This window comes from Desulfotomaculum sp. 1211_IL3151 (assembly GCF_036763075.1).
GTDB lineage: Bacteria > Bacillota > Desulfotomaculia > Desulfotomaculales > Desulfotomaculaceae > Desulfotomaculum.
The window spans coordinates 1-55,891 of sequence record NZ_JBAIYV010000003.1 but is presented as its reverse complement, the minus strand read 5'-3'; the positions used below and the strand labels follow the sequence as shown (position 1 = coordinate 55,891).

Below are 55,891 nucleotides of genomic sequence, written 5' to 3'. Positions count from 1 at the left end.
TACTAAGGAGCGGGAAACAGCGATAAAGGCGGAGTATAATGAATGACCTCCCCCATTGGGAGGGGATAAGAGGTGGGTTTACTGATGGCAGCTATCAGGGAAAGTCGAGAGTTCTTATACAACTTCCTATAAATGACTACCAACATGTCCTTGAGGATATGAATAAAGAAAATGCCAATAAATTAAATAGTATCCTTAAACCGTCAAAATAACCGTCAATTGACGGTGCGATAAATGAAAAAAGGAACTAGGTAAGTACCTAGTCCCTTGATTATGGTGCCCGGAGCCGGGGTCGAACCGGCACGAGGGGTAAACCTCGCAGGATTTTAAGTCCTGTGCGTCTGCCTATTCCGCCACCCGGGCATGTTATTAAGCTTTTTTAGTATAACAATCTTGAGATCCTCTGTCAATACCTTGAGATATTATCTGGCGGAGCTGACGGGAGTCGAACCCGCGTTCTCCTGCGTGACAGGCAGGCATGTTAGGCCACTACACCACAGCTCCAAATTTAAAGTGGAGCGGAAGACGGGATTCGAACCCGCGACCCTCGCCTTGGCAAGGCGATGCTCTACCACTGAGCCACTTCCGCATGCAGGTCTTATCGACGAATATAAATATAGCACACGAAGTGTAGACAAGTCAATATCCAAGTTGCGGGTAATTTGCTAAACTAAATCCTATGTTTACCCAATGGAAATTATTTACTATTTTATCTATTAATTGGAAGGGTTTTACATTTAATCGGAGAATTATTTAATAAAACATCATGGTGGGGGGTATTGTTCAGTGTTTCAAGAATATCGTCAAATTATCAATAGGGTTAAGGGTTTGGACAAGCCCTTATCTTCATTAACCCGAGCGGAAAGAAACGATGTCTTAAATCTTTCCATTCGTCAAGAAGAACTTGAAAAACAAATTGGTAAACATATTCAAGAGAGTTTCAAAGAGTTACAGGATGGCTTAGAGGTCGTAGCCGAATGGGTGCGTTTAATGAAAGAAGACGCCATCAAGGCACTGGGTATTGGCGGAACCCCTGAAGAAGTGTTAGCCTTGGAAGAAACTCTGGCCCAGGCTTCTTCACTGAATATGCAAATCTCCGGTTTAACTTTGGCCAATTTTTCCGCCCCGGAAAAAACTGAGTCCATTGAAAAAACCGGAGCCGAAGAGCCTGTAAAGGCTCCAATTAGCCTTATTAAAGCCAAAACCCCGAAAAACAGGCTCACCCTACCGGTAATTAATTCCACCATTGATATGGTCGAAAATGTCGAAGAACAAAAAATTGTTACAAAGGTTTTGGAAGAGATCACCGAATCCGTTGTTGCTGCGGCACCTACCATACAGTTAGCAGACGTATTTAATCAACCAAGAATTACCACACATAAAAGCAGACCACCTAAAAGAAAAAAACGTTAATAATCAACGATTACCTTTCAGGAAAGGAGGAATCATTTGCCCTACGGGCGATTAAAATGCTGTCATCCTTCACTGACGCTCAGGATGACATTCAATTTTCACTCTTTGATGGTGCCGTTAACGGCATGGAAGCCTATACTGCCATCGTTAAAAATTATTCCTTTGATCACACAAAAAAGCCATCTACTTGGTAGATGGCTTTAATTATTCATTGGAGGCGGCACCCAGATTCGAACTGGGGGATAAAGGATTTGCAGTCCTCTGCCTTACCACTTGGCTATGCCGCCAGCTTATAAATAAATGGAGCGGAAGACGGGATTCGAACCCGCGACCCTCGCCTTGGCAAGGCGATGCTCTACCACTGAGCCACTTCCGCATAAATGGTGCCTCGAGCCGGAATCGAACCAGCGACACGCGGATTTTCAGTCCGCTGCTCTACCAACTGAGCTATCGAGGCACTGCTGACGCTTATAAAATATATCATACTATGACATGTTTCGCAATAGTTTTTACCAATTTTTTTAAGAATTATAGCCCAGTGCTACCAAAGCCACCCTTTCCCCTCTCGGTATCGCCTAATTCTTCGCATTCAATAATCTCAATGTCGGGAAGGGCATGGATAATGGCTTGGGCGATGCGGTCCCCTGCTTTGAAAGATACCTCATAATGTCCTGCGTTATGAAGCAGCACAATTACCTCCCCACGATAGTCAGAATCCACCACACCTACAGCATTGCTTAGGGTGATGCCATATTTCTTGGCATTTCCACTGCGGGGATAAACCAACATGGCATAGGCCGGGGGCAATTCAAAGGCCAGACCCGTTCTCACAGATTTATGTTCTCCAGGGCAGATGGTAAAATCCTCTATTGAGTGTAGGTCGAAACCAGCACTTTCAGGCGTAGCACGCCTAGGCATTTCCGCATTTTCATGCAACTTTTTAATTTTAACAATGCAATTTTTAAAGCTAAATAAGCTACATTGTCTGAATGGGTACAAAGCTTCATCCCTCGGTATTTTAATTTCTTGCTTTTCGCATTTATAGTCTCCCCGAATAATCTCCACTCCATAGCGGCATCTTTTGCAAGTTTCTAACATATATAAACACCCCTAAGAACAGGATTTGTGATATTTGTCACTTCGACATTCCATATGAACTTTCCCTTCTATTTGGAAAAACTTTTTGTCATTTATTTGACAACTCCCTTGAATTACGCACAATTATATTGACTGCGTAATAATATATAAGTATATTAGTATTACCCCTTTGATATTTCAAAACAAGGAAGGAGGAAATTCGTTGAAAAATATTGTGCTATTAAAACGCATTCGCAAGCAGGCCATAACTTGGATTGTTTTGCCGGCAGTAATTGGTATTGGTTGGGTCTTTCCACCCGTTGGTTTCCTTTTATTATTATGCATGGTTGGTGCAGTGGGTCTGTCTTTCTTTAGTGGCCGCTCTTGGTGCGATTGGATGTGTCCACGAGGTGCCTTCTACGACGTGTTCTTTCAAAAATTCAATCAGGGAAAACCCGTTCCAAAATGGTTACGTTCAAACAAACTGCGTACTTTCATGGTAGGTTTAATATTCACCGTTCTGGGAACCCAGCTTTATTTTGCTTGGGGGGATTTACATGGTATGGGTATGGCCTTTGTTCGCCTACTAACCATAACCACTACTGTCGGCATAATATTGGGCCTAACCGTACACGCCAGGGGCTGGTGCCATATTTGCCCGATGGGTACATTGGCTAGTTGGTTCGGAAAGGGTAAGAAACCGTTATTTATTAATCGGGAAAAATGCAGCGACTGTGGTTTATGCACCAAAGCCTGCCCAATGGGCTTAGTCCCGAATATAGCTGAAAATGGTCGACTGACTGATCCAGATTGCATTAAGTGCGGCAGCTGTGTAGTTGCCTGCAATCGTAAGGTATTAAGCTTTGATCAGCCAATCAAGGAAGTTAAAAGGCCCGCTTAAGCAATAAAAAGGGTCGTGTCATTATAAGCATAAAAGTCCTTGGACACAAAAAACTCCTGAGTTATAACTCAGGAGTTTTCACTGGAGGCGGCACCCAGATTCGAACTGGGGGATAAAGGATTTGCAGTCCTCTGCCTTACCACTTGGCTATGCCGCCAGCTTATAAATAAGTGGAGCGGAAGACGGGATTCGAACCCGCGACCCTCGCCTTGGCAAGGCGATGCTCTACCACTGAGCCACTTCCGCATAGATGGTGCCTCGAGCCGGAATCGAACCAGCGACACGCGGATTTTCAGTCCGCTGCTCTACCAACTGAGCTATCGAGGCATTTATGTGGCGGAGCTGACGGGAGTCGAACCCGCGTTCTCCTGCGTGACAGGCAGGCATGTTAGGCCACTACACCACAGCTCCAAAGTCATTTAGCTCACGCTCACTGACATTGATTAGTATACAAAAACTACCCCCAGAAGTCAAATGTTATTTTTCTTACCCTATACTTTTATTTTAGATCTTCCAAAAGCCAAGATAGCTTCCCGTACCAGCTTAGCTCCTAGCAACGCTGTTTTCTCAGAATGATCATAGACCGGACTAATCTCCACCAAGTCCATGCCAACCACCTTTAATTCCTTCATTAAATAAATGGCTTCCAAAATTTCTGTTGAAGTACAGCCACCTGGCTCTGCCGTACCCGTTCCTGGTGCATAGGCTGGATCAACCACATCAATATCCAGTGATAGGTACACCGGATGTCCTAACAGCTCCGGTAACACTTGCTGCAATGGCTCCAGTACCTTTGCCGGAAACATCCGGGTATGTCCCCTGGCATAGTCAAATTCTTCCTTGGTGCCGGAGCGAATACCAAATTGGTAGATATTCTGCCCCCCCACTAAATCAACCGCCCGCCGCATAACGGAAGCATGGGAAAGGGTCTGTCCCATGTAATCCTGACGCAAATCTGCATGGGCATCAAAATGAAGAATCTTCAAACCAGGGTACTTTTTAACCACTTCCATAATTACCGGCAGGCTGATCAAATGCTCACCGCCAAGCACCAAAGGAAATTTGTTATCAGCAATAATCTTGGCCACAACTTTGCCAATCCGCTCCAGGCTTTCCAATACATGCCCAAAGGGCAGGGCAATATCACCGGCATCAAAATAGGCATAATCAGCCAGGTCAAGATCAAGCATCACGCTGTATTCTTCTAGCCCAACAGAAACCTGCCTAATGGCCCGGGGACCCTGGCGTGTCCCCGGGCGAAAGCTGACAGTAAAATCCATTGGTGCCCCCACCAGAACGACGTTAGAATTCTCGTAGTCCTGGGTGGCACCCATAAATCCAGTGCATTGATCGAGTAGATCAAACATTGGTAATCCCCCGTTATTTATTGATTAATTCTTGGACAAAGTTAGGCAAGGCAAAGGCTGCCTGATGGATATCATGGTTGTAGTAACGTGTTTTATAGCTGGGTTTTGTACTAAAATCCACCGCCTTGGGATCATATTTTTTAGATCCCATAGTGAAGGTCCAGCTACCACTGGGGTAGGTGGGTACGTGGGCCAGGTAAACATTCGTAATGGGGTACAGGGAACGAATATCTTTATTTACCTTGGGAATTAAATCCTTATTATAATAGGGAGACTCGGTTTGTGCTACAAAGATACCATCTTCCTTGAGGGCCTCATAACAATCTTTATAGAAGTTTCCTTCAAACAAACCTACGGCAGGTCCAATGGGATCGGTGGAATCCACAATAATGATATCAAATTCATTTTTGTGATCCCTTACATATTGAATGCCATCCACACAATGCACTTCAACCTTTGGATCATCCAAGGCACCTGCAATTTCAGGCAAATATTCTTTAGATACTTCCACCACCCGCCGGTCTATCTCTACCAATATTGCCTTTTCGACACTGGGATGTTTAATGATTTCACGGATAGCACCACCGTCACCGCCTCCGATGACCAATACTTTCCTAGGGTTTGCATGGGTATTTAAAGCCACATGGCTAATCATTTCATGATATACGAATTCGTCATTAATGCTTGTCATAATAATATTGTCCAACCAGAGCATGCGGCCTAAAAGTGGCGTATCAACAACTGCAAGGTGCTGAAATTCTGTTTGCTCTTCGTGTAACACCTTGCTTACCTCAATACCTAAAGCCAGTCCGGGAACAATCCCTCTCTCTGTATACCATAATTCCATTTCTTCACAGACCTCCTTATACTAATACCAAAGGGGAACTGCTGCTAGGGCACAACCAATTTTATCAACCTGATGTTCTGCGGAAGCAATCTTAATTGTCTTTAGTTCCAAACCACGGGTTTCAAATGCCTCTTGTAACATGCTATTGATACTTCTTTCAGCCTCTTCTTTACTACATTTCCCCGAGAACTCCATGATAACTCCAAAGGAGTCGCTGGAGTTAATACCCACTCCCACACAGGCGGCAATGGTATCACCAGGGATATCACTGACGATGTAGCCATAGGCTGTTGGAACTAGAGAACCTGGGGTCAATACCAAGCCGGGGTCTTCTTCACATCCCGGAGGTAGAATGCTAGATACTCTTAAGAGGTTAACATTTCCGATACGTGCTTTAAGCAATGCATTGTCAAATGCGGTAAGCTTGCTTTTTCCCTCGGAAGAAGCTGCTGTAACAAAATATTTCTTAGGAGTTTGTAGCATCCTTCGTTCCCCTTTCATTATTATTGCTTTTCCATCATTCTCCCTAACAACAAAACATATTATACCAAAGAGCAGTTAAAAATAAACTATTTTTTGTAATTGACCAATTTAATATTTGTAGCCCTTGAATTTATGATAGTTTTTTATATTGTCTCTTAATTTTTGTTTTTTGCTAATCTATGCCTTAGATCGTGACAACGAATGAAGCAAAGTATACAAATTTCAAATATTGAATGGTAGAAATGGTACAACAAAGGAGGATGATATAGGCAAGGGAAAAATCATGGCTTGAACAAATAGAAAAAATAATCAACCCCTCTATTTTAGAAAATCATTGACATCCTAAAATCATCGGCGTATAATGTGCCTCAAACCAAATATCAAAACCTTTGATTGAGAAGAGTACCTTACTTCAAGCATACTCAAAGAGAGCCGCCGGTGGTGAGAGCGCGGCAGTATCGAAATAGGGGAATGGACTCATGAGGACGGCAAGAAAGTGATGAACGAGTAATGGCCGACGGAATCTTCATCCGTTATCAAGGAAGCATGCATGTTGGTGCATGGAGCAAGTGGGCGAATTTTCGCCAATTTGGGTGGTATCGCAGAAGCAAGCTATACGCTTTTGTCCCTTACAAGGGGACAAAGGCGTTTTTTTATTGCAGGGAGGGATATGATTGGGACTGATACGATGGCGGGGGTGCTTCGTATGAATCATCACCCCATAAATATTCTGAAAGGATGAACAACCATGATCGCAAATATATTGAACAAGCTGACAAATCAAATCGAACTGACAAATGAGGAAATTTCCGGACTTATCCGGGCAATCAACGAGGATAAAATCAGCCCGGTGCAGATTGCGGGCTTCCAGGTGGCCTTGATGATGAAGGGCCCCACATTGGCAGAAATATCAGCGATTGCACAAGCCATGCGTGACAACTGCATACAGCTTTCCCCCAATGTACCCGGTGATCTCATGGACACATGTGGCACAGGCGGCGGTCTTTCCACATTCAATATATCCACCGCCGTAGCCATCGTAGCCGCTTCAGCGGGCATCACGGTGGCCAAGCACGGCAGCCGCTCTATTTCCAGTCTTTCAGGCAGCGCGGATGTACTGGAAGCACTGGATGTGGCAATAGACCTTGATCCCGCAGACGCTTCCAAGATGATGGAAGACATCGGTATCGCCTTTTTGTACGCGCCTCTATTCCATCCTGTGATGGGTAAAGTTCTCCCCCCCGAAACAGAGCTTGGCATCAAAACGATCTTCTACACGATTATTGGCCCGCTCATCAATCCGGCGGGAGCGAATCTGCATCTCATGGGAGTATATAAGCCGGAGCTGCTAGAAACAGTCAGCCAGGTGGCCCGTAGCTTGGGTTATCGGCACGGGCTATTTGTGCACGGCACCGATGGTTTGGATGAAATTTCTCTGCTGGGCCCCACGCTTGTACATGAACTCAAGGACGGCAAACTATCTCGTTATGAAATCACACCCGAGCAATTTGGCCTGACCCGTTGTACCCTTTCTGATATTGCAACCGGCACCCCCGCAGAAAATGCAAACACCATCCGACAGGTATTCTCCGGCATCGACAAAGGGCCGCGCCGTGATTCCGTTCTTTTGAATGCAGCAGGCGCGCTTTATGTCGGCGGACTTGCCGAGAATATTGCCGAAGGCTTGGCCATGGCCGCTGATCTGATTGATAGCGGCAAGGCGCAGGAAAAACTGCGCCAATTGTCCGAAGCTTCCAACCGTTACGCCAGACACAAACAAGAAAGGGAACTGCCATGAGGTTTACCAGCGCCTTAGAAAAAAGAAGGCAAGCGGGTCTTTTGCCTGTCATCCCCGACCTGAAGCGAAGATCTCCCAAGGAAGGAGATCTGTTCGCGGGCAGAGAGCTTCACAAGCTTGCCGAAGCCCTGCAGAACGCGGGCGCGCCTGTGCTGTCGGTTGTCACAGAATCGCAGCACTTTGGAGGCTCGTTGGAGCTGCTGAAGCAGGCCGTGGCCACCGGACTGCCTGTTTTACGCAAGGATTTCATCCAAACGGCAAGGGATATCGAGGAAACAGCACAGGCTGGAGCCGCAGCGGCATTGCTTATCGTGTCAATGCTTGATGAGAAAACCCTTGTCAGTCTGCTGGACAAGTGCAAAGCCTGTGGGCTGGATGCCTTGGTGGAGGTTCACACTGCGGCAGAGCTGGGGATTGTCAACCTGCTAGGCCCAAAGCTGGTGGGAATCAACAACCGGGATATTTTACGCCTGGAAAAAGACAATGGCACAGTTGAAAACACAAGTATGCTGGCGGCCCTTGTCAAACAGCCTGCTTTGGTTGTGAGCGAAAGTGCCATCCGTGACCAGGAGGATGCACGCCTGGCCCTACAAGCCGGGGCCGATGCCATTTTAGTGGGTACCGCTCTTTTGCAAGCAACAGACCTCGGCGCCAAGTACAGTCAATTGCAGGTGTCTATACCATGATGCCGGTTAAGATTTGTGGGATGACAAATGAAGAAGATATCTTCATGTGTTCGCAGCTTGGGGTTCATGCTTTGGGCCTTGTGGTGGAATACCCCGTGTCCGTTCCCTGGAACCTGACCGTTCACCGCGCTGCGTCCCTGTGTTATGCCATTCCCTCCACCGTAACAGCCTGTATGGTCACAGGCGGCAAACCAGACGATATTATTGCCAGGGCAAAGCGGGTGAGGCCCCAACTGGTGCAATTGCATTTTGAAGAAACACTGGAAGAAACCGCCTACATTGCCAAATCACTTGCGGCTGAGCAAATCCGTGTGATGAAAGCCCTTCGCGTAGGGCCTAGTGGGCGGTTGCTGTTTGAGATTGAAGACCCGACCGAAGCGGTGCGCTTGATTGCTCAAGCTGGCGTGGCCGCATTGTTGGTCGATTCCGGTACAGCAGAAAGGCCCGGCGGCAGCGGTATTGTTGTAAACCAGAAAACCTATCGTGCGGTTGCTGCAGCAAGCAACCTACCAGTGGTGCTGGCGGGAGGCCTGACCGCCCAAAACCTGCATGCAACGGTTCCCGCTGATCTGCCGCCCAGCGCAGTGGATGTGCTGAGTGGAGTGGAAGGCGAGCCGGGTCGGAAAGAAAAAGAAAAGGTGCGCGCATTTCTGCACGCGGCAAAATCACTGCCGAAAAGGAGTGGAAAATGATGGATCAATCCATGAAAAAAGGTCGCTACGGCACACATGGTGGGCAGTATGTGCCTGAGACGCTGATGAACGAACTGCTGCAGCTGGAACAGGCTTATGCTCAAGCAATGGAAGCTGCTGACTTCAGACGGGAATTGAACGCCCTGTTATCCGAATACGCCGGAAGGCCTTCTCTTTTGTACCACGCTAAGAAGATGACTCAGGATTTGGGCGGCCCTCAAATTTACCTGAAGCGGGAGGATTTGAACCATACGGGTTCCCACAAAATCAACAACGTGCTGGGACAAGTACTTTTGGCAAAGCGCATGGGCAAAACCCGGGTGATTGCGGAAACGGGAGCCGGTCAGCATGGCGTAGCGACCGCAACGGCGGCAGCGCTCCTTGGGCTTGAGTGTGCCATCTTCATGGGAAAGGAAGATGTGGAACGCCAACTGCTGAATGTTTACCGCATGGAACTGCTGGGCGCAACCATAACGCCAGTCACAACCGGAACCATGACACTGAAGGATGCTGTAAACGAAACCATGCGGGAGTGGACCCGTCGTGTGGATGATACCCTGTATGTGCTGGGGTCGGTGATGGGACCCCACCCATTCCCCATGATGGTGCGGGATTTCCAAAGCGTCATTGGCAGAGAAGCACGCGCACAGATACTGGTGGAAACCGGACGGCTCCCCACCGCTGTGATGGCTTGTGTGGGTGGTGGCAGCAACGCAATGGGCCTGTTTTATTCCTTCCTGCAGGATGAAACAGTGCGACTGATTGGCTGTGAAGCAGCCGGCCAGGGCGTTGAGACGGACCGACATGCCGCCACGATCGCGAAGGGCAGCATGGGGATTTTCCACGGCATGAAGTCATATTTCTGCCAGGACGAGTTTGGGCAGATCGCTCCGGTGTATTCTATCTCGGCGGGATTGGATTACCCAGGCATCGGTCCGGAGCATGCTCACCTGTACGACATCGGCCGCGCGGAATATCGGCCCGTCACCGATGAAGAGGCTGTCCACGCCTTTGAATACCTGGCAAGAACCGAGGGTATTATTTGCGCCATAGAAAGTGCCCATGCCGTGGCTCAGCTGATAAAAATGGCAAAAGAATTCACGCCGCAGGACAGTGTTGTTGTCTGCCTGTCGGGCCGAGGTGATAAAGACGTGGCGGCGATCGCCCGGTATAGAGGGAGGGCTATCAATGAATAGAATCACCAAGGCATTCGGAGCTGGGCGGCCATTTATCGGTTTTATCACCGGGGGTGATCCATCGGTGGAAAAAACAGAAGAATTCATTCTGGATATGATTGAGGGTGGCGCCGATATCGTTGAGATCGGTATCCCCTTTTCAGATCCCATTGCGGAAGGTCCCACCATCCAAGCGGCCAGCCTGCGCGCGCTTCAAAACGGGACCAATGTTGACAAATTATTTGATATGGTAGCCTCCCTGCGTCTCAAAACCCAAATACCGCTTTTGTTTATGACCTATCTGAATCCGGTGTTTCATTATGGGTATGAGCGTTTCTTTGCCCGCTGCCAAGCCTGTGGCTTGGACGGTATCATCATCCCAGACTTACCTTATGAAGAGCGGCAGGACGTGGAGGATATTTCAAACCGCTATGGCATCGCGCTTATTTCCATGGTTGCCCCGACGTCCAAAGACAGAATCAGTCAAATTGTACAGCATGCGCAGGGCTTTATCTACACTGTTTCTTCCATGGGGGTCACAGGCGTGCGCAGCAATCTGGACGACACGATCGCCCAATTGGTTCAAAGCATCAAAAAAAAGACCCCCGTACCAGTGGCCGTAGGCTTTGGAATCAGCACCCCCGAGCAAGCGCGTGCGGTTGTCCAATATGCTGATGGCGTGATTGTGGGCAGCGCACTGGTCAATATCATTGCCTCTCACAAGGAAGAGGCCGGGCTGTTTTTACGGGAATATGTGCAAAAGATGAAAGCGGCTATGGTCGTGCAAGAATAAACCAACCGGATTCTTGCTATCTTATGGTGAGTGGATAGGATAATCTTTCAACTATACATGAAAAAATGACTGGTGTTCGTTTTTTTCCAAAGCAATAAATTATATACAGGGCCTATTATATTTTCTAGGCATGAGTTTTGTTCCCCCCGGGCATGCTATTTTGGAAAGGCAAATAATTTTCAAAGGGGGCAGACTGTATGAAGACAATTACCGGATTTTTCTCCTCCAAGGATCAAGCAGAAAGAGCCATCAAGGAATTGCGCCGCAATGGCTATGATAAGGAAATTTCGATGGTGGCCAAGGATGATGAAAAGATGCAGGAAGGACCCAGAACCTCCAACTTTACCGGTGGAGATGGTGTCGCGGATGGCGCAGTTGGTGGTGCTACCATAGGTGGTCTAGCTGGTTTAGCCTTGGGCGTCGGTGCCTTAGCTATTCCTGGGTTTGGTCCTTTGGTCGCTGCAGGCCCAATTGCCGCCATTTTATCCGGTGCTGCCACAGGTGGTATTGCCGGTGGATTGGCCGACTATGGCATTCCTGCTGAAAAGGGTCGGGAATATGAAAACCGTATCCGCGAAGGCAAAATGTTGGTGACCGTTAAATCTGCTGATGGCACAGCCGAAAAAGCTGCCGAGGCTTTAAGAAATGCCGGTGCTGAAAACGTAGAAATCCATTAAACCAAGCACAGGGAGTGTCGCACTACTTTTTAGTAGCAGTGACACTCTCCTTTTTTAGCCGTCAGCTTCCGCTTTAGCGCTCAAAAACCATTCCTGACACCACAGACAGTTACGTATTACCTACATAAAAAGTCCAAGCCCCACGGCTCGTGGCCCTAAGCACTTCCTACGGCTATCTTGCTGATAGCTGACGGCTATTCAGTTATTCTCTTCCAATCTACTTCTTATATCCCTAGCTGCATCCGAATCCAAGGGCTTTTCTGTTGCATCCGTCGACCCGTCAAATAAATGCCGCTTCATGCTAAATTCTGAGGTTACACTATCAATTTGAATGGAATCTACCGCAATTAAACGATTTTCTTTCCCATCATGATAATAATTTAGCAGCATCACGGAATAGGGTCTTTTCTCTACTTCCTGCAGCGCACCTAAACCAGAGGCACCGGAGGTCCCAGCATTGATCAGAACACTATGCCCCACCTTTTCCACGTTAAACTGGTGATTATGCCCAAATAGCAGCACAGGTGCCAATCCAGCCAGGGGGCGGGCCACATAGGGACTGTGCACAGCTATGATATCCACGGGTTTATCCTGTTTAGCCAGGGAATATTTAATTTGTTTAACGAATTGTTCTTCCTCTTCCGGGGCAACCGATTTAATCTGATTGGTACGGGAGGCAGGATCATGAAAACCGACGATTCTAAAACCCTTTATCTCAACGGGTTTCCCGAGAACCATGACGTTTCCCTTTAACTCTTTCATTTTACTAATAATGCTGGGGGAATCATGATTACCTGCCAGGAAGAGATAGGGCACGGGTAAGCTTTTAATACGTTCCAGCAACAACCCTTCCAGGGGGGTGCCAAAATCGCTAATATCCCCCGTATCAATAATAAAATCAACCTGAAACAATTCCGCCATTCTTCGGACCACTTCTATACCCGCAGGATTATTATGAAGATCCGATACATGGAGGATTTTGGTCGTATTGGTGTCCGTGGCAAGGGGCTGAAGGTTATCCACTTGTTCATAAAGCTGATAAAAGTTTTCAGCCACCAATTGAAGTTTATTACTTAGGGTATCGATTTTGGTAATGGCTTCTTCGGCAATTCCGATCATCCAGGGGGCCGCCTTTAATGCTCCTTCATACTCAGGGTTTGAGAACCGATTAACATCAAAACTTTTATACGTGGCAAAAAGCAAAAGACCGACTATACCCACCGCCACAAGGCTTCCCAATAGATATTCGGTTATCTTTCGGGAACGTAATAAAAAAGCTCCCAATAACCCAGCCACTCCGGCCAGGGCAATTAATTTCCCTACATATCTTCTTGCTTCCTTTTTTAAATCATTCTCCAGCCTTAGGGAAATTTCTCTTTGGTCAACATTATTTTGTACGAGGCTTTGAATTTTTTCTAAATCGAGACCCGTTAAATGCACCGTCATCTTTAAAGGAGTGCTGTGTGTGTAAGCCCTTACCAACCCCAAAGGCGGCACCTCCAGTTGGGTGGTCCCTTGATAGGCCAAGGTGGTGCGCACATTAAACTCAAGGCCTTCAAAATCAAAGGAATGGCTGCCAAAAATATGAACTGCCAACAAGGACAGAAAAATTGCTATAGCAATTATCAATACATGCCTGTTTATTTTGATTTTCATAATTACATTCTCTGTACTTTGAGCACTCTTTATGTAAGGTGTCAAAAGAACCGTCACCATGACACCCACCCTTGACATTGCTTGCTTATTTTCTAAGTTGTTCAAATATACTTTTATAAACCAATGCATCCTCCGCCTGAGTCCCGGCTGATTCACAAATTATTACTGGCTCCATCTGGCGTTCTACCATTAATTCCGCCAGGGGTGTAAAGTCAGGGCCATACAGATGACTTTCCTGCAGGGTCCAGTGTTTCTTTTCGCCGGCCTTGGTAAACTCAATCGTACTAAAATGCATATGCAGGCGATTAACCACTTCTTGACCCAGAGTCTGTTCAATCCGATCTAATATCCTGGCATAGTCTTCTTTGGTTTTTAAATTACCCTGGCTAATCGCATTTAGATGTCCAAAATCAACGCAAGGTATCACTTGCTCTCCCAACGTACATAATTCTAGAACTTCCTCTAGGGAGCCCATCTGATTAATTTTACCCATTGTTTCCGGAGCCAGAAAAATATTTTGTAAACCCTCTGCGGCAACCTCCTGTAAAATCTCTTTAAATAAAACCTTAGCACGGTCAAAAGTAACCAATCTGTCACTCCCTGGGCCACCCCCGGGATGAAATACGACAGTTTGTGCTCCCATCCATTTGGCTACCCGTAATGAATCCAATAGGTATCCCTTGGTTTTTATCTTTTTCTCAGGTTCTTCTGTACTCAAATTGATGTAATAGGGAGCATGGATCGAGAGGGTTATCCCAAACTGGCGTGCCCTTTCCCCCAATTCCCTGGCCATTGGTTCTTTGATTTTGACACCCCGGCTACACTGATACTCATAGGCATTTAAACCTTGCCTTGACAACCATGCTGGCATATCCAAGGAACTTTTATACCCTTGGGAATAAAAAGCATCCGGTGCTCCTGCAGAGCCAAATTTAACAGTCATTTTTTCTCTCCTTTACCTGGTCAACGATTTATTCTATCTATTTTGGAAGGATTTTACATATATGGAAGTGAATATACATATTAAAACCTTTAATGGGGGTTAAAAATGAGAAATAAACTATACCAGCTAGTCTTTTTATTTCTATTTTTGGGGTTCCTTTCGGCTATTATGGGCTACGATAGAGATAATTTTCCTGTGCTATCCAAAACACAAATTCCCCAAGAAATGGATCTCACCTATGCGATGGCAGAGCCATTGAAAACGCTAGATCCAGCTGAAGCCAATAATATGTCGGAAGCAAGGGTTTTGTCAAATATTTTTGAGGGCCTCGTCCGCTATCGGTCAGGCAGCAGTGAAATCGAACCTTGCCTAGCCACCGATTGGGAGATATCCAAAGACGGCTGTAATTGGATTTTCCATTTAAGAAAAAATATTAGCTTTCATGACGGCACACCCTTTAATGCCGAGGCAGTAAAAATTAATATCGAAAGACAACTGCCACCCCAAAAAAAGGATACCATGTCCTATGGCAGTTTTACCTTTGGCATCGTTAAGGCAGTGGATGTCATTGATGAATACACCATAAAATTTACTTTAAAGACCCCTTACTCACCCTTTTTAAGAAACCTTGCCATGCCCTGGTCCGCACCAATTGTTAGTCCACAATCCCTCAGGGCAGCAACGAAGGGTAATCAGGCAAACTATGCAGGTACAGGCCCCTTTTTCCTAGCAGACTGGCGAGAAGGTGCACCGGTCCTCTTGGCCTATGAAAAATACTGGGGTCAAAAGCCCTTAATCAAATCCATCGCCTTTCTTCCCCAGTCTCCCCAGCAAAGGGCCACTGTCCTTGATAAAGGAATTGTGCAGCTAGTCGATTTATCGGATTTACCCCCGGCAGATATTAAGTCAGAAAGAATGGTTATTACCACTCAAACAGCACCTTCCATCAGTTATCTTGGGATGTACAACAATCGTCCTCCCTTTAACAACGACAAGGTGCGGCGAGCCCTTTGCATGTCCATCGATACAAAGGATTTGAGCATGCAAATGTTTGGGCATCAAGCTTTGGCTGCTAATAGTATTCTGCCACCGTTCATTGCAGGCCATCATGAAAATTTAAAACCCTATTATGGCGGTTCTGAAAAAGCAAAGGAACTACTAAAACAATATGGTTACCCAAATGGACTGGACATCACACTCATCACTTATAATACACCCCGCCCCTATAATCTACTGGGGGGAGCTGAATTGGCTAATATTATTAAAAAACAACTGGCACCGGCTGGTATTCGTGTGATCGTAAAGGTTTATCCATGGCATGAATTTAAATCGGCCCTGCATAAACAACAGGGTGATGCCTTTTTATTCGGTTGGGTCAGTGACAATTTGGACCCAGATAATTTTCTTTATACCCTGCTGTCTGCCAATGAAACTGCCAAAACAAACCTTACCTATTATAAAAACAGTGAGGTAGACCGTTTAATCAGTGCCGCTCAAAAAGAACAAGATGAGAAAACACGGATTCGGTTATACTACCACGCCCAACAGATCATGCTTCAGGATACGCCTATGGTCTTTTTGAATTATGGTCAAGAAAAAATTGCTATTGCTAAAAATGTAAAGGATGTAGAAATCACAAGCTTCGGTATTCCCCTTTTTGCCAAGGCCTACATTCAAAAATAATCTTTGCAGACAAATGCCAGGACACAAACTGCGAAGTTTATCAAAGAAAATAAATAAAAAATGAATAGATTTTCAATTTTGGAAAAAGATATGACTAGTAAGTTCCAAAATTTATTAGGGGAGGTCATTCCATGCAAGCTATGCAACAACTGCAAGATCGCGTCAATCATCTGCGGAATGATATCAGTCAAATTCAACAAATGTGTAACCAAATGCAACAGACGGAACAACAAAATGCTCAACAATTGCAACAACTCTCAAGCCATGAGTCCACTACCGCACAGCAATTGCAGCGCCTCAGTCAGACATTGCAACATATGAATCAAGACTTAGCTCAAATTAGCAGTGCATCTCAACAATTACCCCAGCAAAACCAGCAGTATAACATTAATCCTTACGGGCAAGGCCAACCATATGGCAGTTTCATGAGTTCTACTGTAGATCCCCAGGCCTTAAACTCTGTGAGCAACCTTGGGCAATATACCAGTTTTCAAAGCAATCAAAGCCAACCCTTTGCTCAATATAACCAAAACAGTTCACAGCAATTTGGCCAGCAGGCTAATCCATCCCAATCAAGCCGCCCATTTGCCCAATACAACCAGTACGGCCAGCAACAAGGGCAGCAATATGGTAGCTTTGGTCAAGGACAACAGTTGAGTCAAAATAATCAACAGAGCCAACCCTATGCCCAATACAACCAGTACGGTCAACAACAACAGGAGCAAAACTTTCAAAATCTAGGTACCTATGGTCAGAGTACCAGTCAAGCAAATTACCTTAGTGGCCAGCTTGGATCATTTAGCAGCCCCCAATTGGGACAACTTTACAATCAATACAATCAATAACCAGGCCTTAATAGGGAGTGTCGAAAACTACTTTTAGTAGTAAGCGACACTCCCTTTTTATTTCACCTACATAACGAATGTACTATTCATAATGTATGAACATCAATTTTTTTACAAACAAAGGTTTAATTAGACATTTTATCCCCCTTACAAAAGCAACCAATGAGAAGTATAATGAATATACAATTTATGGTATTGTTTGCAGGAGGTGTAAATTATGGCAAAGACTTTAAAAGAGGGTGCTGCATATAATCAGCGTGACATAGTGGACATACTTGCAGAATTTTCCGGGTTCAAAGACAGGGTAGAAAAGAAATTTAAAGATGTAGCAAAGGAACTAGACGGCAAAGCAAACGAGCATGAACTCTGGGTAGGAGTATACATGATTGCCAGTGATTATGCAGATGAACAAGCTTCCCGTCGCAAAGTAGTTGTTGACCAAATTCAAAAGATATCGTAGTAATATAACAACCCTGTAGCCGCAGGGTTGTCTCATGTTAATCTTCAGATTGACATTTTTTGTTAGTGAAAGTATAATCAACAAAAAACAAACAGGAGGATGCTATAATGACTTTTGAAGTATATTACCCTCGTTCTGAAAACTACGTATCCGTATCTAAAAATCATATTACTTTAAATCGCAACCTAGCAGCAAAACTAAACGTTGACCATATCGAATTAGCCTACGATAGAGAAACAAAGGTTATTCGTATTCAAGGCTCCTCAGCCGATAGCGGTCTTATATTAAACAAAACACGCATTGGTGCAAAGGGTTTTTTACAATACTTTGGCATCGAAAACAAAGGCAAATTTCCAGCTACCTATAATGAAGAAGAAAATAGCATCTATATTCAATTATAATACAGCCCAACCATAAAGGTTGGGTTTTTTCAAAATTATATCTATTTAATGGAAAGGTAGGTTTTCGTTATGGTGATACATCCTTCCGTCTTTATTGCACCTGGTGCAATGGTTATTGGTGCTGTTAACATTCAAGATCAAGCCAGCATTTGGTATAATGCGGTGGTTCGGGGGGATGCTGACAGTATTTTCATCGGTAAAAAAACCAATATTCAGGATTGCTGTGTACTTCATCAAGACAAAGGTTTCCCCCTGCAGGTGGGAGAAAATGTTACTGTAGGGCACGGCACCATTCTGCATGGTTGCAATATAGGAAGTAATTGCATAGTAGGTATGGGCTCCATTGTACTCAATGGAGCCAAAATAGGGGAAGGATCAATTATTGGTGCCGGCACGCTGGTCAAGGAAGGCCAGGAAATTCCACCCGGGTCCCTGGCGGTAGGTTCACCGGCCAGGATCATTCGCAGCTTAACAGAAGAGGAAAAAGAAAAAATTATTCATTCAGCCCAACATTACTACCAAATGGCTCAAAAATATAAAAACGATCTGAAATAGTCTCCATGTTAAAAGACCAGGTCATGCACCTGGTCTTTTTAGCTACTTTCCGCTTTCGTTAAGGCTTAATCCCTTGCCCTTCTCAAATTCTTTCTTGGATAGGTAAAATACATCGCAAATGGTGTATTTCTGGAATTTACTTTCCAGTTCTTTTTCATGCTGATGTCCATAGACGATGCCTCTGGAAACTGCCTTATCTTCAAAGCTAAGCAAATATAAGTCCCCTTCTTTTAAAAACCGGCAGGGAACCTCATAGGTTTGTGAAAATTTAACGGCAGCAGGCAAAACCTTCTCAAAATCTTCGGGCTCCAGGGTAAAGGCAGGGTAAAGGTAAGATCGCACTTAAATAGTCTCCTTTCATGACTTGCTTACCTTATGTGTATTCAACAATGACGTTTTTTGACCTTTATGCAAATGGTGGTAGAAATGTTAATTACAGCGATCATCGTCCTCGAAGATTCTGGTATCTGTAATTTCTGCATAGGCCTGACGATTTAGCAACTGATCTAAGCCTTCCCTAAGAACCCGATAGCCAGTGTCTCCCTCATCCATGACCTGTAATTCAATCTTTTTTTCCACGTTGACTGTACTATCTCGATAACGAATGGTCAGATAAACCCAAAAGCTCTCCGGGCTGCCCCCTTCGGAACGAATTCTTTGAACCTTGATCTGTTCAATTTGGCTAATAATTCTATGCAATTGATCATAGTCCTGGGGACCAGGTTTATGAATGGTCTTTAAGGCAAGGTTCGTATCCTGTTGATCGATGGTATTCATCAATACTTCGATCACTTCCTCTGGACTCATGGCTGTTATCATTTGTTTAAATCTCCCCGCTGCCTTCCAGATCATCATTTGGTGAGCCAGGTTTTCTTTACCCGATTGGTGTACCTTACTGTCCCTGAAATGAATGCAAAAATGCCCATTAAAATTATTTCCCCGTATGGCCCCAGAACCATGGGGCATACCGTTCATAGACGCAGCAATACGGCGATCCGCCACCTCCAGAACAATGGCTTTTCTTTTCCAACTCCATTGTCCATCATAGATGACGTTCATAATCGCCGTATCCTTGGCTGTCAAAGGCTGCACATCTGCATGATAGGTTCCGCCACGTCTCTGAACCTGAAAACTTAACCCAGTATCTACATCAATAACCGTGGCATTGGCATAGCGATAAAAGATTTGGTCAACTTCCTCCCAGGTTAAAAATTCACTCCGTTCAATTTCCGGTGGTGCACTGTGTGGCAGAGGCGCTACCTCTTCTGGTGTTTTAAAAGCTTCCCAGATTACATTGCCTAATGTAATTAGACATGCCAGTACAATAAGCAACCTAAAAAATTGTCTTGGCTTTAAAATGATAAAAAAAGAATTTTTCACTGGCCCGTCCCCCAAGATTTCATCTAACAAATAATATGGTGGGACAGCGTTTTTATGACTATTAAATTTATTTGTTTAGAAAAATTCCCTTCTGGCATAGTGATCAACGGAAATTCCTCTACGGGATAACCAATCATAGGTATTCCCACTGATAATGAGAGGAACTTTTTGTAAATCTGTAATGGTACGAGCCCCTAGCATCAACATGATGCGATGGATATCCCTGATTAGGCTTGATAAATATAAATTTAGTTCATAAAAGGAACCCTCTACTAATACCTTTAAGAAGGGACGTGCCATTCCTACCAAAGAACAACCCATCGCTAAAGCCTTTACAATATCTAGCCCATGCCTTATCCCGCCAGAAGCGATGAGTCTTAAATCACCCTGTACGAAAGATAGTCCTTCCAAAGAACTGATGGCTGTGGGAATGCCCCAGCTATAGCCGGCACCTTTACCCGATCGGGCCTCTTCTATGGCCATAAAATCGGTTCCCCCAGAGCCACCCACATCAATATGTTTTACACCGACCTGGCTAATGCGGCTGATACTTTCACGGCTCATGCCAAAGCCCACTTCTTTCACGATAACCGGAACCTCCAGATCACGATTAAGCATCTGGATGTTTTCAAGAATGCCCTTAAACTTCCGATCTCCTTCGGACATCGCCAATTCCTGGGGTACATTTAAATGTAACTGAAGGCCATCGGCTTGAATCATCTTAATGGCTGCCCTGGCTTCCTCCAGCGTACAATCTGCCCCTAAATTGGCCAGCACCACACCCTGGGGGTTCATTTCCCGGACCACTGAGAAACTATACCGGGTAGAGGTATCCTCCAGGGCCGCCCTTTGGGAGCCAACAGCAAGGGCTACCCCTGCCAGCGACGCGACCTTTGCTAAATCACCATTAATACCTTCTAATTCCCGATGTCCCCCTGTCATCGCATTGATTAGTAGAGGAACAGCTAACTTTTTTCCCAAAAACGTACAACCAGTATCAATATCCTCCCAATTTAACTGGGGTAAAGAATTATGTACCAGCGTTATATCATTAAAACCATTGGCACCCTCGATGGTTCCCTGCTTTAAAGAAAACTCGATATGTTCCAGTTTTCGGTTTAACCTCAATTCTCTGCCTCCTCCTAGCTTTTTGCCTTTAGCCATCCTATCAAGTTTTCATTCTTTGCCGATGGCATAAACGTCTTTTAGTCCCTGTTATTTGTTGTTGACTAAAGGCAAACAGCTACTATATATTTCCCCTAGCTGCATCCATTACCTGCTATGGTTTTTATTATTTGACAAGTTTCTCTCTTTTTAGCTAAAATGTACACATTCATTCTAATCTTTGGAGGAACCTATGGACAACGCAACCCATCTGCTTACCAGCCTTGGGGTAGCTGCCCTTGGGCAAAATATTCCCTTAATAAAAGAAGAAGATACTCGAAAAGCCGTATTCTGGGCAGCAGTGGCTGGTTCCCAAATACCGGATTTAGATGTGATCTATCGTTTAAAAAGCGAACTGGCTTATCTGGAAGTCCATCGTGGCTTTTCCCACTCTTTTCCATCATTAATCGTTATCCCGGTGTTGGTTACCGTGATCTTGGGCTTATTTTTTCCCCGTTTGTCGAAGCCTTTGGTGCTGGTGGTGACCTTTGCTTCTACCCTTTTACATATCTTATTGGATCTTCTCACCAGTTATGGTACCCAATTCCTCTGGCCTCTGTCCGATAAGCGGTTGGGTTGGGATATTCTGATGATTATTGACCCCTTTATTCTATTCGTTTGTGCCGCAGCCCTCATAGTTGGTAAAAAATCCAAAATATCACCGATAAAAATTTTTTCTACCATGTTTGGTATCATTGGATTATATATTTTGCTGCGTACGGGCATTCATCACAAGGCATTCATCATGGTCGATAATAAATATGAGGCAGAAAAATACCGGTTGGTCAGTGTACTCCCAGGATTTGGACTTAGCCAGTGGGATTACATCCTTGACCCCTATGATAAAAGAAAGCCCATTATCGTAGGGTATGTCAATGTTCGAGAAGGAAAGGTCATTGAAAAACACCAATTTCTAACGGCCACAGGTCCCGTGGTTGATGCTGCGGCTAAAGTCCCTGTGGGACGTGTCTTTACCAAGTTTGCCCGTCATCCCCTGGCAATCGTAAAGGAGACGAAAACCGGTTATCTTGTCACATGGACCGATTTGCGCTACCGTTACCAAAACCATCACCCCTTCACAGCCTCTGTCCAATTGAATAAGGATTTAAAGCTGCTGAACAGCGGCCTGGGCAGAAAATTTACCTATGAAGAGTAGTGTTCCGTGTAAAAAAGTGTCGCTTCCCTACTAACAAGTAGTTGAGCGACACTATCTTTTGGCTAGGCTTGGAGGGCAACAACCTTTTTGGCCCGGGCCCTGTCACTTTTGTCTAATAGCTTTTTACGGATTCTTAGACTCTTAGGGGTAACTTCCAATAACTCATCATCATTTAAATACTCCAATGCCTCTTCCAAACTCATAATTCTTGCTTCTTCCAACTTTACGGTGGCTTCAGCGGTACTGGCGCGGTGGTTGGTTAATTGCTTTTTCTTACAAATATTTACTTCGATATCCTGCTCCCTTACATGTTCACCCACTACCATCCCTTCATAAACCTTGGTACCAGGCACAACAAAGAGGGTCCCCCTATCTTGAACAGAATTCAAGCCATAAAAAGTAGTATCACCCGTCTCAAAGGCAATAAGCACACCTTGATAGCGGCGGCGGATTTCTCCTTTGAAGGGTTCATAACCATGGTAAGTATGGTTGATCACGGCCAGGCCCCTGGTTTCAGATAAAATCTGGGAGCGGAAACCGATTAAACCACGGGCCGGTACCTTAAACTCCAAACGCAGTTGGCCAGGGCCATTGGGTCCCATATTAATCATTTCACCCTTACGGTTACCCAAATTTTCCATAACCGGTCCCATTTTATCCTCAGGAATGTCCACTAATAACATTTCCATTGGTTCCAACAGTTCTCCGTTTTCACCGCGTTTATAAATAACCTCTGGCTTAGAAACCTGCAATTCATAACCTTCCCGCCGCATCGTTTCAATTAAAATGGAAAGGTGCAGTTCACCACGACCAGCTACCTTCCAGGCATCCGGGGAATCTGTATCCAGAACCCTTAGGCTCACGTTTTTTTCCATTTCCTTGTGGAGCCGGGCCCGCAGCTTACGAGAGGTGATATGCTCACCTTCCTGACCAGCAAAGGGACTATCATTAACCATGAAGGTCATCTCTAAAGTTGGTTCATCCACCTTTATTGGCGGTATCGCCACTGGGTTATCCTTGTCTGCAATTGTCTCACCGATTTTAATATCTTCCAGGCCAGAGACTACCACTATTTCCCCACAGGCAGCTTCCGGTACTTCTACCCGCTCTAGACCTTCAAAGGTATAGACACGGCCAATGCGTTGGTTTCTAATGTTACCATCATGATCAATTACTGCAACATTTTGGCCATTCGAAATACTTCCCTGATTTATTCTGCCAATGGCAATACGACCTACATAGGTGTCATATTCCGTATTGTTAACCAGTATCTGTAGGGGTGCTTCAGATTCTCCCTGGGGAGCTGGAAAATGATTGATAATCGTTTCAAACAATGGTTTTAAATCCGTTCCCGGTTGATCAAGATTCATGGTTGCTTTGCCCTCCCGGGCAATGGCATAAACAACCGGAAAATCAAGTTGTTCATCATTGGCACCCAGTTCAAAGAACAGTTCATAGATCTCATCCACAACTTCGTTAATTCTAGCATCTGCCCGGTCAATTTTATTGATTACCACCACTGGCACTAAGTTCAGTTCCAGTGCTTTGCGTAGTACAAACCGTGTTTGAGGCAGGGGTCCTTCCGAAGCGTCTACCAATAAAAGCACGCCATCTACCATTTTTAATACCCGTTCCACCTCACCGCCAAAATCTGAGTGGCCGGGGGTATCCACAATATTAATTTTATAGCCTTGATAGCGTACCGAGGTGTTTTTGGCCAGGATCGTGATGCCCCGTTCCTTTTCCAGGTCATTCGAATCCATGACCCTTTCCTGGACCACTTGGTTTGTACGGAAAATCCCACTTTGTTTTAACATCCCATCAACCATCGTGGTTTTACCATGGTCTACGTGGGCAATGATAGCAATATTCCTGATTTCCTGTATATTCATAAATGCCTCCTCAAAGGGTCTACGTAATAATTTTTCCCAAGATTAAATTATATAACACCTTCGTCCAATTGAATATGTAAATTTTTTACTTTATCCACACTTTCGGCAATAAAATTTTAAATCTTAGGCTTTCTGAATCGTATCGAAAAAGATAAGCAGCCCTTTGGCTGCTTTAGTCGTTGTTTTTATATTATTAGCGAAACCTGTTCTGGTATTGAAAATTATTACTTTGTCTGCGTTCCCATGGTCGACACATTTCAATCGATATGCCTTGTTTATTATCTTCTTCATAAAGCAAGCGGTACACTTTGTTACCGAGGGTTGAAATCCCTAAATACACAGCACCCAGCAGAGGAAAAATAACTTTTTTCATAAAGTCACACACTCCCAATAATTATCCTCTACATCTTTCGTCACGTAATTCCAAAATCCTTCAAAGAAACCTTGTTTTTGGAAATTTAATTGTCAATTTGCAACGAGACACTCGATTGGTATTCATCCCCTTGATCTTGCCTAATGGCTAGCTCGTCCACACTTTGATTATCCCAGTTAAGCTTAATTTCCAAAGTCAAAGAGGCTTTGCTGATGTCTATCTTACCCTGACGCATCCAGTCATCATTGATCCTTACAAAGACAAGCTCCATCCGATTATTCCTAAATAACTTGATTCGGGACTCTCCAACAATCTTGTAAAAAAGGGTAAACTCCTTGATCTCCTTATTAAAAAAATCTTCCTCCGTTATGCTAAAAGTCAATTGACCTCGGGTTTCCATATCATCTGTAATGATGCTGGCTAAATCCAAATCCTCTCCCCCTTATCTTATTTAGATACTACCACAGCCCTTTCTATATTCCTTAATGGTTAGTTGAACATTGGGGTTATTGAGTATGGTACGTAAAATTGAGACAATGTCATAGGGTTCATTGGCCACTGTTTGCTCAGCATACTGCAGGGCGGCCCCTTCATTATCAAAACTAGAAATCTCATCCACCTGACCGTTTAACAGCTTTACTACAGAATAAACATTTACATTCATTAACCTTCTACCTCCTGCTTAGTAATTTCATAGTCCGGACAGTCCTTTAAATATTCTTGAAAAGAATTAATCGCCATCTCTATCCCATCAGCAAAACCACTATTGTACTCATTGGCAGACATTCCCTTAATATAGTGAAGATAAATAATCGTGTTTTTTTCCCATTGCTTTAACTGCTCCTGCAAAGAAGCCAAGGATCATGCCCCCTTTTATCATTTTATCATTATCTCAAAGTTTATTCTTTCTATTTGAATAGCGATTATCCTTCAATATTATTAACATTGACACAAGATGAAATAGCAGATAGATTAGTTAAAGGGGTGAAAAAATGAGCTGGTTAATTACTCTGCTATTAAACAGTGCAGCATTGCTGGTGGCCGATTATTTGATCGACAGCATTCGGATTGTTGGTTTTACTTCTGCTGTACTGGCAGCTATCCTATTGGGTTTTGTAAATACTTTTATTCGTCCGGTTCTGGTAATTCTAACACTACCAATTAGTTTTTTTACTTTGGGTTTCTTTATTTTAGTGGTCAACGCCATCACCTTTAGCCTGGCTGCCTGGTTTGTGCCTGGTTTCCATATTAGTAGTTTTGGTGGTGCATTTATGGGAGCTATTATCACTTCGATCACCAGTTGGGCACTAAATGCAATCTTCAACAATCGTTAAATTACATAAACCACTCTAAATTGAAACCAATTTCAATATGATTTCTAAATGGCAAACCTGCCTGATCCTATATTTAATGACAAAAATTATCTCGTATTTAAAAACCCTCTTTGACCATAATAAAGATAGACCCAGAAAAACACAAAATAATTTACTTCAAGGAGGCGTTTTTAATGACAAGTCGTAACAGCAACGAACCTGTACTACCTGGTGCTTCCAGTGCTCTGGATCAAATGAAGTATGAAATCGCCAGTGAATTAGGTCTTTCCAACTATCAGCAAATCGACAAAGGTTCCCTACCCAGCCGTGTTAACGGTTATGTTGGCGGTAACATGACTAAGAAAATGGTCGCTTTCGCTGAGCAAGCTCTGCGCAGTGGTAACGTTGCCCAAGTTGTAAACTCTGCTCCCCTCGACAAACCCCAACAATAACACGGCAGGGAAACCGGCATAAGGCCGACAACAAAGGTGCCGGTTGGTCCCTCACCGCAACGGGAGAGCTTATAAACTCTCCCGTTGTTTATTATGGGTAAATTTATCTAGGTTCATTAAAGGAAAAATATTGAAAACTTGCATCAACCGTAATCTTTTCTATTGCCAACCATGGTCCCTCTTCATACCTTAACGGATGGCTATTATTCCGTATCCGATTTCTCAATTTTTACCTTATCCTTTTCTATACCCTCACCATCCGCCGAACCATTCACCGTTGCCCCTTGGACAACCTTCTGTTTCCTCATCACCACTACTACCAAAATGACCATAACCGCCGCAACAGATATACCAAACAATACCCACCCAGAGACGGATTTATCCTTCCCTTCACGGATGGCCTTCGTACTATCTGCCACAAAATTTTGAACATAGGGATGACCTGGGCAAAGGGCGGCTACTTCCTGGAACTTTTTAAGGGATTTTTTATAATAACCCTTATCGTACAAATCCATTGCTTCCTTATAAGTCTTAGCGACTAAACTTTCACTGGGTTTTACATTGCCACGATCCAGGAATTCCTTAACGACTGATATGGGAACTACAAAATTCATTCCCGCTATTTCTTGTCCAGTGGCCATGTCCACCGAGCCAAAGGTAGCCAATCCAATAACTTCTCCCTTATCATTAAAAACCGGTCCACCAGAATTACCCTGGGTTATATCGGCATTGGTTTGGAAAACAGACCAACCGCCTTCCATTGTCTTTTGGGCACTAATAATTCCCTCTGTTAAGCTGGGCTGAGCTTGGCTGGATTCAGATAGTAACGGATGAAAAGTGGCTGCGCCTGGATATCCCATGATATATATTTTGTTCCCAATGGTCAAAAGGTTGGACTCACCGACGGGCACGGTGGGCAAACTGTTTTGCCCTGCCATTTTTAAAACTGCCACATCTTTATTGGGAACAACTCCCCCTGCCTGAATTACCTCTGCCTTGATGCCCTTTTGAAGCAGGGGTGCACCTGGTACCTGAACCCCCATACCGATGTTAACGGTCTTATTTAGATTTAACACCTTCATATTTTCCATATAATAGGTGATCACCATGTTGGTGATTGCTTGTAACACATAATTCCGTGTGTCGGATGGGATACGGACAGCACCTTCCCCAACCTCCACCATGAAGCTATTAACCGATTCTTCTAGGATCGGTCTACTTAGATACTGTTTCAATAACTCCTCATCCGGTGCCACAACATGAGCATTGGTTACCACATAACCATCCGAAGTTATAATAAAGCCGCTCCCCACAACCCGGTAACCATTCTGAATAACTTTTTTTTGATCACTTTTTTGCAAGAACTCCAAAGGTTTGGTTCTTATTTCATCCGCCAGGGCTTTCCACATAGCCGACTCATCCGCAGGAATAATTCCCTGCATAACTTGCTCAATAATGTTATTTAGTGTATCGTTTAGTTTATTTTCATCTAAATAGGGGTAGACAACCTCCACATTGGCTTCAAAGGTTGTCTGAACCATAACCACAGCAGGTTCCACCCTTTTGGCCATCTTAGTCCTATTGTTGGCATCACTGGCCAAGCAAAAACCTGCACTGGATAATACCAATAATACCACCAACAGGGTTACCAAATACTTTTTGGCAAGCAACTCTACCCTTCACCTCTTTCCTGTCAATGACCAAGAACCAGGCCTAAATCCCCCCTTTACCCAACTTACAATTTAATAAATAGCTATACAAAGAATTTATGCTGCCTAATGATAAATAGTTAAATTACTTTAGGGGATCTAGTTTGTAAATTTTCCCAATGGTGGTTTATAAATGAACTTATACAATAAATCTGTGATTGAATTGATTGGTTGATTAATTTATAATTTAGTTGTGTCCAAGTTAAATAGCAATGGATTAAACAATGTACCAACTAAGGGGGGATTACGATGTACATGGTATCTATTAATCAAGACAACTGTATTGGTTGTGCCGATTGCATTGATGCCTGTCCTGCAGGACTTTTAGGCTTAGAAGACGGTAAATGCGAAATTATTGGTGATGCAGCTGAGTGCATGGGTTGCGAAACCTGCACGGGTATCTGCCCCAACGAATGCTTCTCCATTATGGAACTATAATTTAAAAAAGCTTGGCTTGCGCCATACCCTAAAGGGGACGTCTGAGACGTCCCCTGATTTCTATTTCGAAGTTCCTATGACAATAAATACAGCACCCAGCAGAATCATAACAAGTTTGCTAAGAGGTACCTTTCCTGCCAAACCTGTCACACCCACTAGATTTATTAAGAGTAAAATCAACGGATTGGTTATAGACAGCACAGCATTAATTCTCAGTCCCGCCTCGACAGTAGGGAATTTAAACATTAAATAAACTGCAATAAGGGAAATAATAGCTAAGGAAAGTCTTAAATAAACCATAATTTTTGCGGCAATTCCAGCTTCCACTTTTTAACCTCCGGAAATTATAGTTTCTTCCATTATTGTGCTTCCGAATGAGGAAAAAAATGTCCTGAAAATTGCTTGCATTTAGAGTAGCTGTTAGTGATAGGGGAGTCTGTTCTAAATACCAATAATAATCACAGAATAAAGGAGCGATATATATGGGAAAATTCTTTCCAAAGATATATTTTTTTCTCCAGGCAATGCTAAACCCGGCTGTCCCTAAACGTTATAAGTACGAAACCTTCATTTGTTTCCTTTACTTTATTAGCCCCATCGATTTTGTGCCTGACTTTATACCTTTAACGGGTAAAGTCGATGATATTGTGATCATGTTCTGGGGTGTGAAACGTATTTTTGATATTGTTAAAGCCCATAGACAGTTTATTAAATATAAAAACACTCCGTAAATTCAACGGAGTGACTTTGTCTACATCAAAAATTTTATGGAATATACAATGAAGCAAATAACAATGAAAATACTAAGATACTGAATCACTTTACTGCGGTTATCGTTGTCTCTCTTTCTTTTGCCCCTTTCCTTCTTTAGTTGTTTCAGGGCAGGGTCTACATAGTTAAGTTTTTTTAGTTTTGGTTTTGTGCGAGGTGTGAATGGGATAACCTTCCCCTTTGCCTTTTCTCTCTGCACCATAAAACACCCTTCTCCCTATTTCACTAATCAAGTTTTATTCAATGTCTTCTTTACCAATGGCATATCCCAAACTGAAAATATCCCTTAATAAATTATGAATTAATATCTCCGCCCATTGCACAACCTTAGGATTTGGCTTGCTTTTATAAATTCGGGCCAGTTCATTGGATACCTCCGTAATCATTTCCCGGGTGTCGTACTTCTCTTCAAATTCCTTAGAAGTGAAAATTTCTGCCCCTTCTTCAATGGATTGGTTAAACTGCTTTTCCAAACCACTAAAGTAGCTGACAATTTCATTTAATTCACCCAAAACTCCCTGTAGAGCTGTTTCCATACAATAATCGAAAAACTGTTTTTGCTCTGACTCAGCTAGCTCATTAAAAAGTTTTTTTCCTTCTTTATAATAGTAAACCTGGCAATTTGCCACATTGCCCTTTTCAAAACCTGTACCATCAAAGAATTCCCTAATGCGTTTTTGTCCCAAGGAACTGACGGAACGATTCTTTTCCAGGGTTGCTATAATTTCTGGGGGACCCAGTTCACATTTTATACGTAAAACCTTAACGTCCTTAATATAGAAAATATAGTATTCGCCGTATCTTTTACTTTTGATCTCTTCTGGGATAATCACCAATCCCCCCTCGCCTGCAAGATAAGTCCTTTAATATGTACTATATATGTACTATAAGTAAAATTCACTGTTAATGCCAAAAAATCCTTCCAGCAACACTAAAATCTCGGAGGTTAAGACCCCCAAGATTACTATTATTTACTAAATATGAAATTTCTAATACAATTGCTAATTGAATTAAACATGGAGTAAACAAAATATTCCTTTATTGCTATTAAAAATATTCTCTCAAAGCATTATTATTAGTTATTAGCATAATATATTATAACTAAAGAAAAAGCAAAATAGCCTGAAATATTTAAAATATTTATATTTTTCTTTCTATAAAAATATGTGATTTATCCTTTTGTGATTTTTTATAGATAGAATCTTTTAGAAAAGAAGGATTTCGGGGTTTTTTGCCAAACTTATCTTTAAGGACGTATATGTCCGTTTTTAGAAATTAGCATCCGGCTAGCAATGCGCTTAGTAATTATATTACGAGCGAACTTGGTAGCTTACTTGCTAATTAAGAGTAGTCTTAAGCAAAGGGGGAAAACCGATGCAGAACCAACAAGAGGTTCAAGAAAAGCAAAAGCAGTTCACCAGAAGGGGCTTCCTCAAGATGATGGGGGGAATTGGTCTCACCGGCATTACTGCAACTGTTGCCGGTTGTAGTACAGATCCCGCCGGGGGTAAGGGGTGGTTACCACAACAGTATCAGGTTGCCAGCACCTTTTCCACTCAGGTAAAGGGACGTATTCCGATCGATCCCACCAACCCTTCCATTACAAGGGATGATCGAAAGTGTATCCTTTGTGGTCAGTGTGTAGAGGTTTGTCAGAGAGTTCAAACAGTTTTTGGTTACTATGAACTTCCCATCAAAAATGACATCACTTGTGTAAACTGCGGTCAGTGCACCCTATGGTGTCCCACTGCAGCAATTACCGAGCGGGATGACATTGACAAAGTTGTAGCAGCCCTGGAAAACAAGGATATCCACGTGGTTGTACAGACTGCCCCGGCAACCAGAGTGGGCTTAGGAGAAGAGTTTGGTATGGCACCTGGCACCTTTGTCGAGGGCAAACAGGTTAGTGCCTTAAAGAAGCTCGGTTTTAATGCTGTTTTTGATACCAACTTTTCGGCAGATTTAACGATTTTTGAAGAAGGAACGGAATTAATCAAAAGAATCTCCGGCGATATTCACGAACCCCTGCCCCAGTTTACCTCCTGCAGCCCTGGTTGGGTAAAGTTCTGTGAATATTATTACCCCGATCTTTTACCTCATATGTCAACTTGTAAATCACCGCAGCAAATGCTGGGTGCCTTAATTAAGACCTATTATGCTAAAGAAAAGGGTATTCAACCTGAGAAGATTTTTTCTGTGTCAATCATGCCTTGTACCGCCAAAAAATTTGAGTCAGCACGTCCGGAAATGAACAGTGCCGGAAAACATGCTGGCAAGCCAGAATTAAGGGATGTGGATGTTGTTCTGACCACCCGTGAGCTGGCCCGCTTGATCAAGTCCAAAGGTATTGATCTAAACTCCTTAGGGGATGAAAAATACGACACCCTCATGGGTGAGAGTACCGGTGCAGGCCTAATCTTTGGTGCCACCGGTGGGGTTATGGAAGCTGCCATTCGCTCCGCCTATTTCTTAATTACCAAACAAGACCCCCCAGAAGCCTTGCTAAACCTAACACCAATCCGTGGTTTGCAAGGCTGCAAAGAGGCCTCTGTAGATATTCCCGGTGTGGGAACAATTAAAGTCGCAGTTGTGCATGGACTAAGCAATGCCAGACCAATTTTGGAAGCTGTCCGCAAGAAAGAAGCTCCCTGGCAATTTATTGAGTTTATGTGTTGTCCTGGCGGTTGTATCAGTGGTGGTGGTCAGCCTCGCACTTCTTTACCGCCCTCTGATGATGTTCGGCAAGCCCGTATCAACAGCCTTTATAACGCTGATGCCCATATTTATGCCAAACGAAAGAGCTATGAAAACCAAGAAGTACTGGCTCTTTATGAAAAATTCATGGATAACCCCAACAGTCACCTGGCCCATGAATTACTGCATACCCACTATACCGACCGTGGTAAACAACTAACTGTAAAAAGAAACAATGCGTAATCACATATTTTGGGAGGTGAATAACCGTGTCAAAAGGCGTATTGGTTGACCTGACTAAATGTGTCGGCTGCGGCAGTTGCACCGTTGCCTGTAAACTATGGAATAAGAACGACTGGGATGAAAACCCCTCTATCGGACCCACTGCGAAACTAACCGATAAAAACTGGACCGTGGTTCAATTTAAAGAGGTAAAAGATAAGCAGGGAGAGCCAGTCTGGCGTTTTATCAAGCAACAATGTTTTCACTGTAAGGAGCCTGCCTGTGTTTCTGCTTGTTTTGCCAAGGCATTTCAAAAGACAAAGGAAGGTCCAGTAATTTACTACCCTCACCTTTGTGTTGGTTGTCGTTACTGTATGGTAGCTTGCCCCTTTAACGTACCTAAGTACGAATGGGAAAAACCCTTCCCGCTAGTCACAAAATGTATGATGTGTGACACCAAGGTGCAAAAGGGAGAAGCACCTGCCTGTGTATCCGTTTGTCCCGCCGACGTTTTCAAATTCGGCGATAGGGAAGCCTTACTAAAAGAAGCCAAAGCCACTATTAGCAAAGATCCTAAGTATGTAAAACATATCTATGGCGAAGAGGAAGTTGGCGGCACCGAATGGATGTACCTTTCCGACGTGCCCTTTGAACAGTTGGGCTTTAAAACAAACCTAACCAAGCGTTCGCTGCCCAGCTACACCGAAGCCTATATGCATGCCACTCCCTTTGTGGGTGTTGCCTGGGGTGTTATTCTAACAGGCTTATACCACTATACAAAGAGACGTAATCAGATTGCAAAGGATAAAGACAAAAATATCAAGGCATAAACTACTTCTGAGAACTGGGGGGATATATATGGCGTCTCACGCCCAAGCCCAAAGGTGGAGTTTTAAGATAACTCCCACACGCATATTGCTCATGCTGTTATCTGCTATTGCCGTTGGCGTAATAGTATTTCGTTTGGTAACCGGTCTTGGTATGGTTACAAACCTAACCGACGAATGGCCCTGGGGGCTCTGGATCGGCTTTGACGTTCTCTGCGGTGTTGCTTTGGCCGGTGGTGGTTATGGTACTGCTCTTATTGTACATGTTCTACACAAGGATTATTTCCATCCCATCGCTCGCAGCGCAATGTTGACCTCATTAATCGGTTATTTGTTGGTAATGGCTGGTCTGTTCCTGGATATCGGCCAATGGTTTAACTTTTGGCGTCCATTTGTATCCTGGGGTCATTCCTCTGTACTGTTTGAGGTTTTCTGGTGTGTCTCCTGTTACACGACGGTGCAAATCTTAGAATTTGGTGAAATTGCCACCGAGCGCATCGGAACAAAGTATCACGATATCTTCAAAAAGGCCCTGCCTGTATTAATGATTGTTGGTATTATTTTCCCCACCCTACACCAATCTTCGTTGGGTGGTTTGTACTTGCTTATGGTTGATAAACTTTATCCCTTATGGTGGTCCCCCATAATCTTCCTGTTTTTCTTGCTGTCCTCTTTCTTTGTTGGACCGGCAATGATTTGCGTGGAAACCACCCTAGCAGGAAGAGCTTACGATCACTGGATTCCTATTCCCATTCTACGCAAGCTAATCAGAATTTCAGGTTATGTTATGATTTTCTACCTGGTCCTGAAAATATACGACTTAATTAGTCGCGGTGTATTTGGCCTCGTGTTCTCTGGCACCTTTGAAGCCAATATGTTCTTAATTGAAATAATCTTTGGCATCATCGTGCCCATTGTTATTTGCTTTAGCGGCTTTAGTGCCACTCGCAATGGTCTTTTTACCTTTGGCTTACTGGTAAGCTGTGGCGTCGTGCTAAACCGTATGAACGTTGTAGTAATCGGTATGATGAGTTCAACCGGCGTTTCCTATATTCCTTCTATCTGGGAATTCATTGTGAGTGCCGGTTTAGTTGCTATGGGTGTACTGGCCTACTGTTTCATTGTAGAAAACTTCAAAATACTTGATCATAATCACGGTCATACAGCCTAATATCTATGTTGGGAAAAAGGGCAAAGGACTCGTTGAGACCTTGGCCCTTTTTAATAAAACTTTTGCGCCTGTATTGTTTTTCTCTGTAACCCGACACAAGTTCGGGTTCTTTTTTTATTGCCTTCTTGCCTAACAAATGCAAAATTCATGCCGCTTACAAAAGGCCTAAAAATGAACCAACATGGGTAGATATTCACACTATTTGTGCTATTTAGAATCATCCCATAGGATTTCTTTGTGCCAAAAGATAACATTGTTACGAAACGGAACATGTTGACCTGCCTTAGATAACTGCTAAATAAATATATCCCAATAAGCAAGAAATAAAATTACAGATGCTTGACAGTATCGTATTTCGATGTTATACTAAACAAGTTGTCGCGGGATAGAGCAGTTGGTAGCTCGTCGGGCTCATAACCCGAAGGTCGAGGGTTCAAGTCCCTCTCCCGCAACCATGAAACCCGCATCCTACAGGGGATTGCGGGTTTCTTCCTGTCCAAAACCCCGTTTGCAACCACCTCTTGTCCGGAGAGCCTGTCTCCGATTTTTTATTGTCGGAAATAAGCCCTCTCCGAGTCTGAGGAAGCACAGCTTATCTGACAAAATCCGCACCTGTGATACAGAAAGACCGCAGGGCGATTAGTGCAATGATGGACGCTCTGTGCCACAGCAAGGCGGATTAAAGCAGATCGCTGTCCGTAATACACAGAAACCGGTAATCAATGATAAAGCCTGCCCCTCGTAAACAAGAAGGGCAGGCTTTATCTGTTGTTGCGGCAGCCAGACGATCATAGTGCCTTTTCACAGCGTCGTAGACTCTCGGCTTTGCGTCCCTGTCTTTCGACAGGTTTGCCCTTAACTATTTGATCGTTCGGGCTATTTAATTTTTCTTGGCCTTGTCGATCACCAGCTCCACATAGCGGTGGAGGACGGCTGCGACTTCGGCGCGGGTGGCAGAAGCGGCGGGATCAAAGCGGTTTTGGTCTTTGCCCGTCAGGATACCGGCCATCTGCATGGATTGTACCGCGTCCTCGGCCCAGCTTGCGATGCTGCCGCTGTCGACAAAGGTAACTGCTTCGCGGGTCTTGGGTACGGTGTAGCCCAAGACTTTGGCATAATTGCTCATAATAACCGCCATCTGCTCGCGGTTGATGTTTTGGTCGGGCGCAAAGGTTGTCGTGCTTGTGCCGCTGACGATGCCCTTTTCGGCCGCCCATGCCACATAAGGCGCGTAGTAGGAGGAAGCGGTTACATCGGTGAACTTGCTGGTTTTATAAGCTGTGGTGTCAATTCCTGCCATCCTGCCCAGGGCGGTGACAAACATGCCGCGGGTCATACTGGTACCCGGACTGAATTGGTTGTTGCCGGTGCCGGCGAACAAGCCCCGCGCCGCAACAAACTCGATGTCCGCTTTGGCCCAATGCTCTGCAATGTCGCTAAATACCGGTACGTCGTCCTTATAGCCGATGCCAAAAGTTGAGAAATGGCCGGTGGAGAAGCGCAGGAGCTTGGCGAAGCTGTCATAGCCGGAGTTGATAAGCCAGTTTACCTTGTTGCCGTCCACATGGACGCCAAAAAGATTGCCGGCCTTTTCGCCTGCTCCCAGAGTATAGGGAACTGCTACGGACACCAGCCCGCCGCCGAAGTTGGAAACGGTCTTGCCGCCGCACTGTACCGAGAGGTCAAACACCGGGCGGTTACCAATGGCGGCTCTGGCCGCTGCGGACAACTTGTTGACATCTGCTTTTGCTGCATTAACCGTTACATTGCCGCCTGCCTGCTGGAATTGCGTGAGCGAGGTCAGATCGAAGGAGATGCTAATGGTGCTGCTGGTAATCCGAAGCTCCTTCACGCCTGCCTTGACAAGCTCACTCACGGCCTTTGGCGATAGAATTACCGAAAGACTGCTTGCGGCCTTATCGGTTGAAATGTTGACGGAAACAGCGATACCGTTTTTCTCGGTTCCATTCTTTTTAGCCAAATCCTGGGCCGCTTTGATGGCATCGGTGACGGCCTTATCCGATACATTGGTCGTCGCCTTGCCGCTGCCGTCCACTTTAACGTCTACCTTGATTTCCGCTGTGGCGGGCGGATCAGGCTGCTCGGTTGCTGCAGGAGGTGTGATGATGGTAGGCTTGCTATCATCAGCTGAGGAGCCTCCGCCGCCGCCACTACCCCCATTTTCCCCTGTTCCCGATTGGGCGGGGAGAACCGTCAAGTGAATGGTTTGCATGACTGCCGAATTCTCCGTCCTGACCCTTATCTCCGCTATCCCTTTAGCCAGAGCGCTAATCACACCGGATGCACTGACTGTGGCTACCTGTTCGTTGTCGGAGCTATAGGTTATGGTCTTGTCGGTGGCATTTTCCGGGAACAAATTAGGTTTAATCGCATAGGTCTCCCCAGTATAAATGCTTAAGTCGGTCAATGCCATACCATCGGCATTCAATATGGTCATGTGCGTAACGCCTATCGGCAGCGGAGGATATTTTACCGTTACGTTAAATTTCGCAGCCTGGTCTGGATCATCTACCGATACTGCGGTTATTTCCGCCGTACCCTCGGCAAGGGAAAGGATCTTCACCTCGTCACCCTCACCCCAAATTCTTACCACGCCATCATTAGAAGAAGTGAACGCCAGCCTCTTATCCAAGCTGTCCTCCATTGCCGGATCAGCGGCGGTAAAGCTCACTGCATCTTTAACTGACTGGGTAATATCCTCTCCCGGCTTCACTTCAATATTTCTTCCGCTCAAACCCCCAATAAGGGCGGCAGGAGTCACCGATTTAGTTTCGGTAAAATCCTCTTCCATGGAGAAGCCTGCATAATCCGCCACAGCCTTGTTTACCGTCAGCTTGTACTCTTGACCTGCTTCCAACGGGCTTGCCGGAGTAAAGCGCACCGCCTTTGTCAGGCTCAGTCCGCCAGCCCCGGTTTTTGCATTCAAAGCGGAACGGATCGTTCCCAAAACAAGTCTGCCCCTGTCATCGGTAAGACTGACAGCATTTGCCGCCGCAAAAGCACTCATATCCATGTATTTGCTGAAATACACATCCACATAGCGGCCGCCGCTGCCCCATACTGTTTCTTCAACCTGGGGCCAGCTTAATTGCACCATGGGGATATTGATGTCCAGCTGGGGCGGCGGCACCGGCAGGGCATCGCTGTAGGCCGTTTGGTAGCCGTCCTTAACGAACTGAACCATCCACCAGCCAAAGGGCACATCCCAGGCGTACTTGCCTTCGGCATCGGTAGACAGAGGGTTTTTCTGTAAATACCACTCCGCATCCCAAAACTCCCATTCGGTGCTGGCTTTTGCTTCCTCTGCATTCGCTGCTTTTTCTGCAGGAAGATAGAGAGCCGTGGCCGTTACACCCTCGATACGATTATCTTCTACCCCTTCATAGACAAAGCCGCTGGGGTCTATGATGTAACGGGGTCTCACCTTGACACTCTTATACTGGTGGTAATCTTTCCCGTCGTACCACCAGAACGGGGAATAATTAAATGCGTCATATTTGCTCCGCTCCGGCCAGGCGGGGAGGTTTTTCAACTGGCTCATCAGCCTGTTGTAGTCGGAGAAAAATTCATTGTCGAACATATCCCCCAAAAGCTTGCCGGAGATAAACCCTGCTATCCCGGTTACAACCTGCCCCACCAAAGGAACCAAATTGGCGGCAGTCCCTACGCCTTCTCCCACCAGACCAAGGGTTTTACCCATCAAAATATCCTTGCCCATCATTGACAATTGATTATCGTAATACTCCGCCAGGTGGGGCTCCAGATTGGGCCGTACACGTTCATATTTTGCCAGCATATCGGTCATTTGCGCCGTTTTTGTAAGATCGCCGACCGCCCCGATCAGGGACTCTCCTTTACCGGCGACTTCAATTACGGTTTTGACCACTTCCAGGCCTGACTTGGCGGCAAAGGTGCTCATCCGCCGCCCCTTACCCCCGGCCGTTTCCGGCAGCAGACGCCTATCCAGATAAGCTGTAATAACATATTTCCCATCTACAAGCTCATAGGAAAAATCATAACCATACAGGCCATTTCCCAGCAGGGTGCGGTTTTTTGCATTGGCCGGATCAAAATCCGCCTGCTCCACCTTCATACTGACAGTGGCATTCACATTTCCCATCGCCAGATTGACTGCGGGGAGGTCTAAAGAGTTCAGATAGCCATCCGCGCCAAACTCAACCTTGACATCCGCTTCTGTCTTGGCCGCATCCGCAAACTTTACATCTGCATCCTTTATATACGTCGGCACTTCACCATGGTCATACTTTAAAATATCCTTATACCCAACGGCTCTTTCGTTGTAATCTACGGTGACATAGGGTATTTGGGGGGAGATACGGGCACTGAAAGTATTTCCGTTGCGTTCGGTGCTATGTCCAGATATCTTTACATCCTTTACCTTGTCTCCGTCTTTAAAGATGGCGTCGACCAGAACATCACTTCCGGACGTATTTAAGGTGAACGGAAATTCCCTTAGACCCTGCTGAAGGGACACCGAGGTAGAGCGCTCTCCCTGCCGCAATATAATATGCGTAAGCTGTTCCCCTTCCGCTCCCACAAGAACCTGAACGGACTCGGCATACTCCGTCCCGCCGGCACTTCCGGCTTTTGTCCTTGCCGTTATCGCATGAAAAATCGGCATTCCCCTGTCCGGCAGCAAAACCTCGGCAGACCACAGGCCTGTAGGCGCAGCTTTTACCTCGCCTATTTTAATATTGCCGTCGTAAAGCTCCACGATGTTACCGGCAGGAGCAAGACCACTGAGGCTCACCGGCTCCAGTGCCTCAGTCTTGGCCACCTCGGAGGGCGCGTTTAGCGTGATCCATTTCGTGTTCATGAAAACAGCGCCAATTTCTTCAAACCGGGGCTCTCCTCTTACATTATACCGCAGCTCGGCGCCGGCTCTAATTTCGTCATAAGCCGACACATCCTTCACCTCGACCTGATAGGTCAGGGAGCCGGCGGCTGACGACTGGCGGTCCTTTAAATCAAGGGTGATCCTGTTTTTGTTGGCGGCGATAACGGGTGGCACATCTCCTCCGCCCCTTGTTACCCTATGAACAATTGAATTTTCAACCAGCTCTGTACCCGGCGGAACATAAGCCACCAACTCCAGCTTGCCGGAATCTATACCACTATTAATGTAATCGTAAGCAGCCCGCAGGGTAACAACCGTACCCGGTACTGCTACGCTGTGGCTGGACATGAGGCCGCTGGCTGCATTGTGGTTTAAATAACGAATATAATCACCGGAATAGGCGGGTTTTTTTGTGCCAAGGTTGGTGATTTCGCCTTCCCGCACCGTGAAGCTGTCGATCATAACGCAGTTTCGGTCATCCTGCCAGATCGAAAAGTCTTCCGACCCCCATTTCAGATCCCAAGAGGCAACCGCCTTATATTCGTCATCCGGCAGACTGAAGGACATATCGATATCCGGCACAGACGATCCTGTTCTAAATACAAATTTATTGTTCTTCGTGTATACATATAGATATCTTGCCTTTCCCTCCAGTGGATTTCCATCTTGCCCTGTAATCTGAACCTCTATGCGACCCAGTTGTTTTAAAACAATGGTGGCTTCGGCATAGTTATTTTCATCCAGGGTGACTGTGACCGCCTCTCTGCCATAGCCGCTGCGATCTCCCTGGCAAAAAACTTCTATTTTCTCGCCGGGGTTTCCGATTATACTATAGTATGGAGAGTTTGCATCCGGTCGAAATGTTGCAGGGCTATTTTTTGTGATATTCCTAACAGACGTCCAAACTCCCCACCAGTTTTTCTCCCTAATGGTCTCAACGCCGGAAATATCCTGTGTCTTCACTATTATATTTAAGCTCCCCCATTCAGGAAGCGGTACTTTAACGTCATGAGTGTTCATTCCGTCATTCAGGGTGATTTCTTCCTTCACGGAATTCCCCTCTGTGTTAACGGAAAATTCGCCGTCAATCTTCGCCACTTGCATGGTATACCGGCCATTACCGTCAGTAAGGCAGGATGTATTGAAAACCGAATCTTTATATGGCTGGGCCATCAGCACATTGGCGTTTTTTATGGGGACATCCTTATTATTCGTAACCACACCCTTAAGGGTCACCACCGGCACTTTCTTTAGCCTGACCTCAACCTCGTTATCTCCTATTTTCAGGCCGTCTGCCGCTAAGGATGCATCCTCGTACAGCACGGCTGCATTTTTTGCATCTGTCGGATAGCTGGCCTCAAGCTTAATCGATGAACCTGTCTTTACATTTTGGACAAAATAGGTACCATCTGCTGCGGCATAACCATCTTCACCTGTTCTGGCAAAAATCGTGTATGTTCCGTCATCCAGCAGAGCTGTCTCTCCCTTAACTGCCATATTCCTAAGGGGAGCCCCGGAGCTGTCATCCACAACCCGGACTTTAACCCGGGCAGGGGTTTTCGGAGCATAGGTCAGCCCGGTTTCTAATCCTGCTTTGATTTCGACAGATGGAGCTTCGTGAAGCAGCGTGTCATAGCCCAGGAAATGCTGCAGCTGATAAGCCCCCTCCAGACCTTCTAAGGTGGCCGCCGGGCTCCCCTCGGAAAACCGTGAAGTAAGGCTATTCGTGCCGGTTTTGCTCACCCTGACAAAAGATCCGGCTATGATTTTGTTGAATTCCGCTGTTTCCTCAGGACTCATCGCGCCGGGATCTGCTTCTACCTTCAAACGGCCTGCCACAGCAAGGTTTGGCTCTGTGGTTATTGTTTCACTTTGAACCACAGCTTGAAGGGAAATTATCTTGCATATCCCTTCGGTCAGCTCAAAATCCGCCTTGTAGATTTTGCTGTTGGCTGGTGTTTCGGTCAGTGTGACATCCTTCGTTGCGGCTTGGACGGTATCCCTCCCGGCATTCCATTCCTCATAGGCAACCTCAACCGTAGGAGTTAAACCGTTTTCGGTAGCAATCAGTTCAAGGCCCACCGTGTCGCCCATATAAAGAGAGCCGTTGATATTTTTACGCGGGGCATTAAGCCTTAGTTCGGTGGTTCCCGGTGCCGTCTGGGGATTGGTCGTGACGGTGACGCTGGGACCATCGGTTGTCCACCTAGTCTTTTCATTCACCGCCTGCACCTTAAAGGTATATTCCGTATCAGGTGAAAGGCCGGTAACCGTATACGATGTATTCGAGCTGCCGGTAACCGTCCCAACCTGGGTATCCCCCTGATAAACCCCATAGCCGGTCACTGGATTACCCGTCTGATTGCCATCCTCGGCCTGAGACCAGCTCAGGCTGACCGTATGATGGGTCTTATCGGTTACATTCAGGAGGCTGCCCGCAGGCCAAAAAGGCGGGGCAAAGCCGTCTGCTGAAAGGGTGCTGATGGTTTGGGAAAGCACCTCCGAAACCTGGCCGCTCTCCATATCGTTAGCCTCTATCTCGAATCTGTAGTTGGTCTCCGGCACAAGATCGAAAGCTATATGCTCATGAGTACTAATATAGTTCGATGTGCGGATAAGCTCACTGCCCTGGTATATGCGGACAGTATAGTCTACCACCAGCCCGCCATCCTCTTTCTGGGCCGGCGTCCATTCCAGCCAAATTTGGTCCGTTGTTCTTTCCCGAATAGACACAGCACTGCCTTCGGGCCAGTAAGGCTTCGGACTTGCAGGCAATAAGTTTATATTAAATTCAGGTTTGGCAGAAGTATTGTCCAACTCCGGCAAAATATTATCCGGCTCTGGCCAAGTATCGTCCGGCTCTGGCCAAGTATCGTCCGGCTCTGGCAAAATATCATCCGGCTCCGGCGCGGCCCCCTCTTCCTGTGGAATGCTGCGGTCTGCTGTTTCGCTTATATTGGGCGGATCATCAACCTCCTCTGCTTGTATGCTCATGGGCATGGTGATAAGCATCATCACCGCCAATAATAAGGATATTATTTTTCTTAATTTTAACGGCATACTACCCCTCCTGATTAATCCATCTTCTATTCTGTATACCCGGTCATTTTATCCACCGTTCGTACACTCATGGCCAGTGCTTGTTCTCTGGAGGTGCTGGCGTATCCCGCCGCAATCTGGGCCTGGGTCACGGCGCGGGGCATGAATTTGCCGTCGCTGCCCTTGATAATGCCGAGCTTAGCAATATAAAGGCAGTCGTTTAACGCCCAGCCCAAGATATCCGCTTGATCTGTGAAGCTCACCTCAGCTCAAAATAGGGGATCCCCTCGAATGATCGGAAGTTTGTGTTTCAAACTAAATCCTCCTCGTATAAATTCATATTGTGAAAACAGCTACGCTGTGCATCACCAAGCCGTCCCCCGTCTGGAATTGGAAAAACAATTGCTTTACGATAGTTTTTTGACGGCGAATCTTTTTTCTTTTTCGTTCCGGAAATCTTGATTTTATTCTTTCTCCGGCTCTGCCTGCGCAACTGTGATGCTGAGCCCTGCGTCTTTCTCATAGGTGAGCGTAACACTGAAGCCCTCGCCATTTACCGCCGTATACATCATGCCGGTGCCGGTGTTCATCGCAAAGGTTTCCTCGGTAAAACTTTTCTTGATTTCTTCCAGATAGGCCGTAAAGTCTTCTTCCGAGATTTCCTTGATCATAATAAACAGAGAATCGTCGGCCTCCATCACCGAGACAATCTTGCCGTCTTTGAACTCGGGAATCCTTTTTGCCAGGTCGGACGTGGGCCATTCGCCCGCGCCAATGTTCAATTCCTGACCGTCCTCACCCTTGACGACCACCTTGTCGCCGTCAATGTCCGCATCCACGCCGGCACCCTGGAGGATTTTTTCGGCAGCTTTTTCCGCCGCCTTTTCCTTTGCGCCGCAACCGGCAAAAGATAAGGCCAGTAAAAGGACCAACAGCCCCGTTAAAAACTTCTTCATCTTCCTCTCTCCCCTCAATTATTTTAAGATATCGAATGTTCCGATCAGGGGCAGCCTCTTTGCTTTACCGCCAAAGCCGTTCACCAGTCCCATGATGAATAGTGCCAGAACGCCGATGCCAAATACGGGAAGCAGCATCCAGCCAATCACCGGGATGATACCCAGTATCACGTTGCCTGCTATCCCTAAAATCAAGAGCATCAAGGATTGATTGGCATGGAATCTGGCATATTTAGATTCGGGGCAGGCAATCAGCGGCAGGAAGAAAAGCAGATAGGAAAGACCTGCCATCGTTTTGTTCTTTTCGATGTCCTCCGGGGTGTGAATGTTTTGCTCTGTCATTATAACTACCTCCAAGGTTTTTATAATGTATCTTGAACTTGCTTTACAGCTTGTTGCCGCAGCCGCCGCAGAATCTTGTGCCGGGTGGGTTTTCCCCGCCGCAGCCGGGGCACCTGGCGGCGGCCGGCGCAGTCATGGACGTTCCGCAATGGTTGCAGAAGCGCACCCCCTGCGCATTTTTCGCCTTGCATTTGGGGCAGTCCGCCAGCGCCAGCGAAGCACCGCAGTTGTTGCAGAATTTTCCTGTCCCGGCAGGCTTGCCGCAAGCGGGGCAAACGGTCGTCTTGCTTTCCAGCTTTCCCTTCCAAACAGTGGCGCTTTCAGCGGTTTCCTCAATGTTGCGCCGCATGGCGTCGGCGCGGGCCTTTGCCACGGCGATTTCCTGTCGGGGCGCGCATTCGGTGCACAGGCCTTCGTCCTCGTTGTAGCAGGAATCACAGACCCATTTACGGCAGCCGTGACAGCGGTTAAAGTGCTGCTGGGCTTCGTTTTTTGCCCGCTCAAAGGCTTTTTCATGCTCCTTCTGCCATTCGGGACTCATACCTTCAAACCGATCGGACAGAATGTTCCCGCCCTGCTCCAGCGAATACCCGAGGTTTCCCAGGCGGCCGCCGAGCAGACTTCCCAACATGCCCACTCCCTGAGCCAGCCCCCGCAGCCCCCGGCCCTTTTTGTAGGTCTCTGATTCAATGAAGCTGCTTTTGTATCCATCCTCACAAAGGTCGCAGTAAAAGGTAAACTGGAAACCCGCCTCAGTGGAGTTGTCTTCATAATTCCTTGTAAAGGATTGCAGCATGGATTCACCTCATTTCCTGTTTGATTTGATTTTTTTGCCGCAGGCCGTGCATTTTTCGTTTTCGAAGAATTGCCGGGCACCGCAACGGGGATTTCCGCATGAGACCATCAGTGACGCACTGCACTGCTCACATTTTTCCCCCGCAAAGGTGGGGTTGCCGCAGGCGGAGCAGGGGATATACAAAGCCCTGCCGCAACCTGAGCACAAAGGTTGCCCCTTTTTTACAGGCCGCAGGCAGGTGGGGCAGTGATACCCAAAAGGGCTGCTGCTTTGGCAGGAGGGGCAAAACCGTGAATCCGATTCTATGTATGCGCCACAATGGATACAAGGCTGCTTATAGCTTGCCATATCATTCCTCCTGTCCCTGACCACACTCGCCGCAAAAGCGGGTGCCGGGGAACAGCGACGCTCCACACCCAGTACATTTTTGTGCACCCAGCTTTGTGCCGCATTCCTGGCAGAACTTTACGCCCTCTGGGTTCATATTGTTGCAGTCGGGGCAAAGGCGAGCTTCTTCCTCCGCTCTTCGGGTGTGGTCCTTTTCCGCTTTGTCCGCCTGTGCGCTTTGCAGCTTACTCTGCGCCGCCGACAGATTCTGCTGCACCAGACGCAGGCTGTTCTCCACCTCTGGAAACCGGACATGACCCTCCGCCAAAGCCTGTTTTCCAATCTGTGCATAGAGCTCCGTCTCCCGCTTTCGCAGGTCGCTTACCTCCGACTGTGCCAGCATCAGCCTTACATCCGGATCATCCTGGGGCATAAATCCGGAAATCCCCTTCATGAGTCCTCCGAGGCCACCGAACAGATCACTCATCTTTCTTCATCCTTTCCTGATTCAAATTGCGGGGCACCGCAGACGGCGCAAAACGTATCCCCTTTTGATACGTGGGACTTGCATCGGGTACAGATGCGAGGGACACAGTCTGTACACATCATGCGATTCTCGTTGAAGTGTTCGTCGCAAACCCACCGATAACAGCAATTGCATCGGTTGAAGTGCAGCCGTGCGTCCTGTTCTCCCAAATGCAGGGCCTCTTTTGGGGTGTCGCAGACAAGAGGCGGAGTGGTATATCCGCTGCCGCAAATCTCACAGAAAAAGGTCAGGCGAAAACCGGCGCTGTCCCGCACCGTCCGGCATTTTGCCGTAAACAGGGGAAGCCCTCTATCCATCCTCATGATCCGCGCCCTCACCTTCTTTTCCCTGCATCTTCATGCTTTCCAAATCGTCAATAAAGGTGCTGAGCTTTTGCAAATTAAAATAATCAAGTCTGTGGATTGCTTCAATAACTTTATCTCGCAACCACTCCTTTTGCACAAAACCACCCTCTTTCGCATTGGCACAAGACCGTTGACTGAGTTAGATTTGCTTGGTAATATAGAGACGATAATTCCATTTCTTTTCAGGTTCATCATATAGAGAATAACGCCTGCTGTAATCATCACCAAGGTGATTACAGGGCTAAAACAGGGGTGATTTTTGGGGTGATTCGTCAAACCCCTTGGCAATGTTAACCAAAAACGTTTATCCGGCATCGGTACGATAATAAAACAAGCCTTGCAGAAAGGAATCGGTAATCTTATGAACAAGAAAACTATTGCTTGGACAGCGCTTCTTCTGCTCGTTCTGCTGACTGCCTGCGGGCAAACAACCGGGCTTCATCCGAAAAGACCGGTAACGCTTACCCTGTGGCACAATTTCGGAGGACAGATGCAGGCCATGATGGATGAGCATATCGAGGAGTTTAACACCACGATTGGCAAGGAAAAAGGAATTGTGGTCAGCGTTACCTCTATTTCCAGCTCGGCTGCCATTCAGGAGAAGTTGACTATGATTGCAGCGGGTGACCCCGGTGCACCTGAGATGCCGGACATCACCACCTGCTATCCGGCCACAGTCGCCCTGCTCGCAGACAAAGGGCTGCTTGCTCCGATGGACCGATACTTTACCGATGAGGAGCTTGCGGACTATCTGCCTCGGTTTGTGGAGGAAGGCCGACTGCCTGACGGAAAGCTTTATGTGTTTCCCTTTGCCAAGTCCACCGAGGTGCTTTTTCTAAACCAGACCCTGTTCGATCGTTTTTCCACCGCAACCGGGGTGACGGTGAGCAGCCTTGCCACCTTTGAGGGGATTGCCGATGCGGCGGCACAGTACCACCGCTGGACCGATGAGCAGACACCGGATATCCCAAATGACGGAAAAGCCTTTTTTACCGCCGATTCATTTTTCAATCTGGCTCAGGTCGGCATGGAGCAAATGGGAGTTTCCCTCTTTGACGGAGAGAAGCTTAGGCTGGACACGCCGGAATTCGAACGAATCTGGAACACCGTTTTTGAAGCGGCAGTGAAGGGCGGCTACGCCATTTATGACGGCTATTCTTCCGACCTCTCCAAGACGGGCGATATCCTCTGCTCCATGGGTTCGACAGCGGGTATTCTCTTTTATGGCGAGGAGATTACCTACCCAAACAATGTGAAGGAAGCTGTGAAATACACTGTTCTGCCCTATCCAACCTTTGAGGGCGGCAAAAAAATTGCCATCCAGAGAGGTGGCGGTTTAGCGGTGGCCAAATCCTCGCCTGAAAAGGAAGAAGCAGCCGCTTTGTTCCTCAAATGGTTTACCTCTCCAGCGCAGAACATGCGCTTTGTTGCGTCTACCGGCTATCTCCCGGTGACCGGTCGAGCTTTTGCCAATCACATGGAGCGGGAGATCACTCAAAACAATAACCCAAATATTCAAAAGCTGCTGCGCACTGCCACCACCGTTCACGGAGAATATGACTTTTACATACCACCGGTATTTGATGCCTTTAACAGCGTAAGCGGGAGCATAGAGGCCAACTTTTTTACCATAGCAGCACAAAGGCACGAGCAGTATATGGCACACATCACCGCAATTGAGCCCGGCGCCGCATATGAGGAAGCGGCAAGGGGTGCCCTAAAAGAATTTATTGCAAGACAACCGTAAACAGGAGGAGAATGCAGATGCTAAAACGGGGATTCGAGACCCTGGGGCTTTACCGTGAGGCGATACGCCGTGGCGGTCAAAACGGCCTGCCTATGCGTCTGCGGTTGTTTCTTTTTCTGATTTTGTTCCTCAACGCCATCATGCTGGGTGTTTTGCTCATCCTGTTTTCCTCCGGCGTTTTCAAGACCGGATCACTTGAACACAGGCCAGTTCTTGGAAGTGAACTGACACACATTGCACAGGATATCTATAAATCCTTTGGTACTGTTTCGGTACGGGCAACAGACCTTGCTAAAGAACTCTCGGTAGCGTTGGAACGGAATCTGAAAGAACACGGCAGCTCGGCTGCTTCTTTGCAGGAAAGCCCTGATTTGCTGGAGCATCTGCTGGAGGATGAGCTGGGCAGGCTTACCGGCGCTTTGGAGAAGTCGGGCGCCAGCGGCGTTTTTCTTCTGCTGGATGCGACCGTCAATCCTGCGCTGCCCGATGGGGCGGATTCCCGGGCCTGCCTTTACCTGAAAAACATGGAGCCGAATATCGTCAACGGAATGGCGGCGAACCTGCGCTTTGGGGTTGGTCCCATGGCGATTGCAAGGAATCATGGAATCCACCTTCTTCCCCAGTGGCAGATGGAAATGGACGTGGGAGAGTCTCCCGGTTTTATAGAGGTCATGGCTGCCGCAAGGGAACAAAAGCGTCCTCTTTCCCGCCTTTACCGCTGGAGTGAGGCAATGCTTCTGCCGGGTGGTAGCGAGCGGATCATGCTCTGCACCGTGCCACTCGTTGCTTCTGACGGTACGGTGTTTGGCGTGTGCAGCTTTGAGGTAAGCGAGATGCTGTTTAAGCTCTCCCATGCACTGGAATCAGAGGGCTATGACCATTTGTTCTGCCTGCTCTCTCCGCTGGAAGAAAATACGCTGCGTCTGTCCGGTGCGCTCTTTGCCGGCAACTTTTCCGCAGGCCCCGCTGCGCCGGAACACACTCAAATTGAGATATCCTCCGGCTCGGGCGGTTTTTACAGCTACCGGCAGCCGGAAAAGGAGGGCTATGCCGGCCTGCACGAAACAATATCCCTGTATCCGGTTGATTCTGTATATGGGAATGAGCAGTGGGCGGTGGCGCTGATGATGCCCGATAAAGGACTTAATATGCTGATTTCGGGCAGGAACCGCAACCTGATCTTAGGACTTCTGTTACTTATGTTTGTGAACGTTGGTCTTGCATCGTTTATCAGCCACCGATATATACGGCCGGTGGCTGCGGCCTTGGAACACCTGAAGAAACCTGATCCCGCCGCCAAAACCAAAATTCCTGAAATTGACGACCTGATCAAATTTCTCGCGGCTCAGGACGAATTGCCTGTGCCGACAGAAACAAAAGAACTCCCGGCACAGGAGTATTCCACCCTGTATCAGGAGTTTATAAAGAATATCAAATCGCTTTCGGCCGCCGAGACCTCCGTTTTTAATTTATATGTACAGGGGCATACCGCAAAGGAAATTGCCAAGATTCTTTGTCTTTCCATCAATACCATCAAAACCCATAACCGGCGTATCTATATGAAGCTGAACGTTACCTCCCGCAAGGAGCTGATGGTGTATATTCAGATGATGGAGGAGGTAAGCTGTACAAATGCGGAAAACAATTGAACCAAGAGAACTGGAGACCTTGGCATCACGCATCAGGTGGATTATAAGAGAAAGGCAGATTAAGCAGGTAGACTTCGCCAGAGCACTTGGCGTCAGCGCAAATTATGTCTACCTGCTGACCAGCGGCAGGAAAACCTCCATTTCTGAAACGCTGGCACGGCTGATTGAAAGCACCTACGGCTACCCCGCCGAGTGGGTGCTTAGCGGGAAAAGGCAGGGAAAAGACGAGGTGCCATATAGCGATTTAAAGGGTGACATCATCGGGAAGGTGAAACAGATGAATAATGAGGAACTGCGGGCAGTGGCGGCCTTTGTACGCTCTTTGCACGAATCGGATAGGAAATAAGCGAATATAGGAAAGCATGTAAATTGGCATCCTGTGCAGGGGGCTTTTTGAAAAGAGCAGATTGCCACCCAAAATTTCGTCGCCGTAAAATTCCGCTATGGTCATCCGGTTGCCCGCCTCGTCAATGCGTTCAACGCTCACATGCCCGGATAATTAAAAGAGGGCTTTTCTCCATCAAGCCTATATCCTAGGCTACGGTTCAGAAAGAACCCTAAGCAATGCAAAAAAAGCCGACAGCTGACGGCTGACGGCTATTTATCCCAGGTTTTTAACGGTTCCCGGGGCACAAGCACCGGTTGACCAATCTGCAGGGTACCTGATAAGTCGTTTAACTTTGCCAGTTGACCCGCGTAGGCCTCCGTTTTATAAAACTTTTGGGAAATGATCGCAAAGTTATCCCCCTTTTGAATTTGATAGGGCAAAAGCTCATTGCCTATGTTTTTTGGTTCAGGGGTCGCTACCCTGTTTTCAGGAGGAGATGTGTTTTTTGATGGCAATAATTTTTGTTCCTCAATTTGTTTCTTTAAGCTAATATTCTCTTGTTCCAGACGATTAACCTCTGCTGTCTGCTTAAAAAGAAACCAACACATACAGAGATAAATTACAAACAAAAGGCCACCCGCTACTAACTTCCAATCCACGTGGGGGTTGGTTTTAACACGCAGCTCCCTTTCCAGTTGACCCACTGTTTTACCTTCAATGGACCGATTACGAATCGTTCTCAATCCCTTCCCTAGACTTTGCGAATAATTGACGATAAAATGACCCTGTCTGGCTGTGTAGACAGGGTCATTCATGTTCTTAGGCAAACTTGCTAGGATCTTCTAAGAAATAAACTACATAAGCCTTCTCAGGGTCTTGCCTTATTTCTTCCATAATGGAAGGACCCACAGATACTTCACCAATTAGGTTGATATCGGAATGAATGTCAAAATCTTCGTCCTCTTGGGGCTTTAAAACCTCTACCCCAGGGCTGGGGTCTTTGGTTTGAATATTCAAGGCTAGATATTTTTGCTTCGCTTCTTCAGGATTTTCTGCAAAAATAATTCTTGTATTCGTTGGATGCTGCACGGAAAATACCTCCATTACGATTATAATTAGGGTTCCTTCATTAAGTATGGTTATATTTTACTACCGTCCTAATTATTAGTGTACACTTATAAATCGAAACATTCAATAATATCTTTACCAAAACTATATTTTAACTAAATATTTTTAGTATATCCACACATTTTAACCGAAATTCTAAATTATCTTTTTCAAACACTTTAAGTCCTTGGGCCGTATCGTTCTTCTCCAGTGTCTGCACACTATCTACAAAACAAAGGGGAGGAAATAACACACACCACCAATTTTGTCCTTTTCCTTCGCCAATTACAACCCTTACCGCATGATAATCGCCGGCGGGTAAGGTTAAATTACCATAACTTTTGGTAGGAAAATAAAAATCCCCCATGACAACCTCTACTGGGTACTCTTTGCCCTCCCGACGAACCTGTTCCTGAGCAATTCTTTGGATCTCAGCCATGTTTGTTGCTACTATCTTTTCAGCCTCTTGTCGGCTATTGACGACACTAAATCTTTTTTTCATTTCTTCTACGACCACATCTCTAACATGTAGTTTGAGTGTCTGATCTGCAAAGCTATCGCTATTGGCTATCACATGAAATCGAATCAATTCACCGGCAAACTCATGTTGAACATAGGTCCGGTAAGACCAAAATGAAATCATCAGCATCACCACAAAGGCTAAGGTGATATAAACTAATTTATTGAATCTACTCAACAACCATACACCCCACATACACTAATTAACTATCTAAGAGTATGTGAGTTTTTCAAAAATTTTATACATATAAAAAACCACGGCCTTAACCGTGGTATAGTAACAGTCTTCCATGCCGAACGACACTGGCAGGAGATGAAAACTTTGTGTCATCCTTCGCTACCGTTCAGGATGACATGGCTGAAGGCAAAAAAGCCCAAGGCCCACGGCTCATGGCCATGGCCATTTTTCAGAACAATTAATCAATGCTGGTGATTGTTACAGGAACCCTCTAGCTCAATGTAATCTTCAAATTGATCTCTCAGGAACAAATCGACCAAGGGACGCTGGCTGCCGGACACATTCCATTGTACCAACATCCCCGCTTCATCATTTCTTATTATTTTACCCCTTGTCTCCGGTGCAATATCACCCAGTTTTACCTTGGCCTTTACCCATACTTCCCCTCGGCTATTATGCACCGCCAACATTTGGCGCGCCATTTCTAATGTGTGCATTAGACCGTTCATGGTTTCCTCAACCTTGTTCTGGGATAGCATTTCAATTCCCTCGGTACATAGTCTAATGACAGTTTCTAATTTTACCTTCGGAGTTTCTCTTTCCATTTCAAACCTCCTGGCATTTTAATAATGTGGTGGCTTATTTTTAATGGGACATTTTTGACAGTAACAGTTATCGCATTCTTCCTGACAGGAAGTATTACACTTGCACTCTATATCCTCATAAATACACTTCAATTTGGTTCCTTCCCCCCAACCGTCCACTTGACATCCTTGATCTCTTAGAGATGTATTTTTATGATCGCATTCATGCCAGGTAATAGTCGTTTACCATGGTAATCATCTATACTTATTTTTACAGGAACCCGTTGCGTTACCTTCGTAAAAGTATTGCCGGAATTTGTTTGTGGCAGTAAGGAAAAAACAGAATTTGCTGCATTACCTATGGAAATGACTTTACCCTCAAAACGAACGCCGGGAAAGGAATCAATGGTGTATTCTACAACCTGACCAATTTTTATTTTATTTAGTTCATTTTCTTCGATATTGGCTGTTATGTATAGATCATCAAGGTCTGTCATGAGAGCCATGGCAGAACCGGGTGTTGCCATTTCACCAACGTGGGCAATCTTTTTTAGAATTGTCCCAGTGATAGGTGCTTTAATTACAGTTAAATCAAGGTTGGCACCGGGCTGCAGGGTAACATCGGATAGGCGGCCAATAAACCCACCCTGTTCCAACTCTTGGTTTTCCTCAATGGGAAATTCGATAATCTGTCCAGATAACTGCGGACTGACCTTAATAATATTGCCATCTACCCTCGCATCTTCAGTGGACACATAATGGGCATTCTGATACCAGTAATAATAAGAAACCGCTGCCAAGCATACGACCATAGCTGCTAGAACTAGATATATCTTTTTCTTTTTCATGGCTACCTCCGTATCTTATTCGATTGGGCTCGCTATTTATTCAGTACAATCTCGGCAAACATACCGGGTTTCAAAACATTATCGGAGTTATCCAATTGTATTTTTACAGGATAAGCCTTTGTTTGGGGATCAGTTGCCAAGGCAATGTTGTTTATTTTGCCCGAAAATGTTTTCCCCGGAATCGCCGGAACCTTTACCTCAACCGCTTGATCATTTTTTAACTGATTAATTTGGTTTTCGCCCACCGATGCTTTGATCACCACTTGGCTTAGATTGACCAAGGACAATACGGCAGTTTGGGTACCCGCCATTTCGCCCGGGTTAATATTTTTTGCAGTGATAACTCCTGCAAAGGGAGCTTTGATAAACATATCATCGTAGGCGATTTGTTTTCTTTTTAAAGAAGCCTGGGCAGTTTTCAGACCAACTTCAGCCTTTTTGTAGGGACCCTCATATAGATTATCATAATCCGCTTGGGAAATGGCCTGGGAGGCCATCAATTCTTTGCCCCTTTGATATGTCTTTAGGGCTAAATCTGCATCAACCTGGGCCTTTTCAACAAGTGTAACTGCCTCTTCAAATTCTGCGGCCTTGTCTTCCGCCGAAAGGCTAACAAGCAGTTGACCGGCTTTGACTGTGCTGCCAATATCAACATGGACAGCAGCAACTTTGCCAGCTACCTTACTGACCAAATTAGCTGACTGTATCGCTTCAATTTTGCCACTCAAGACCGGTGTGCTTTGTTTTTCTGGTTCCGTATTCTGCTTCGTGGCGGCAGTTTTTTGCGTTTCTCCATTAGGTATCGGCACATCCCCTGAGTTGGCACATCCTGTCTGAAACACCAGCACCATGAATAATAGGGCAGTGACTATATGTTTTTTTGTCAACGAATAAACCTCCATTCGATAATCCTATAGGCCGTGCAAATTAAATTCGCCACCTATAGCCAGCTTCCTTCAGACTAAAATAATTTTTCCTATATATATAAATAAACTTACAGGCAACGTCAAAATTGGTACGAACCGGGCGGTCACAAGTTTACCGATTTCGCTCCGTCCATCAACGGGCCAGGCACCTCGCTTGCCTAAGTTAATGGCTAACAGCTAACGGCTATTTTTCGTGACAAAAAGCTTGCAATAATTATTTAGTTTTGTTATTTTTGTTACAAAGCTAACGCTAACTAGCTAGGAGGAGATGACCTTTGACCACACTAAACTACGCCAGCCCCTTTGAAAGATTAATTGCTAGAATTATTGATAAGGTTGTCATAACAGCGCCAATATATTTGTGGTTTGGCACCCAAGACAATCAAAGAATGATAGAAGCCATTGGTGGTGGTGTTCTTCTGGTTATCATTATCATCCTGAATCTGCTTTGGGATGGCCAAACAGTGGGTAAGAAGGCTATGAAGATTAAAATCGGATCAAACAAAGGAGAAAAATTACATTTTGGACATTACCTGCTAAGGGAATTTTCTTTTACCCTATTTCCTGTCTACCTAATAACCAACACATTTGTGCAAACTACCTGGTTATTTTGGATGCTGACCACAATGGTTTTAGTATTAATGTATGGCCGAGGCATTCATGACTTTTTAGCCCAAACTATCGTCGTTAAGGCCCAGGTAAACAGCGACATTACTCAAAGCTAAAACCCCCTTGCGGGGGTTTTTACATGTATACATCAATAATTAAGCCGGCAATTCGGTCCACCTCGGCCACGGCGTCGATATTATCCTTCTCTTCACCCAGCAGCTTTACAGTAAGTTCTTCCACTTCCCTATTTATTATTTCTACCCGGGTGTAGAAAGTGCTGTAATTGATACTGCGGTCATGACGCAACTTATGGTAATTTTTCAGTACAAAGGTAAGGTAGTCCTTAATACTATCCTTATATTGCCTGACATTTTCTTCGGTGACGGCAGATTTTAAATTATCCCCTGCTACGCTGACTTTATCCAACAGTTCTTGAAGCTGCTTATGGGCATAGTCTTTTTCTTCATTCTCCAGCACCTTAGAAAATACTTGTTTGGCCTTAGATGTTTCTAAGGAACCAGTTGCAGCTCTGCTTTTGTCATTTTGTTTATTGCTAGATATTGCTGATATTTTCACATTTTACCCCCATAAAAAGATAATTGCCCATAATTTCGTTATTAGCAAACCTTTTTCCTTTTTAGCGTAGAAAACATTTTAGAAAATGTATTGTCTCTACCAAAATTAAAGGAAATAATAGTACCAATTAATAAAACATTGGGGCAAAGGATAGTAGTGACAAAAATAACTATTGTATCTTTAGATTTTTTCTGTTAAATTATTTAAAACGCTAACAAAGGAGGGTGACAAATGGCCGAGGTTGTTACAGTTAACACAAGGGAGGATATATTTCCCCAGTACTTAAACACGCCGATTGGTGATTTAATTGAATATCACAACTTTAATAAGCACTTTTTTAATTCAGACAAAAAATATGATCATGCAGAGATTTTAATAGGTATGTGTATGGATAACCGTAAGCGCCTTAATATCCCCGAGAAATTTGCCTACGTAATCCGCACCGGAGCGGGAAATTTACGCACTTCGGAATTTAAAGTATCCTATGCCATTGGTGTCGGTGGTGTAAGAGCCATTGCATTAATCGCCCATAATAACTGTGGCATGGCTAACTTAAAAGCCAAAGAGCAGAAATTTATTGATGGTCTCGTTGAAGTAGGCTGGGATAGAAAAGCCGCAGAAGATCATTTTAATCATTTTGCTCCCATGTATGAAATTTGTAACGAATTAGATTTCGTTCTAGCTGAGGCCAATAGACTCCGCCAAAGATATCCCAAAGTTATCGTTGCACCAATGATGTATCAACTGGAAGACAATCGACTTTATTTATTAAAAGATGACCAACAGGTTTCCCAATCGATTCATCAATCTGCTTAATCTGAACAGGGTAAAATTACCCTGTTCTTTATTTTTTTAACAGCCAGCCAAAGAATTAATCCCCCATAAAAAAGGAATTATAAAACAGGATTCTAAAACTATCTGGGGAGGTAACAAAATGGCTCAAAAACTTAAAGATATGATGACTCAAAATATTGCTACTGTCAGCCCGCAACAATCGATTCAGGAAGCAAGCCAACTTATGAGTCAGCATAATGTAGGCTCCATTCCCGTGGTGGAAAATGGTCGCTGTGTGGGTATTGTGACAGACCGTGACATTGCCCTACGGGCTGTATCCCAGGGACAAAGCCCTTCTTCCACCACTGTGCAAAGTGTTATGACTGCTGAGGTTGTAACTGGCAGTCCGGAAATGGATGTTCACGAAGCTGCCAACCTAATGGCTCAGCGTCAGATACGCCGTCTTCCTGTGGTGGATAATGGTTCAGTAACTGGCATTGTTGCCTTAGGAGACCTGGCTACCCAGAATATTTATCAAAATGAGGCTGGACAAGCGCTGTCCCAGATTTCCGAACCTGCATCTTCCACTTCTATGTAACGTATAAGAAGTAAAGTAAAAGAAGTGTCGCAAAACTATTTTTCAATAGTAGCGGCACTTCTTTTATTCAATTTCACAAATCCATCATTCCCATTTAGTTACTCCCGAACAAAATATTATATTTACTTTATTTCTATTGGTCAAGATGAAATTTTTGGTATTGTATATTTTTACTGGAGTATTTTTATAGTAAAGTGTTATAAT

Annotated in this window: 60 protein-coding genes, 11 tRNA genes, 1 pseudogene, 1 riboswitch and 1 other annotated feature; of the genes and pseudogenes, 30 read left to right on the top strand and 42 right to left on the bottom strand. The window is 45.5% G+C overall.

The features are described 5' to 3' along the window. Positions 1–274: 274 nt before the first annotated feature. The 3 genes from V6C11_RS00455 to V6C11_RS00445 all read right to left on the bottom strand — a co-directional run bounded on the left by V6C11_RS00455 (position 275) and on the right by V6C11_RS00445 (position 589). Positions 275–363 (bottom strand) — tRNA-Leu (locus tag V6C11_RS00455). A gap of 64 nt (positions 364–427) precedes the next feature. Next, positions 428–504 (bottom strand) — tRNA-Asp (locus V6C11_RS00450). A gap of 10 nt (positions 505–514) precedes the next feature. Then, a tRNA-Gly gene (locus V6C11_RS00445) sits at positions 515–589 on the bottom strand. A gap of 197 nt (positions 590–786) precedes the next feature. Between V6C11_RS00445 and V6C11_RS00440 the strand changes: the two genes are divergently transcribed. Then, positions 787–1,413, top strand: a complete 627-nt coding sequence (locus V6C11_RS00440) for a hypothetical protein (protein ID WP_333529111.1) — start codon at positions 787–789, stop codon at positions 1,411–1,413. A 56-nt stretch (positions 1,414–1,469) separates the two neighbouring features. Further along, positions 1,470–1,607: a hypothetical protein gene (locus V6C11_RS00435; RefSeq protein ID WP_333529110.1), complete on the top strand. Its 138-nt coding sequence runs from the start codon at positions 1,470–1,472 to the stop codon at positions 1,605–1,607. An 18-nt stretch (positions 1,608–1,625) separates the two neighbouring features. Here V6C11_RS00435 and V6C11_RS00430 read toward each other — a convergent pair. The 4 genes from V6C11_RS00430 to dut form a co-directional block, all read right to left on the bottom strand. Continuing rightward, positions 1,626–1,700, bottom strand: a tRNA-Cys gene (locus V6C11_RS00430). Between the two features lie 14 nt (positions 1,701–1,714). Next, positions 1,715–1,789 (bottom strand) — tRNA-Gly (locus V6C11_RS00425). Between the two features lie 5 nt (positions 1,790–1,794). Continuing rightward, positions 1,795–1,870: transfer RNA gene (locus tag V6C11_RS00420), tRNA-Phe, on the bottom strand. Between the two features lie 71 nt (positions 1,871–1,941). Continuing rightward, complete coding sequence (dut, locus tag V6C11_RS00415) at positions 1,942–2,511, bottom strand: dUTP diphosphatase (protein ID WP_333529109.1); 570 nt, start codon at positions 2,509–2,511, stop codon at positions 1,942–1,944. Positions 2,512–2,713: 202 nt separating this feature from the next. On the opposite strand from dut, the gene V6C11_RS00410 reads away from it, so the two are divergent. Beyond that, complete coding sequence (locus V6C11_RS00410; protein WP_333529108.1) at positions 2,714–3,391, top strand: 4Fe-4S binding protein; 678 nt, start codon at positions 2,714–2,716, stop codon at positions 3,389–3,391. An 82-nt stretch (positions 3,392–3,473) separates the two neighbouring features. Here the strand turns inward: V6C11_RS00410 and V6C11_RS00405 are convergent. The 7 genes from V6C11_RS00405 to V6C11_RS00375 form a co-directional block, all read right to left on the bottom strand. Beyond that, positions 3,474–3,548: transfer RNA gene (locus V6C11_RS00405), tRNA-Cys, on the bottom strand. Positions 3,549–3,562: 14 nt separating this feature from the next. Then, positions 3,563–3,637, bottom strand: a tRNA-Gly gene (locus V6C11_RS00400). A 5-nt stretch (positions 3,638–3,642) separates the two neighbouring features. After that, a tRNA-Phe gene (locus tag V6C11_RS00395) sits at positions 3,643–3,718 on the bottom strand. Positions 3,719–3,725: 7 nt separating this feature from the next. Further along, positions 3,726–3,802 (bottom strand) — tRNA-Asp (locus V6C11_RS00390). An 80-nt stretch (positions 3,803–3,882) separates the two neighbouring features. After that, positions 3,883–4,758: an agmatinase gene (gene speB, locus V6C11_RS00385; RefSeq protein ID WP_333529107.1), complete on the bottom strand. Its 876-nt coding sequence runs from the start codon at positions 4,756–4,758 to the stop codon at positions 3,883–3,885. A 13-nt stretch (positions 4,759–4,771) separates the two neighbouring features. Continuing rightward, the gene (gene speE, locus V6C11_RS00380) at positions 4,772–5,605 is read right to left on the bottom strand and encodes a polyamine aminopropyltransferase (RefSeq protein ID WP_333529106.1); all 834 of its coding nucleotides are present in this window, start codon (positions 5,603–5,605) and stop codon (positions 4,772–4,774) included. A 21-nt stretch (positions 5,606–5,626) separates the two neighbouring features. Then, on the bottom strand, positions 5,627–6,088 hold the full coding sequence (locus V6C11_RS00375; RefSeq protein WP_333529105.1) for a pyruvoyl-dependent arginine decarboxylase: 462 nt from the start codon (positions 6,086–6,088) through the stop codon (positions 5,627–5,629). A 380-nt stretch (positions 6,089–6,468) separates the two neighbouring features. Continuing rightward, positions 6,469–6,721, top strand: a binding site (T-box leader). A 115-nt stretch (positions 6,722–6,836) separates the two neighbouring features. Between V6C11_RS00375 and trpD the strand changes: the two genes are divergently transcribed. The 6 genes from trpD to V6C11_RS00345 all read left to right on the top strand — a co-directional run bounded on the left by trpD (position 6,837) and on the right by V6C11_RS00345 (position 11,909). Then, the gene (gene trpD, locus V6C11_RS00370) at positions 6,837–7,886 is read left to right on the top strand and encodes an anthranilate phosphoribosyltransferase (RefSeq protein WP_333529104.1); all 1,050 of its coding nucleotides are present in this window, start codon (positions 6,837–6,839) and stop codon (positions 7,884–7,886) included. After that, complete coding sequence (locus tag V6C11_RS00365) at positions 7,883–8,572, top strand: indole-3-glycerol-phosphate synthase (RefSeq protein ID WP_333529103.1); 690 nt, start codon at positions 7,883–7,885, stop codon at positions 8,570–8,572. The genes trpD and V6C11_RS00365 overlap by 4 nt, the downstream gene beginning before the upstream one ends. Further along, entirely contained in the window at positions 8,569–9,264 is a 696-nt protein-coding gene (locus V6C11_RS00360) for a phosphoribosylanthranilate isomerase (protein WP_333529102.1), read from the top strand. Before V6C11_RS00365 ends, V6C11_RS00360 begins: the two co-directional genes overlap by 4 nt. Before the next feature lie 11 nt (positions 9,265–9,275). Next, entirely contained in the window at positions 9,276–10,460 is a 1,185-nt protein-coding gene (trpB, locus tag V6C11_RS00355; protein WP_333529128.1) for a tryptophan synthase subunit beta, read from the top strand. Continuing rightward, complete coding sequence (trpA, locus tag V6C11_RS00350) at positions 10,453–11,232, top strand: tryptophan synthase subunit alpha (RefSeq protein WP_333529101.1); 780 nt, start codon at positions 10,453–10,455, stop codon at positions 11,230–11,232. The genes trpB and trpA overlap by 8 nt, the downstream gene beginning before the upstream one ends. Before the next feature lie 197 nt (positions 11,233–11,429). Then, positions 11,430–11,909, top strand: a complete 480-nt coding sequence (locus V6C11_RS00345) for a hypothetical protein (protein WP_333529100.1) — start codon at positions 11,430–11,432, stop codon at positions 11,907–11,909. A gap of 198 nt (positions 11,910–12,107) precedes the next feature. On the opposite strand, the gene V6C11_RS00340 is transcribed toward V6C11_RS00345, so the two are convergent. Both V6C11_RS00340 and V6C11_RS00335 read right to left on the bottom strand, forming a co-directional pair. Then, positions 12,108–13,565 carry a metallophosphoesterase family protein gene (locus tag V6C11_RS00340; RefSeq protein WP_333529099.1) on the bottom strand — a complete coding sequence of 486 codons (1,458 nt, stop codon included), beginning with the start codon at positions 13,563–13,565 and terminating at the stop codon, positions 12,108–12,110. A gap of 85 nt (positions 13,566–13,650) precedes the next feature. Next, on the bottom strand, positions 13,651–14,508 hold the full coding sequence (locus V6C11_RS00335) for a TIM barrel protein (protein WP_333529098.1): 858 nt from the start codon (positions 14,506–14,508) through the stop codon (positions 13,651–13,653). Positions 14,509–14,613: 105 nt separating this feature from the next. Here V6C11_RS00335 and V6C11_RS00330 point away from each other — a divergent pair, with 105 nt between their 5' ends. The 5 genes from V6C11_RS00330 (at position 14,614) to V6C11_RS00310 (ending at position 18,452) form a co-directional block, all read left to right on the top strand. After that, on the top strand, positions 14,614–16,191 hold the full coding sequence (locus V6C11_RS00330; protein WP_333529097.1) for an ABC transporter substrate-binding protein: 1,578 nt from the start codon (positions 14,614–14,616) through the stop codon (positions 16,189–16,191). A 131-nt stretch (positions 16,192–16,322) separates the two neighbouring features. After that, on the top strand, positions 16,323–17,036 hold the full coding sequence (locus tag V6C11_RS00325; RefSeq protein WP_333529096.1) for a hypothetical protein: 714 nt from the start codon (positions 16,323–16,325) through the stop codon (positions 17,034–17,036). Between the two features lie 217 nt (positions 17,037–17,253). Beyond that, positions 17,254–17,496, top strand: a complete 243-nt coding sequence (locus tag V6C11_RS00320; RefSeq protein WP_333529095.1) for a hypothetical protein — start codon at positions 17,254–17,256, stop codon at positions 17,494–17,496. A gap of 107 nt (positions 17,497–17,603) precedes the next feature. Then, entirely contained in the window at positions 17,604–17,897 is a 294-nt protein-coding gene (locus V6C11_RS00315) for a hypothetical protein (RefSeq protein ID WP_333529094.1), read from the top strand. 69 nt (positions 17,898–17,966) lie between these two features. Further along, entirely contained in the window at positions 17,967–18,452 is a 486-nt protein-coding gene (locus V6C11_RS00310; RefSeq protein ID WP_333529093.1) for a gamma carbonic anhydrase family protein, read from the top strand. A 42-nt stretch (positions 18,453–18,494) separates the two neighbouring features. On the opposite strand, the gene V6C11_RS00305 is transcribed toward V6C11_RS00310, so the two are convergent. The 3 genes from V6C11_RS00305 to fni all read right to left on the bottom strand — a co-directional run bounded on the left by V6C11_RS00305 (position 18,495) and on the right by fni (position 20,960). Further along, complete coding sequence (locus V6C11_RS00305; RefSeq protein WP_333529092.1) at positions 18,495–18,794, bottom strand: hypothetical protein; 300 nt, start codon at positions 18,792–18,794, stop codon at positions 18,495–18,497. Positions 18,795–18,881: 87 nt separating this feature from the next. Beyond that, entirely contained in the window at positions 18,882–19,832 is a 951-nt protein-coding gene (locus tag V6C11_RS00300; protein ID WP_333529091.1) for a hypothetical protein, read from the bottom strand. A 75-nt stretch (positions 19,833–19,907) separates the two neighbouring features. Beyond that, entirely contained in the window at positions 19,908–20,960 is a 1,053-nt protein-coding gene (fni, locus tag V6C11_RS00295) for a type 2 isopentenyl-diphosphate Delta-isomerase (protein ID WP_333529090.1), read from the bottom strand. 229 nt (positions 20,961–21,189) lie between these two features. Between fni and V6C11_RS00290 the strand changes: the two genes are divergently transcribed. Next, positions 21,190–22,152 (top strand): metal-dependent hydrolase, encoded by a 963-nt coding sequence (locus tag V6C11_RS00290; protein ID WP_333529089.1) that lies wholly within the window; start codon positions 21,190–21,192, stop codon positions 22,150–22,152. Between the two features lie 62 nt (positions 22,153–22,214). Here the strand turns inward: V6C11_RS00290 and typA are convergent, their stop codons facing one another. From typA to V6C11_RS00265, 5 genes are all read right to left on the bottom strand, one after another. Further along, positions 22,215–24,044: a translational GTPase TypA gene (gene typA / locus V6C11_RS00285; protein ID WP_333529088.1), complete on the bottom strand. Its 1,830-nt coding sequence runs from the start codon at positions 24,042–24,044 to the stop codon at positions 22,215–22,217. Positions 24,045–24,237: 193 nt separating this feature from the next. Then, on the bottom strand, positions 24,238–24,417 hold the full coding sequence (locus V6C11_RS00280) for a hypothetical protein (RefSeq protein WP_333529087.1): 180 nt from the start codon (positions 24,415–24,417) through the stop codon (positions 24,238–24,240). Between the two features lie 85 nt (positions 24,418–24,502). Continuing rightward, positions 24,503–24,847, bottom strand: a complete 345-nt coding sequence (locus V6C11_RS00275; protein WP_333529086.1) for a hypothetical protein — start codon at positions 24,845–24,847, stop codon at positions 24,503–24,505. A gap of 21 nt (positions 24,848–24,868) precedes the next feature. Further along, positions 24,869–25,081: a hypothetical protein gene (locus V6C11_RS00270; RefSeq protein WP_333529085.1), complete on the bottom strand. Its 213-nt coding sequence runs from the start codon at positions 25,079–25,081 to the stop codon at positions 24,869–24,871. Then, complete coding sequence (locus tag V6C11_RS00265) at positions 25,081–25,275, bottom strand: cap-binding protein (RefSeq protein ID WP_333529084.1); 195 nt, start codon at positions 25,273–25,275, stop codon at positions 25,081–25,083. The genes V6C11_RS00270 and V6C11_RS00265 overlap by 1 nt, the downstream gene beginning before the upstream one ends. Before the next feature lie 134 nt (positions 25,276–25,409). Here V6C11_RS00265 and V6C11_RS00260 point away from each other — a divergent pair, with 134 nt between their 5' ends. Continuing rightward, a complete protein-coding gene (locus tag V6C11_RS00260) occupies positions 25,410–25,751 on the top strand; it encodes a phage holin family protein (RefSeq protein WP_333529083.1) in 342 nt (113 codons plus the stop codon). A gap of 173 nt (positions 25,752–25,924) precedes the next feature. After that, a complete protein-coding gene (locus V6C11_RS00255) occupies positions 25,925–26,182 on the top strand; it encodes an alpha/beta-type small acid-soluble spore protein (RefSeq protein WP_333529082.1) in 258 nt (85 codons plus the stop codon). A 203-nt stretch (positions 26,183–26,385) separates the two neighbouring features. On the opposite strand, the gene V6C11_RS00250 is transcribed toward V6C11_RS00255, so the two are convergent. Further along, a complete protein-coding gene (locus V6C11_RS00250) occupies positions 26,386–27,852 on the bottom strand; it encodes a S1C family serine protease (protein ID WP_333529081.1) in 1,467 nt (488 codons plus the stop codon). Between the two features lie 288 nt (positions 27,853–28,140). Between V6C11_RS00250 and V6C11_RS00245 the strand changes: the two genes are divergently transcribed. After that, a complete protein-coding gene (locus V6C11_RS00245; protein WP_333529080.1) occupies positions 28,141–28,329 on the top strand; it encodes an indolepyruvate ferredoxin oxidoreductase subunit alpha in 189 nt (62 codons plus the stop codon). Positions 28,330–28,389: 60 nt separating this feature from the next. Here the strand turns inward: V6C11_RS00245 and V6C11_RS00240 are convergent, their stop codons facing one another. Next, the gene (locus V6C11_RS00240; protein WP_333529079.1) at positions 28,390–28,656 is read right to left on the bottom strand and encodes a DUF2619 domain-containing protein; all 267 of its coding nucleotides are present in this window, start codon (positions 28,654–28,656) and stop codon (positions 28,390–28,392) included. A 155-nt stretch (positions 28,657–28,811) separates the two neighbouring features. Between V6C11_RS00240 and V6C11_RS00235 the strand changes: the two genes are divergently transcribed. Further along, entirely contained in the window at positions 28,812–29,060 is a 249-nt protein-coding gene (locus tag V6C11_RS00235) for a YkvA family protein (RefSeq protein ID WP_333529078.1), read from the top strand. A gap of 20 nt (positions 29,061–29,080) precedes the next feature. Here V6C11_RS00235 and V6C11_RS00230 read toward each other — a convergent pair whose 3' ends face one another. Further along, positions 29,081–29,302, bottom strand: a complete 222-nt coding sequence (locus V6C11_RS00230; RefSeq protein WP_333529077.1) for a hypothetical protein — start codon at positions 29,300–29,302, stop codon at positions 29,081–29,083. 34 nt (positions 29,303–29,336) lie between these two features. Next, a complete protein-coding gene (locus V6C11_RS00225; RefSeq protein ID WP_333529076.1) occupies positions 29,337–29,933 on the bottom strand; it encodes a hypothetical protein in 597 nt (198 codons plus the stop codon). A 541-nt stretch (positions 29,934–30,474) separates the two neighbouring features. On the opposite strand from V6C11_RS00225, the gene V6C11_RS00220 reads away from it, so the two are divergent. The 4 genes from V6C11_RS00220 (at position 30,475) to V6C11_RS00205 (ending at position 34,469) form a co-directional block, all read left to right on the top strand. Further along, complete coding sequence (locus V6C11_RS00220; RefSeq protein ID WP_333529075.1) at positions 30,475–32,037, top strand: [FeFe] hydrogenase, group A; 1,563 nt, start codon at positions 30,475–30,477, stop codon at positions 32,035–32,037. Positions 32,038–32,063: 26 nt separating this feature from the next. Then, entirely contained in the window at positions 32,064–32,846 is a 783-nt protein-coding gene (locus V6C11_RS00215) for a 4Fe-4S dicluster domain-containing protein (protein WP_333529074.1), read from the top strand. A 28-nt stretch (positions 32,847–32,874) separates the two neighbouring features. Then, positions 32,875–34,014: an NrfD/PsrC family molybdoenzyme membrane anchor subunit gene (gene nrfD, locus V6C11_RS00210; RefSeq protein ID WP_333529073.1), complete on the top strand. Its 1,140-nt coding sequence runs from the start codon at positions 32,875–32,877 to the stop codon at positions 34,012–34,014. A gap of 379 nt (positions 34,015–34,393) precedes the next feature. Further along, positions 34,394–34,469 (top strand) — tRNA-Met (locus V6C11_RS00205). 317 nt (positions 34,470–34,786) lie between these two features. Beyond that, positions 34,787–34,878, bottom strand: a riboswitch (cyclic di-GMP riboswitch). A gap of 16 nt (positions 34,879–34,894) precedes the next feature. Here V6C11_RS00205 and V6C11_RS00200 read toward each other — a convergent pair. Further along, positions 34,895–41,626: an S-layer homology domain-containing protein gene (locus V6C11_RS00200; RefSeq protein ID WP_442886008.1), complete on the bottom strand. Its 6,732-nt coding sequence runs from the start codon at positions 41,624–41,626 to the stop codon at positions 34,895–34,897. A gap of 64 nt (positions 41,627–41,690) precedes the next feature. Between V6C11_RS00200 and V6C11_RS18620 the strand changes: the two are divergent. After that, positions 41,691–41,771, top strand: a pseudogene (locus tag V6C11_RS18620) (hypothetical protein); the annotation flags it as partial. Positions 41,772–42,396: 625 nt separating this feature from the next. On the opposite strand, the gene V6C11_RS00195 reads toward V6C11_RS18620, so the two are convergent. The 6 genes from V6C11_RS00195 to V6C11_RS00170 form a co-directional block, all read right to left on the bottom strand. After that, positions 42,397–42,888: a DUF6591 domain-containing protein gene (locus V6C11_RS00195; RefSeq protein ID WP_333529071.1), complete on the bottom strand. Its 492-nt coding sequence runs from the start codon at positions 42,886–42,888 to the stop codon at positions 42,397–42,399. An 18-nt stretch (positions 42,889–42,906) separates the two neighbouring features. Beyond that, positions 42,907–43,230 (bottom strand): DUF4870 domain-containing protein, encoded by a 324-nt coding sequence (locus V6C11_RS00190; protein WP_333529070.1) that lies wholly within the window; start codon positions 43,228–43,230, stop codon positions 42,907–42,909. Positions 43,231–43,273: 43 nt separating this feature from the next. Next, positions 43,274–44,026, bottom strand: coding sequence for a zinc ribbon domain-containing protein (locus V6C11_RS00185; RefSeq protein WP_333529069.1), 753 nt, complete (start codon positions 44,024–44,026; stop codon positions 43,274–43,276). A gap of 9 nt (positions 44,027–44,035) precedes the next feature. Continuing rightward, complete coding sequence (locus V6C11_RS00180) at positions 44,036–44,374, bottom strand: double zinc ribbon domain-containing protein (protein WP_333529068.1); 339 nt, start codon at positions 44,372–44,374, stop codon at positions 44,036–44,038. Position 44,375: 1 nt separating this feature from the next. Then, positions 44,376–44,840, bottom strand: a complete 465-nt coding sequence (locus tag V6C11_RS00175; protein WP_333529067.1) for a zinc ribbon domain-containing protein — start codon at positions 44,838–44,840, stop codon at positions 44,376–44,378. 348 nt (positions 44,841–45,188) lie between these two features. Beyond that, positions 45,189–45,341, bottom strand: coding sequence for a hypothetical protein (locus V6C11_RS00170; protein WP_333529066.1), 153 nt, complete (start codon positions 45,339–45,341; stop codon positions 45,189–45,191). A 264-nt stretch (positions 45,342–45,605) separates the two neighbouring features. Here V6C11_RS00170 and V6C11_RS00165 point away from each other — a divergent pair, with 264 nt between their 5' ends. The 3 genes from V6C11_RS00165 to V6C11_RS00155 are packed head-to-tail and all read left to right on the top strand — an operon-like array spanning position 45,606 to position 48,986. Beyond that, entirely contained in the window at positions 45,606–46,991 is a 1,386-nt protein-coding gene (locus V6C11_RS00165) for an extracellular solute-binding protein (protein WP_333529065.1), read from the top strand. A 17-nt stretch (positions 46,992–47,008) separates the two neighbouring features. Further along, positions 47,009–48,640, top strand: coding sequence for a LuxR C-terminal-related transcriptional regulator (locus V6C11_RS00160; protein ID WP_333529064.1), 1,632 nt, complete (start codon positions 47,009–47,011; stop codon positions 48,638–48,640). Further along, complete coding sequence (locus V6C11_RS00155; protein ID WP_333529063.1) at positions 48,624–48,986, top strand: helix-turn-helix domain-containing protein; 363 nt, start codon at positions 48,624–48,626, stop codon at positions 48,984–48,986. The genes V6C11_RS00160 and V6C11_RS00155 overlap by 17 nt, the downstream gene beginning before the upstream one ends. 251 nt (positions 48,987–49,237) lie before the next feature. Here the strand turns inward: V6C11_RS00155 and V6C11_RS00150 are convergent, their stop codons facing one another. From V6C11_RS00150 to V6C11_RS00125, 6 genes are all read right to left on the bottom strand, one after another. Further along, complete coding sequence (locus tag V6C11_RS00150) at positions 49,238–49,795, bottom strand: LysM peptidoglycan-binding domain-containing protein (protein WP_333529062.1); 558 nt, start codon at positions 49,793–49,795, stop codon at positions 49,238–49,240. Next, positions 49,788–50,057 carry a hypothetical protein gene (locus V6C11_RS00145; protein WP_333529061.1) on the bottom strand — a complete coding sequence of 90 codons (270 nt, stop codon included), beginning with the start codon at positions 50,055–50,057 and terminating at the stop codon, positions 49,788–49,790. Before V6C11_RS00145 ends, V6C11_RS00150 begins: the two co-directional genes overlap by 8 nt. Before the next feature lie 130 nt (positions 50,058–50,187). Further along, positions 50,188–50,724 carry a stage II sporulation protein R gene (gene spoIIR / locus V6C11_RS00140; RefSeq protein WP_442886010.1) on the bottom strand — a complete coding sequence of 179 codons (537 nt, stop codon included), beginning with the start codon at positions 50,722–50,724 and terminating at the stop codon, positions 50,188–50,190. A gap of 290 nt (positions 50,725–51,014) precedes the next feature. Further along, positions 51,015–51,377: a hypothetical protein gene (locus V6C11_RS00135; RefSeq protein WP_333529059.1), complete on the bottom strand. Its 363-nt coding sequence runs from the start codon at positions 51,375–51,377 to the stop codon at positions 51,015–51,017. Positions 51,378–51,553: 176 nt separating this feature from the next. Next, entirely contained in the window at positions 51,554–52,204 is a 651-nt protein-coding gene (locus V6C11_RS00130; protein WP_333529058.1) for an HlyD family secretion protein, read from the bottom strand. A gap of 32 nt (positions 52,205–52,236) precedes the next feature. Continuing rightward, positions 52,237–53,091, bottom strand: a complete 855-nt coding sequence (locus V6C11_RS00125; protein ID WP_333529057.1) for an efflux RND transporter periplasmic adaptor subunit — start codon at positions 53,089–53,091, stop codon at positions 52,237–52,239. A gap of 314 nt (positions 53,092–53,405) precedes the next feature. Between V6C11_RS00125 and V6C11_RS00120 the strand changes: the two genes are divergently transcribed. Continuing rightward, a complete protein-coding gene (locus V6C11_RS00120; protein WP_333529056.1) occupies positions 53,406–53,855 on the top strand; it encodes an RDD family protein in 450 nt (149 codons plus the stop codon). A 19-nt stretch (positions 53,856–53,874) separates the two neighbouring features. Here the strand turns inward: V6C11_RS00120 and V6C11_RS00115 are convergent, their stop codons facing one another. Then, positions 53,875–54,315 (bottom strand): YaaR family protein, encoded by a 441-nt coding sequence (locus V6C11_RS00115; protein WP_333529055.1) that lies wholly within the window; start codon positions 54,313–54,315, stop codon positions 53,875–53,877. 231 nt (positions 54,316–54,546) lie between these two features. On the opposite strand from V6C11_RS00115, the gene V6C11_RS00110 reads away from it, so the two are divergent. Then, complete coding sequence (locus V6C11_RS00110; protein WP_333529054.1) at positions 54,547–55,131, top strand: carbonic anhydrase; 585 nt, start codon at positions 54,547–54,549, stop codon at positions 55,129–55,131. A 118-nt stretch (positions 55,132–55,249) separates the two neighbouring features. Next, entirely contained in the window at positions 55,250–55,687 is a 438-nt protein-coding gene (locus tag V6C11_RS00105; protein ID WP_333529053.1) for a CBS domain-containing protein, read from the top strand. Positions 55,688–55,891: the final 204 nt, after the last annotated feature.

Bases quoted from the DNA above. Each gene is read 5' to 3' on its own strand.
- V6C11_RS00345 (WP_333529100.1), top strand. From the start codon at position 11,430: ATGAAGACAATTACCGGATTTTTCTCCTCCAAGGATCAAGCAGAAAGA.
- V6C11_RS00130 (WP_333529058.1), bottom strand. From the start codon at position 52,204: ATGAAAAAGAAAAAGATATATCTAGTTCTAGCAGCTATGGTCGTATGC.
- V6C11_RS00110 (WP_333529054.1), top strand. From the start codon at position 54,547: ATGGCCGAGGTTGTTACAGTTAACACAAGGGAGGATATATTTCCCCAG.
- V6C11_RS00135 (WP_333529059.1), bottom strand. From the start codon at position 51,377: ATGGAAAGAGAAACTCCGAAGGTAAAATTAGAAACTGTCATTAGACTA.
- V6C11_RS00195 (WP_333529071.1), bottom strand. From the start codon at position 42,888: ATGAAGAAGTTTTTAACGGGGCTGTTGGTCCTTTTACTGGCCTTATCT.
- V6C11_RS00155 (WP_333529063.1), top strand. From the start codon at position 48,624: ATGCGGAAAACAATTGAACCAAGAGAACTGGAGACCTTGGCATCACGC.
- V6C11_RS00260 (WP_333529083.1), top strand. From the start codon at position 25,410: ATGAGCTGGTTAATTACTCTGCTATTAAACAGTGCAGCATTGCTGGTG.
- V6C11_RS00310 (WP_333529093.1), top strand. From the start codon at position 17,967: ATGGTGATACATCCTTCCGTCTTTATTGCACCTGGTGCAATGGTTATT.
- V6C11_RS00280 (WP_333529087.1), bottom strand. From the start codon at position 24,417: ATGAAAAAAGTTATTTTTCCTCTGCTGGGTGCTGTGTATTTAGGGATT.
- V6C11_RS00165 (WP_333529065.1), top strand. From the start codon at position 45,606: ATGAACAAGAAAACTATTGCTTGGACAGCGCTTCTTCTGCTCGTTCTG.
- V6C11_RS00325 (WP_333529096.1), top strand. From the start codon at position 16,323: ATGCAAGCTATGCAACAACTGCAAGATCGCGTCAATCATCTGCGGAAT.
- nrfD (WP_333529073.1), top strand. From the start codon at position 32,875: ATGGCGTCTCACGCCCAAGCCCAAAGGTGGAGTTTTAAGATAACTCCC.
- V6C11_RS00175 (WP_333529067.1), bottom strand. From the start codon at position 44,840: ATGAGTGATCTGTTCGGTGGCCTCGGAGGACTCATGAAGGGGATTTCC.
- V6C11_RS00330 (WP_333529097.1), top strand. From the start codon at position 14,614: ATGAGAAATAAACTATACCAGCTAGTCTTTTTATTTCTATTTTTGGGG.
- V6C11_RS00435 (WP_333529110.1), top strand. From the start codon at position 1,470: ATGCTGTCATCCTTCACTGACGCTCAGGATGACATTCAATTTTCACTC.
- speE (WP_333529106.1), bottom strand. From the start codon at position 5,605: ATGGAATTATGGTATACAGAGAGAGGGATTGTTCCCGGACTGGCTTTA.
- V6C11_RS00360 (WP_333529102.1), top strand. From the start codon at position 8,569: ATGATGCCGGTTAAGATTTGTGGGATGACAAATGAAGAAGATATCTTC.
- trpA (WP_333529101.1), top strand. From the start codon at position 10,453: ATGAATAGAATCACCAAGGCATTCGGAGCTGGGCGGCCATTTATCGGT.
- spoIIR (WP_442886010.1), bottom strand. From the start codon at position 50,724: ATGCTGATGATTTCATTTTGGTCTTACCGGACCTATGTTCAACATGAG.
- V6C11_RS00160 (WP_333529064.1), top strand. From the start codon at position 47,009: ATGCTAAAACGGGGATTCGAGACCCTGGGGCTTTACCGTGAGGCGATA.
- V6C11_RS00235 (WP_333529078.1), top strand. From the start codon at position 28,812: ATGGGAAAATTCTTTCCAAAGATATATTTTTTTCTCCAGGCAATGCTA.
- V6C11_RS00185 (WP_333529069.1), bottom strand. From the start codon at position 44,026: ATGCTGCAATCCTTTACAAGGAATTATGAAGACAACTCCACTGAGGCG.
- typA (WP_333529088.1), bottom strand. From the start codon at position 24,044: ATGAATATACAGGAAATCAGGAATATTGCTATCATTGCCCACGTAGAC.
- V6C11_RS00340 (WP_333529099.1), bottom strand. From the start codon at position 13,565: ATGAAAATCAAAATAAACAGGCATGTATTGATAATTGCTATAGCAATT.
- dut (WP_333529109.1), bottom strand. From the start codon at position 2,511: ATGTTAGAAACTTGCAAAAGATGCCGCTATGGAGTGGAGATTATTCGG.
- V6C11_RS00315 (WP_333529094.1), top strand. From the start codon at position 17,604: ATGACTTTTGAAGTATATTACCCTCGTTCTGAAAACTACGTATCCGTA.
- V6C11_RS00365 (WP_333529103.1), top strand. From the start codon at position 7,883: ATGAGGTTTACCAGCGCCTTAGAAAAAAGAAGGCAAGCGGGTCTTTTG.
- V6C11_RS00245 (WP_333529080.1), top strand. From the start codon at position 28,141: ATGTACATGGTATCTATTAATCAAGACAACTGTATTGGTTGTGCCGAT.
- V6C11_RS00270 (WP_333529085.1), bottom strand. From the start codon at position 25,081: ATGAATGTAAATGTTTATTCTGTAGTAAAGCTGTTAAACGGTCAGGTG.
- V6C11_RS00320 (WP_333529095.1), top strand. From the start codon at position 17,254: ATGGCAAAGACTTTAAAAGAGGGTGCTGCATATAATCAGCGTGACATA.
- speB (WP_333529107.1), bottom strand. From the start codon at position 4,758: ATGTTTGATCTACTCGATCAATGCACTGGATTTATGGGTGCCACCCAG.
- trpD (WP_333529104.1), top strand. From the start codon at position 6,837: ATGATCGCAAATATATTGAACAAGCTGACAAATCAAATCGAACTGACA.
- V6C11_RS00290 (WP_333529089.1), top strand. From the start codon at position 21,190: ATGGACAACGCAACCCATCTGCTTACCAGCCTTGGGGTAGCTGCCCTT.
- V6C11_RS00180 (WP_333529068.1), bottom strand. From the start codon at position 44,374: ATGGCAAGCTATAAGCAGCCTTGTATCCATTGTGGCGCATACATAGAA.
- trpB (WP_333529128.1), top strand. From the start codon at position 9,276: ATGAAAAAAGGTCGCTACGGCACACATGGTGGGCAGTATGTGCCTGAG.
- V6C11_RS00335 (WP_333529098.1), bottom strand. From the start codon at position 14,508: ATGACTGTTAAATTTGGCTCTGCAGGAGCACCGGATGCTTTTTATTCC.
- V6C11_RS00220 (WP_333529075.1), top strand. From the start codon at position 30,475: ATGCAGAACCAACAAGAGGTTCAAGAAAAGCAAAAGCAGTTCACCAGA.
- V6C11_RS00375 (WP_333529105.1), bottom strand. From the start codon at position 6,088: ATGCTACAAACTCCTAAGAAATATTTTGTTACAGCAGCTTCTTCCGAG.
- V6C11_RS00230 (WP_333529077.1), bottom strand. From the start codon at position 29,302: ATGGTGCAGAGAGAAAAGGCAAAGGGGAAGGTTATCCCATTCACACCT.
- V6C11_RS00105 (WP_333529053.1), top strand. From the start codon at position 55,250: ATGGCTCAAAAACTTAAAGATATGATGACTCAAAATATTGCTACTGTC.
- V6C11_RS00255 (WP_333529082.1), top strand. From the start codon at position 25,925: ATGACAAGTCGTAACAGCAACGAACCTGTACTACCTGGTGCTTCCAGT.
- V6C11_RS00190 (WP_333529070.1), bottom strand. From the start codon at position 43,230: ATGACAGAGCAAAACATTCACACCCCGGAGGACATCGAAAAGAACAAA.